48 protein-coding genes, 1 tRNA gene and 1 pseudogene (1 of these 50 running past the window's edge) are annotated in these 55,478 nt (G+C 66.7%); 29 read left to right on the forward strand and 21 right to left on the reverse strand.

Translation table 11 applies throughout. From position 1 onward, the window contains the following. From WFQ67_RS08935 to WFQ67_RS08945, 3 genes and pseudogenes are all read left to right on the forward strand, one after another. Positions 1-253: pseudogene (locus WFQ67_RS08935) on the forward strand (phospholipase); the annotation flags it as partial. Next, positions 253-1,533, forward strand: a complete 1,281-nt coding sequence (locus WFQ67_RS08940; protein WP_337056627.1) for an SEL1-like repeat protein — start codon at positions 253-255, stop codon at positions 1,531-1,533. The pseudogene WFQ67_RS08935 and the gene WFQ67_RS08940, both read left to right, overlap by 1 nt. 257 nt (positions 1,534-1,790) lie before the next feature. Continuing rightward, a complete protein-coding gene (locus tag WFQ67_RS08945) occupies positions 1,791-1,964 on the forward strand; it encodes a PAAR domain-containing protein (RefSeq protein WP_337056628.1) in 174 nt (57 codons plus the stop codon). Between the two features lie 191 nt (positions 1,965-2,155). Here WFQ67_RS08945 and WFQ67_RS08950 read toward each other — a convergent pair whose 3' ends face one another. Further along, the gene (locus WFQ67_RS08950) at positions 2,156-3,028 is read right to left on the reverse strand and encodes a DUF6685 family protein (RefSeq protein ID WP_213628884.1); all 873 of its coding nucleotides are present in this window, start codon (positions 3,026-3,028) and stop codon (positions 2,156-2,158) included. 148 nt (positions 3,029-3,176) lie between these two features. Between WFQ67_RS08950 and WFQ67_RS08955 the strand changes: the two genes are divergently transcribed. Next, the gene (locus WFQ67_RS08955; protein WP_111263998.1) at positions 3,177-3,398 is read left to right on the forward strand and encodes a DUF2835 domain-containing protein; all 222 of its coding nucleotides are present in this window, start codon (positions 3,177-3,179) and stop codon (positions 3,396-3,398) included. A gap of 53 nt (positions 3,399-3,451) precedes the next feature. Further along, positions 3,452-4,477: a quinone-dependent dihydroorotate dehydrogenase gene (locus tag WFQ67_RS08960; RefSeq protein WP_111263997.1), complete on the forward strand. Its 1,026-nt coding sequence runs from the start codon at positions 3,452-3,454 to the stop codon at positions 4,475-4,477. 97 nt (positions 4,478-4,574) lie between these two features. Here WFQ67_RS08960 and rmf read toward each other — a convergent pair whose 3' ends face one another. Beyond that, complete coding sequence (gene rmf / locus WFQ67_RS08965) at positions 4,575-4,790, reverse strand: ribosome modulation factor (RefSeq protein ID WP_111263996.1); 216 nt, start codon at positions 4,788-4,790, stop codon at positions 4,575-4,577. A gap of 429 nt (positions 4,791-5,219) precedes the next feature. Here rmf and rlmKL point away from each other — a divergent pair, with 429 nt between their 5' ends. Beyond that, positions 5,220-7,406: a bifunctional 23S rRNA (guanine(2069)-N(7))-methyltransferase RlmK/23S rRNA (guanine(2445)-N(2))-methyltransferase RlmL gene (gene rlmKL / locus WFQ67_RS08970; RefSeq protein ID WP_337056629.1), complete on the forward strand. Its 2,187-nt coding sequence runs from the start codon at positions 5,220-5,222 to the stop codon at positions 7,404-7,406. A 143-nt stretch (positions 7,407-7,549) separates the two neighbouring features. After that, positions 7,550-10,336 carry a sensor domain-containing diguanylate cyclase gene (locus tag WFQ67_RS08975; protein ID WP_337056630.1) on the forward strand — a complete coding sequence of 929 codons (2,787 nt, stop codon included), beginning with the start codon at positions 7,550-7,552 and terminating at the stop codon, positions 10,334-10,336. Between the two features lie 44 nt (positions 10,337-10,380). Here WFQ67_RS08975 and dacB read toward each other — a convergent pair whose 3' ends face one another. Then, the gene (dacB, locus tag WFQ67_RS08980) at positions 10,381-11,823 is read right to left on the reverse strand and encodes a D-alanyl-D-alanine carboxypeptidase/D-alanyl-D-alanine endopeptidase (RefSeq protein ID WP_337056631.1); all 1,443 of its coding nucleotides are present in this window, start codon (positions 11,821-11,823) and stop codon (positions 10,381-10,383) included. Positions 11,824-12,056: 233 nt separating this feature from the next. Here dacB and WFQ67_RS08985 point away from each other — a divergent pair, with 233 nt between their 5' ends. Then, the gene (locus tag WFQ67_RS08985; protein WP_111263992.1) at positions 12,057-12,395 is read left to right on the forward strand and encodes a YggL family protein; all 339 of its coding nucleotides are present in this window, start codon (positions 12,057-12,059) and stop codon (positions 12,393-12,395) included. A 136-nt stretch (positions 12,396-12,531) separates the two neighbouring features. Here WFQ67_RS08985 and WFQ67_RS08990 read toward each other — a convergent pair whose 3' ends face one another. Continuing rightward, on the reverse strand, positions 12,532-15,489 hold the full coding sequence (locus WFQ67_RS08990; RefSeq protein ID WP_337056632.1) for an HD domain-containing phosphohydrolase: 2,958 nt from the start codon (positions 15,487-15,489) through the stop codon (positions 12,532-12,534). A gap of 420 nt (positions 15,490-15,909) precedes the next feature. Between WFQ67_RS08990 and WFQ67_RS08995 the strand changes: the two genes are divergently transcribed. After that, on the forward strand, positions 15,910-16,557 hold the full coding sequence (locus WFQ67_RS08995) for a response regulator (RefSeq protein WP_432767324.1): 648 nt from the start codon (positions 15,910-15,912) through the stop codon (positions 16,555-16,557). A gap of 81 nt (positions 16,558-16,638) precedes the next feature. Here the strand turns inward: WFQ67_RS08995 and WFQ67_RS09000 are convergent, their stop codons facing one another. The 6 genes from WFQ67_RS09000 to WFQ67_RS09025 form a co-directional block, all read right to left on the reverse strand. Further along, positions 16,639-17,727 (reverse strand): FUSC family protein, encoded by a 1,089-nt coding sequence (locus tag WFQ67_RS09000; RefSeq protein ID WP_213628889.1) that lies wholly within the window; start codon positions 17,725-17,727, stop codon positions 16,639-16,641. Positions 17,728-17,777: 50 nt separating this feature from the next. After that, entirely contained in the window at positions 17,778-19,109 is a 1,332-nt protein-coding gene (locus tag WFQ67_RS09005; protein ID WP_173173689.1) for a deoxyguanosinetriphosphate triphosphohydrolase, read from the reverse strand. A gap of 108 nt (positions 19,110-19,217) precedes the next feature. After that, positions 19,218-20,381 (reverse strand): EAL domain-containing protein, encoded by a 1,164-nt coding sequence (locus WFQ67_RS09010; protein WP_337056633.1) that lies wholly within the window; start codon positions 20,379-20,381, stop codon positions 19,218-19,220. A 112-nt stretch (positions 20,382-20,493) separates the two neighbouring features. Beyond that, the gene (locus tag WFQ67_RS09015; protein WP_173173693.1) at positions 20,494-20,838 is read right to left on the reverse strand and encodes a hypothetical protein; all 345 of its coding nucleotides are present in this window, start codon (positions 20,836-20,838) and stop codon (positions 20,494-20,496) included. Further along, entirely contained in the window at positions 20,835-21,215 is a 381-nt protein-coding gene (locus WFQ67_RS09020; protein ID WP_244863002.1) for a phage holin family protein, read from the reverse strand. The genes WFQ67_RS09015 and WFQ67_RS09020 overlap by 4 nt, the downstream gene beginning before the upstream one ends. 14 nt (positions 21,216-21,229) lie before the next feature. Then, complete coding sequence (locus tag WFQ67_RS09025) at positions 21,230-21,544, reverse strand: DUF883 family protein (protein ID WP_111263984.1); 315 nt, start codon at positions 21,542-21,544, stop codon at positions 21,230-21,232. A 360-nt stretch (positions 21,545-21,904) separates the two neighbouring features. Here WFQ67_RS09025 and WFQ67_RS09030 point away from each other — a divergent pair, with 360 nt between their 5' ends. Next, positions 21,905-23,113: an ammonium transporter gene (locus WFQ67_RS09030; protein WP_213628892.1), complete on the forward strand. Its 1,209-nt coding sequence runs from the start codon at positions 21,905-21,907 to the stop codon at positions 23,111-23,113. 78 nt (positions 23,114-23,191) lie between these two features. Here WFQ67_RS09030 and WFQ67_RS09035 read toward each other — a convergent pair whose 3' ends face one another. From WFQ67_RS09035 to WFQ67_RS09045, 3 genes are all read right to left on the reverse strand, one after another. Continuing rightward, complete coding sequence (locus WFQ67_RS09035; RefSeq protein ID WP_337056634.1) at positions 23,192-24,487, reverse strand: OprD family porin; 1,296 nt, start codon at positions 24,485-24,487, stop codon at positions 23,192-23,194. A 105-nt stretch (positions 24,488-24,592) separates the two neighbouring features. Next, a complete protein-coding gene (locus tag WFQ67_RS09040; RefSeq protein WP_337056635.1) occupies positions 24,593-25,459 on the reverse strand; it encodes an MBL fold metallo-hydrolase in 867 nt (288 codons plus the stop codon). Between the two features lie 28 nt (positions 25,460-25,487). Beyond that, positions 25,488-26,081 carry a glutathione S-transferase family protein gene (locus tag WFQ67_RS09045; RefSeq protein ID WP_337056636.1) on the reverse strand — a complete coding sequence of 198 codons (594 nt, stop codon included), beginning with the start codon at positions 26,079-26,081 and terminating at the stop codon, positions 25,488-25,490. A gap of 156 nt (positions 26,082-26,237) precedes the next feature. On the opposite strand from WFQ67_RS09045, the gene WFQ67_RS09050 reads away from it, so the two are divergent. From WFQ67_RS09050 to WFQ67_RS09080, 7 genes are all read left to right on the forward strand, one after another. Next, entirely contained in the window at positions 26,238-26,819 is a 582-nt protein-coding gene (locus tag WFQ67_RS09050) for a TetR/AcrR family transcriptional regulator (protein ID WP_337056637.1), read from the forward strand. A 108-nt stretch (positions 26,820-26,927) separates the two neighbouring features. Next, positions 26,928-28,088, forward strand: a complete 1,161-nt coding sequence (locus WFQ67_RS09055) for a DUF5610 domain-containing protein (protein ID WP_337056638.1) — start codon at positions 26,928-26,930, stop codon at positions 28,086-28,088. A 46-nt stretch (positions 28,089-28,134) separates the two neighbouring features. Continuing rightward, entirely contained in the window at positions 28,135-28,374 is a 240-nt protein-coding gene (locus tag WFQ67_RS09060) for a glutaredoxin family protein (RefSeq protein WP_173173711.1), read from the forward strand. Between the two features lie 193 nt (positions 28,375-28,567). Beyond that, positions 28,568-29,044 (forward strand): MarR family winged helix-turn-helix transcriptional regulator, encoded by a 477-nt coding sequence (locus WFQ67_RS09065; protein ID WP_213628898.1) that lies wholly within the window; start codon positions 28,568-28,570, stop codon positions 29,042-29,044. Next, positions 29,037-30,518, forward strand: coding sequence for an efflux transporter outer membrane subunit (locus WFQ67_RS09070; protein ID WP_337056641.1), 1,482 nt, complete (start codon positions 29,037-29,039; stop codon positions 30,516-30,518). Before WFQ67_RS09065 ends, WFQ67_RS09070 begins: the two co-directional genes overlap by 8 nt. Before the next feature lie 14 nt (positions 30,519-30,532). Continuing rightward, positions 30,533-31,720 (forward strand): HlyD family secretion protein, encoded by a 1,188-nt coding sequence (locus WFQ67_RS09075; protein WP_337056642.1) that lies wholly within the window; start codon positions 30,533-30,535, stop codon positions 31,718-31,720. Between the two features lie 10 nt (positions 31,721-31,730). Beyond that, on the forward strand, positions 31,731-33,266 hold the full coding sequence (locus tag WFQ67_RS09080; protein ID WP_337056643.1) for a DHA2 family efflux MFS transporter permease subunit: 1,536 nt from the start codon (positions 31,731-31,733) through the stop codon (positions 33,264-33,266). A 141-nt stretch (positions 33,267-33,407) separates the two neighbouring features. Here WFQ67_RS09080 and WFQ67_RS09085 read toward each other — a convergent pair. The 3 genes from WFQ67_RS09085 to mobA form a co-directional block, all read right to left on the reverse strand. Continuing rightward, positions 33,408-33,484 (reverse strand) — tRNA-Pro (locus WFQ67_RS09085). A gap of 185 nt (positions 33,485-33,669) precedes the next feature. Then, entirely contained in the window at positions 33,670-33,891 is a 222-nt protein-coding gene (locus tag WFQ67_RS09090; RefSeq protein ID WP_021219560.1) for a YgdI/YgdR family lipoprotein, read from the reverse strand. Between the two features lie 84 nt (positions 33,892-33,975). Next, positions 33,976-34,563 (reverse strand): molybdenum cofactor guanylyltransferase MobA, encoded by a 588-nt coding sequence (gene mobA, locus WFQ67_RS09095; protein WP_337056644.1) that lies wholly within the window; start codon positions 34,561-34,563, stop codon positions 33,976-33,978. Positions 34,564-34,635: 72 nt separating this feature from the next. On the opposite strand from mobA, the gene moaB reads away from it, so the two are divergent. After that, positions 34,636-35,175, forward strand: a complete 540-nt coding sequence (gene moaB / locus WFQ67_RS09100) for a molybdenum cofactor biosynthesis protein B (RefSeq protein WP_173173724.1) — start codon at positions 34,636-34,638, stop codon at positions 35,173-35,175. Then, positions 35,172-36,386, forward strand: a complete 1,215-nt coding sequence (locus WFQ67_RS09105; RefSeq protein WP_337056645.1) for a molybdopterin molybdotransferase MoeA — start codon at positions 35,172-35,174, stop codon at positions 36,384-36,386. Before moaB ends, WFQ67_RS09105 begins: the two co-directional genes overlap by 4 nt. A 158-nt stretch (positions 36,387-36,544) precedes the next feature. Here WFQ67_RS09105 and gliR read toward each other — a convergent pair whose 3' ends face one another. Further along, on the reverse strand, positions 36,545-37,600 hold the full coding sequence (gene gliR / locus WFQ67_RS09110; RefSeq protein ID WP_337056646.1) for an AraC family transcriptional regulator GliR: 1,056 nt from the start codon (positions 37,598-37,600) through the stop codon (positions 36,545-36,547). A 132-nt stretch (positions 37,601-37,732) separates the two neighbouring features. Here gliR and WFQ67_RS09115 point away from each other — a divergent pair, with 132 nt between their 5' ends. From WFQ67_RS09115 to WFQ67_RS09125, 3 genes are read left to right on the forward strand one after another with little or no spacing between them, the layout of a single operon-like run. After that, positions 37,733-39,328: an FAD-binding oxidoreductase gene (locus WFQ67_RS09115; RefSeq protein WP_337056647.1), complete on the forward strand. Its 1,596-nt coding sequence runs from the start codon at positions 37,733-37,735 to the stop codon at positions 39,326-39,328. 2 nt (positions 39,329-39,330) lie between these two features. Next, positions 39,331-40,908: a glycerol-3-phosphate dehydrogenase/oxidase gene (locus WFQ67_RS09120; protein WP_337056648.1), complete on the forward strand. Its 1,578-nt coding sequence runs from the start codon at positions 39,331-39,333 to the stop codon at positions 40,906-40,908. A gap of 16 nt (positions 40,909-40,924) precedes the next feature. Next, a complete protein-coding gene (locus WFQ67_RS09125) occupies positions 40,925-42,484 on the forward strand; it encodes an FGGY-family carbohydrate kinase (RefSeq protein WP_263153323.1) in 1,560 nt (519 codons plus the stop codon). Positions 42,485-42,617: 133 nt separating this feature from the next. On the opposite strand, the gene WFQ67_RS09130 is transcribed toward WFQ67_RS09125, so the two are convergent. Further along, on the reverse strand, positions 42,618-43,316 hold the full coding sequence (locus tag WFQ67_RS09130; protein ID WP_111262731.1) for a pirin family protein: 699 nt from the start codon (positions 43,314-43,316) through the stop codon (positions 42,618-42,620). A 210-nt stretch (positions 43,317-43,526) separates the two neighbouring features. Here WFQ67_RS09130 and yegS point away from each other — a divergent pair, with 210 nt between their 5' ends. The 3 genes from yegS to WFQ67_RS09145 all read left to right on the forward strand — a co-directional run bounded on the left by yegS (position 43,527) and on the right by WFQ67_RS09145 (position 46,376). Beyond that, entirely contained in the window at positions 43,527-44,432 is a 906-nt protein-coding gene (gene yegS, locus WFQ67_RS09135; protein WP_173173737.1) for a lipid kinase YegS, read from the forward strand. Between the two features lie 130 nt (positions 44,433-44,562). Next, on the forward strand, positions 44,563-45,489 hold the full coding sequence (locus tag WFQ67_RS09140; protein ID WP_213628909.1) for a chemotaxis protein CheV: 927 nt from the start codon (positions 44,563-44,565) through the stop codon (positions 45,487-45,489). A gap of 83 nt (positions 45,490-45,572) precedes the next feature. Further along, positions 45,573-46,376, forward strand: coding sequence for an MOSC domain-containing protein (locus WFQ67_RS09145; RefSeq protein WP_173173740.1), 804 nt, complete (start codon positions 45,573-45,575; stop codon positions 46,374-46,376). 71 nt (positions 46,377-46,447) lie between these two features. Here WFQ67_RS09145 and WFQ67_RS09150 read toward each other — a convergent pair whose 3' ends face one another. Further along, positions 46,448-48,376, reverse strand: coding sequence for a transglycosylase SLT domain-containing protein (locus tag WFQ67_RS09150; protein ID WP_337056649.1), 1,929 nt, complete (start codon positions 48,374-48,376; stop codon positions 46,448-46,450). 180 nt (positions 48,377-48,556) lie between these two features. On the opposite strand from WFQ67_RS09150, the gene WFQ67_RS09155 reads away from it, so the two are divergent. Both WFQ67_RS09155 and WFQ67_RS09160 read left to right on the forward strand, forming a co-directional pair. Continuing rightward, on the forward strand, positions 48,557-50,476 hold the full coding sequence (locus WFQ67_RS09155; protein WP_213628911.1) for an ATP-binding cassette domain-containing protein: 1,920 nt from the start codon (positions 48,557-48,559) through the stop codon (positions 50,474-50,476). 23 nt (positions 50,477-50,499) lie between these two features. Continuing rightward, positions 50,500-51,186 carry a DUF6901 family protein gene (locus WFQ67_RS09160; RefSeq protein ID WP_173173747.1) on the forward strand — a complete coding sequence of 229 codons (687 nt, stop codon included), beginning with the start codon at positions 50,500-50,502 and terminating at the stop codon, positions 51,184-51,186. A 20-nt stretch (positions 51,187-51,206) separates the two neighbouring features. On the opposite strand, the gene WFQ67_RS09165 is transcribed toward WFQ67_RS09160, so the two are convergent. Further along, on the reverse strand, positions 51,207-51,647 hold the full coding sequence (locus WFQ67_RS09165) for a universal stress protein (protein WP_111262738.1): 441 nt from the start codon (positions 51,645-51,647) through the stop codon (positions 51,207-51,209). Positions 51,648-51,734: 87 nt separating this feature from the next. On the opposite strand from WFQ67_RS09165, the gene WFQ67_RS09170 reads away from it, so the two are divergent. Next, a complete protein-coding gene (locus WFQ67_RS09170) occupies positions 51,735-52,172 on the forward strand; it encodes a hypothetical protein (RefSeq protein ID WP_337056650.1) in 438 nt (145 codons plus the stop codon). A 50-nt stretch (positions 52,173-52,222) separates the two neighbouring features. Here WFQ67_RS09170 and WFQ67_RS09175 read toward each other — a convergent pair whose 3' ends face one another. Continuing rightward, positions 52,223-53,035 carry a hypothetical protein gene (locus WFQ67_RS09175; RefSeq protein ID WP_213628913.1) on the reverse strand — a complete coding sequence of 271 codons (813 nt, stop codon included), beginning with the start codon at positions 53,033-53,035 and terminating at the stop codon, positions 52,223-52,225. 472 nt (positions 53,036-53,507) lie between these two features. Here WFQ67_RS09175 and fadB point away from each other — a divergent pair, with 472 nt between their 5' ends. Next, on the forward strand, positions 53,508-55,478 hold the 5' portion of the coding sequence (gene fadB / locus WFQ67_RS09180; protein ID WP_213628914.1) for a fatty acid oxidation complex subunit alpha FadB. Its footprint extends 177 nt past the window's final position; only the first 1,971 of its 2,148 coding nucleotides appear in the window; the start codon lies at positions 53,508-53,510; the stop codon falls past the right edge of the window.

Consider the following 55,478-nt stretch of genomic DNA (forward strand, 5'->3'; position numbering starts at 1 on the left):
CACCCGCAGCATGCAGGTGGACAGCGAGCTCAACATCCTCCACGAGTGGCACGAGGTAACCCAGGCCATGCGCCGCCGGCTCTGGAGCCTGCATACCGCTGGGCAGGGGGCGCAGGACAATCCAGAAGATGCCTTTAAGGCTTGGGAAGACCGCATGAGAGAGAACAAAAAACGACAAGCCAACGGTGATGAACCTGAAACACCGCTGGTGGAATTCCTCTATGACAAGACCACCCTGAGCAACCTCGACTGATGCGCAACCTACTCCTGCTGATGACCCTGCTGCTGGCCGCCTGCAATGGCCATGGACTCAAACTGAAAAAGGACACCGCCGTGGACCCGCTCCCCCAGATCCGCGCCAACCTGGCCTTCACCTGCCGTCACGAACGCATCCCCGAGGCCTCGGCCGACAGTGACCTGCTGTTCAAGTACGCGCGTTGGCTACAGAAGAACAACCAGCTCAAGCAGGACCCGGCGGTGGACGCCGAAGTCGAACGCCTCTACCGCATCGCCGCCGAACACCAGCACTACAAGGCCAGCATCAACTTGGTCAACGGCGCCTTTCGGGGCCACTTCAAGGTGCGCGGCGCGGAACGTTTGCGGTTGAGCCAGGAAATGACGGAAGCCGGTGTCGCCACGGGCTACTACTTCGTTGGCCTGTTCCTGCAGCGTGGCTCTGCCGGCCTGAGGGAGGACCCGGAATTGGCCCTGCGCTATTACCGCAAGGCCGCCGACGAAGGCAGTGCCCTGGCCCAGGCCCTGGTGGCGGACAAGTTGGCCCCTATCGACATCGCCCCGGATATCGCCCGGCAGATGCGTCGCTGCGCAGCGGAGCAAGGGCATGGCGATGCCGCAATGGACTTGGGGGTTGACCTCAAATATGACAAGCACTTTCAAGAGGCACTCGAAGCCTTTCAGTTAGGGGCGGCGGCCGGAGATGAAGGCTCAGCAGGGCGACTCTGGGAAGCTTTTAGGGGGCCTTCCCCTGCAGATACCGCCTATTACCTGGGCCAAGAGAAAGACCTCGAACGCGCCGAACGCTACCAGACCATCTGGCGCATTCTCGCCCGATACTCCTACGCCTCCCCCAAAGTCCCCGAGATCAACGACATCCTCCCACTGCCTCCTGCCAAGCTGCCGCCCTGGGACGGCAAGCTCCAGTGGCTGGAGGAGCGCAAGGCCAATATCCCGCCGCCCAAGCCCAGCGAGGCACTGATCAGCCAACTGGCCAGGGACAAGCACCTCGACCCCGCCACCGGCCGACCAACGCCCGAGTCGCCTCACTTCGTCTACCTGGATTCGTCGCTCATCTGCGTCAGCGGCGAGCCTTGCCCGCGTGCGGGTTACTGGGCAGCGATGGATGTGGACTTCTTCTGGATCACCGTGAAAGGCAAAGCCCGTCAGCGCTTCAAGGAGGGGGAAATCTTGCCCACGCTGACCCTGGAGCAACGCACACCACGCATATGGCCGCTGCCGGAGAAGGTCACCGCAGGGCCGGAGCGGGTCAGGTGGAGGATGCTCGGTGAAGCCTAGAGCTTGGGGGCTGGTTGTCCTGTGTCCGATGCTGGCGGCCTGCAATGGCCATGGACTCAAACTGAAAAGGACGCCGCCGTGAACCCAGTTCCCCAGATCCGCGCAAGTCTTTTTTTAGGGCTGATGTAGCGGAGTTCCCATTTCAATGAGTTTGTTCGCGAGGTATGTCCAATGAAGGGAGTCATCCGAATTGGTGACAAGACCACTGGCGGCGTAGTTACTTCTGGCTCTGCTGCCATGAAGTTCATGGAGTAGGTGTGGCGCGTGTTGGTGATGCCGTCAGTTGCGCAATTCCTGGACATGGCCCGACAGTTATCGCCGAGGGGCATCCGGTATTCAACGACCACGGCGTACCGGTTGCCTTCCATGGCCATCGTTGTGACTGCGGTTGTGTGCTTCTGACCTCGCTGCCCCAGGCGACTGCGAGTTGAGCATGCCGGCCGAACTGGACAAGGAGCCTGCTGCCACGGATAAGCCATCAGCGCCTCTCCGCCGACTGCGGGGACTACCGAGTCAGCGATAGGTCTGCTAGTGAGAACTTCATCGACAAAGGAAAGCACGTGGCCAACTGTGGGCTGATCTGTTTGCTGCCTCGGCGAGAGCGTTTGCTTGTGAGGCGGAATCAGCTCAGGGACGCGAGGTAGCGCACCACATCGGCGGCGCCGGCCAGGCGCAGGCCTTCGCCAAGGGCGGTGGCCTCGGGGTGGTCCTTGGGCAGCAGCAGGAGTTCGGGGGCGCCGCTGTTCTTCAGCAAGGCGAGGCGGGCATAGGGGATGCCACCGTCGAGCAGCAGGCCCATGAAGGCCGGGTCGCTCCATGCCTGCACCGGCATGGCCAGTACGTGGTAGTGGGCGTCCAGCTCGGCGAGGCCCGCGGGGTTGAGACGGTAGGTGGCGAGTTCGGCCGGCAGGCTGATTTCCAGCTCGCGGCGGCGTGCGTAGGCGATGGCGGCGGCAAAGGCTTCCAGGTGGTGGGTGCCGCTCCAGAACACGCGTTTGCCGTGCCAGCTGGACTGGCACAGGCTGATCCGTTCACCGGCCAGGAAGCGCGGCAGCGGCAGGCTGATGGCCTTGACGAAATCCTTGTAGCTGATGATGCGCACGCTACGGCAGGCCGGCGTGGTGGCGAATTCCTCGAAGCTGGGGCAGCTGGGCATCGCGCCCTCGGTGCCGCAGAACCCATCGATCAGGCGCAGGTCGAAATTGGTGAGTTCGCGTTGCTCCAGTTCAACCACGCGGATCAGCACCGCGTGGGCCTGGGCCTTGTCTTCCTGCACCGGACCGGAGAGCGCGTTGCGCGGGAGGTCGACCAGGCGCTGCAGGGGCGGGCCGTTCTGCCACCAGATATCGGCGGCCGGGGGCTTCAACTGCTGGAACGGCAAGCGCAGCTGGCTCGCGCTTTCCAGCAGTCGGGGCGCACGTCCTCCCAGGCCGAGGCGTTGCGCGAGGGCGGCCAGGCGTGATGAAAGAGAGGATGGGGACGACTGCGAACTCATGGCCAGACTAGGACTCCCAGGTCACGAGTGGCAGTGTGGCAGAGGTCGGGCGAGGCTGCACGGCTTTGCCCGCCAATGCGTCCGTACCTGGCGTCCACTGGGGGCGCGGAACGATACTGTTGTTCATTTCAACCAAGAGGATGCCTCCATGCCCAGCCTGGTGCTGGATATCTCACTGACCGCCGAGCGCTTTCTCGCGGTCTACCAGGGCCACGCCAACCGAGTGATGTTGCGCAGCCGCGACGGGCGCAAGGTTAGCCTGCCTGCACATCATTTGCGGCCTTTTCTGACCCATGATGGCATTCATGGTTCATTCGAGCTGGAATTCGATCCCTCCGGCTCGCTGCTGGCGTTACGTCGCCTCGCCTGAGGCGGGGCTGGCAGCTATAATCGCCGGCCCATCCCGCCGATCGATACCCGCCCATGTACACCCTGGCCCGCGAGCTGCTGTTCAAACTGTCCCCGGAAACCTCCCACGAGCTGTCCATCGACCTGATCGGCGCCGGGGGGCGCCTGGGCCTCAACGGCTTGCTGACCAAAGCGCCGGCCAGCCTGCCGGTGAAGGTCATGGGGCTGGAGTTCCCCAATCCCGTCGGCCTGGCCGCCGGCCTGGACAAGAACGGCGATGCCATCGACGGCTTCGCCCAGTTGGGCTTCGGTTTCGTCGAGATCGGTACCGTGACGCCGCGCCCGCAGCCGGGCAACCCCAAGCCGCGTCTCTTCCGCCTACCCGAGGCCGAGGCGATCATCAATCGCATGGGCTTCAACAACCATGGCGTCGATCATCTGCTGGCCCGGGTTCGCGCGGCGAAGTTCAAGGGCGTGCTGGGCATCAACATCGGCAAGAACTTCGACACCCCGGTCGAGCGCGCGGTGGACGACTACCTGATCTGCCTGGACAAGGTCTACGCCCATGCCAGCTACGTGACGGTCAACGTCAGCTCGCCCAATACCCCCGGCCTGCGCAGCCTGCAGTTCGGCGACTCGCTCAAGCAGTTGCTCGAAGCCCTGCGCCTGCGCCAGGAAGACCTCGCCGTCCAGCATGGCCGTCGTGTGCCGCTGGCGATCAAGATCGCCCCGGACATGAGCGACGAGGAAACCGCCCTGGTGGCCGGTGCGTTGCGGGAGTCGGGCATGGACGCGGTGATCGCCACCAACACCACCCTGGGCCGCGAAGGCGTCGAGGGGCTGGAATATGGTGACGAGGCGGGTGGCCTGTCAGGTGCGCCGGTACGTGACAAGAGCACCCATACCGTCAAGGTGCTGGCTGGCGAGCTGGGCGGTCGCCTGCCGATCATCGCCGTGGGCGGGATCACCGAAGGCCGCCACGCGGCTGAGAAGATCGCTGCCGGTGCGAGCCTGGTGCAGATCTATTCGGGCTTCATCTACAAGGGCCCGGCGCTGATCCGCGAGTCGGTGGATGCCATCGCCGCCTTGCCGAAGCGCTGATAGCGGACAAATAAAAAGGGCTCCCTCTAGGGAGCCCCTGGGCTTGCGCCCGCCGCCCGGATGGGGCGTGCTTGGTGAAATCGTGAGATCCGTGGTGTCAGCCGACGGCGTGGAGTTCGTTCAGTCGATGAATGCCGGCCGTGCCGGTGAGGCCATCCCAATTGTCGCCGCGACCCTCACGCCAGCCGTTGATCCAGGCTTGGCGGGTGGTGGGATGGGTGAAAGGACAGAGATCGCGGGATTTGCCATGAATGCCGTGCTGATAACCGCGCAGGAATGCTCGTTCCATCGGATCACGCTTAAGTCTTCTCATAGGGTGTAGCCCTCATTTGTTGACTGTTATGTCCATCGGTCCCAAGTCGGGAACCCGGCAGAAAATGCTCTGCCACTGAAGAGCAGTTGCCGGCGTGACTGCCCTTCATCCGCTACCGTTGCGGCAGCGGATTAAGCTGAGTTCTAACCGTTGCCCCGAGGCATTGGAATGATCGTTTTGTCATAAGGACGTAACGAGAATGGCTTCCGGACCATAAGCTGTAGGGGCGTCGGACGGGCATGAACTGCCCAGGCCCGATGGAATGGGGCCTTGGGAAACCCATGATGTCGCGTTGCTATGGAGCCGCGCAGATGAGAATGGGAATTTTCTTATCCGACGAAGGGCCGTTCTGCGACCTTTAGTCACATATTCATGACCGCACGGAGACGCATCCGTGCCGCTGATCAGCCGCAAGGCACTGGAATTACCATGTCGGATGTCTTCGAACTCTTCCTTACCTGCCCGAAAAGCCTGGAGGGCCTGCTGCTGGACGAAGCCACCGGGCTCGGCCTTGCCGAGGCGCGCGAGCAGGTGGCCGCCATCCGTGGCCGGAGTGACCTGGAAACCGCCTACCGCCTGTGCCTCTGGTCGCGCCTTGCCAACCGCGTGCTGCTGGTGCTCAAGCGTTTCCCGGTGCAGAACGCCGAGGACCTCTATCAGGGCGTGCTGGAGGTGGACTGGCACGACCACCTGTCGCCCACCGGCAGCCTGGCAGTGGAGTTCAGTGGCCATGGCTCGGGTATCGACAACACCCATTTCGGCGCCCTCAAGGTCAAGGACGCCATCGTCGACAAGCTGCGCACCGCCAATGGCGAGCGCCCCTCGATCGACAAGGTCAGCCCCGACCTGCGCATCCACCTGCGCCTGGAGAAGGGCGAGGCGATCCTCTCCCTCGACCTCGCCGGGCACAGCCTGCACCAGCGCGGCTATCGCCTGCAGCAAGGGGCCGCGCCGCTGAAGGAGAACCTCGCCGCCGCCATCCTGCTGCGAGCCGGCTGGCCACGCATCGCCGCCGAGGGGGGCGCCCTGGCCGACCCCATGTGCGGCGTGGGGACCTTCCTGGTGGAGGCCGCGATGATGGCGGCCGACATCGCCCCCAACCTCAAGCGTGAGCGCTGGGGGTTCTCCAACTGGCAGGGCCATGTGCCGGCCCTGTGGAAGAAGCTGCACGAGGAAGCCCAGGCGCGTGCGGATGCGGGCCTCGCCCGGCCGCCCCTGTGGATCCGTGGCTACGAGGCCGACCCGCGCCTGATCCAGCCCGGGCGCAACAACATCGAGCGTGCGGGCCTCTCCGACTGGGTGAAGATCTACCAGGGGGAACTGGCCACCTTCGAACCGCGCCCGGACCAGAACCAGAAGGGCCTGGTCATCAGCAACCCCCCCTACGGCGAGCGCCTGGGCGACGAGGCCAGCCTGCTGTACCTCTACCAGAACCTCGGCGAGCGCCTGCGCCAGGCCTGCATGGGCTGGGAGGCGGCGGTGTTCACCGGCGCGCCGGAGCTGGGCAAGCGCATGGGCATCCGCAGCCACAAGCAGTACGCCTTCTGGAACGGCGCGCTGCCCTGCAAGCTGCTGCTGATCAAGGTGCTGCCCGACCAGTTCGTCACCGGCTCGCGTCGCCCGGAGGCCGCTGCCGAACCACAGGTGGGCACCACCCCTGCGCCGGAGCAGGCGCGCCTGTCCGAGGGCGGGCAGATGTTCGCCAACCGCCTGCAGAAGAACCTCAAGCAACTGGGCAAGTGGGCCAAGCGCGAGGGCGTGCAGTGCTACCGCCTATATGACGCCGACATGCCCGAGTACGCGCTGGCCATCGACCTCTATGGCGACCGCGTGCACGTGCAGGAATACGCTCCGCCGCGCTCCATCGACCCGGAGAAGGCCCAGGCCCGCCTGCTGGACGCCCTGGCGGCCATCCCGCAGGCGCTGGGGGTCGATCCGGCCAACGTCGTGGTCAAGCGCCGCGAGCGCCAGACCGGCACCCGCCAGTACGAGCGCCAGGGCGCACAGGGGCAGTTCCTCGAAGTGGCCGAGGGGGGCGTCAAGCTGCTGGTCAATCTCACCGACTACCTGGATACCGGCCTGTTCCTCGACCACCGTGCCATGCGCCTGCGCATCCAGCGCGAGGCCGCCGGCAAGCGCTTCCTCAACCTGTTCTGCTACACCGCCACCGCCAGCGTGCATGCCGCCAAGGGTGGTGCGCGCAGCACCACCAGCGTCGACCTGTCGAAGACCTACCTGGACTGGGCGCGCCGCAACCTTTCCCTCAACGGCTTCTCCGACAAGCAGAAGCTGGAGCAGGGCGACGTGATGGCATGGCTGGCGGAGGACCGCGGCGAGTACGAACTGATCTTCATCGACCCGCCGACCTTCTCCAACTCCAAGCGCATGGAAGGCGTGTTCGATGTGCAGCGCGACCACGTGCAACTGCTGGACCTGGCCATGGCTCGCCTGGCGCCGGGCGGGGTGCTGTATTTCTCCAACAACTTCCGCAAGTTCCAACTGGACGAGAGCCTGCCCCAGCGTTACCAGGTGAGCGAGATCAGTGCCGAGACCATCGACCCGGATTTCGCCCGTAACCAGAAGATCCACCGCGCCTGGAAATTCACCGCCCGCTGACGCGCGGACCCGGCATTGGAGGGCGGCGAAAGCCGTCCGTCAGGCGGAAAGAGGGTTGCAGGGCGCCGCATCGGCAAAGTGCCAGCATCTTGGCTAGGTTGTGATCACAGGGATCGTCCCTCATCACCACCTCCGAGGTGAGCATGCAGTCGCTCGTCCAGGGACCGTCCTCCCTGTTTTCCCGCCTGCCCTCCGGTCGTGGCCTGCTCCTGCTGGCCTGCGCCCTGGTGCTGGTCGGCGGCCTCGCCACGACCCTGCTGCTGGCCGCCACCATGTACAGCTCCGAGCGCGTGCAGCTTCGCGAGCGCTTCGTCCAGGTCGCCACCGAACGTTTGAGCCGGGTGCAGGAGCGCCTGGGCGACCAGCTCAAGCAACTGGACGCCCTGCGGCGCTTCTTCAACAACTCCAGCAGCGTCAGTCGCAGCGAATTCCATGGCTTCGTCGAGCCGCTGCTGGGCGATACCCTGGCCTACAGCTGGGTGCCCCGCGTGGCGGGAGGCGAGCGCGGCGCCTATGAGGCCGAGGCTCGTGCCGATGGCCTGGAGCACTTTCGTTTCCACGAACTGGATGACGCGGGCGAGACCATTGCCAGCCCACCTCGCGACTACTACCTGCCGGTGTTCTACAGCGTCTCCAACCAGGCTGGACGCATTCCCCTGGGGCTCGACCTCGCCTCCCTGCCGACGCGCCTGGCGTTGCTTGAAAAGGCCCGCACCGGACGCCGGACGGTGGTTTCAGGGCAACTGAAACTGCTCGGCCTGGCCGGTGGCGATGGCAAGGGCATCCTCGTGGTGGCCCCGGTGTTCGGCAGGGCCGGGGACCCGCTCGATGTGTTGCGCGGCTTCGTGATCAGCGTCATCGACCTGCACCAGGAGCTGGAAGCCGGTATTCCCGAGGAGGTGCTGGACAACGTGGCCATGGTGGTGACCGACATCACCGACGCGACCCGTCCGCAGTTGCTCTATCAGAGCCGGGCCGCTGCTGCCGATGGCGAGCTGACCCTGGCGCGCGACATCGTCTTCGCCGACCGCAGCTACCGCCTCGAGCTGAGTGCCAGCGACCACTTCATCCACACCAACCGGACCGGCGTCTGGTACCTGGTGGTCGCCACCGGCGGGCTGATCACCCTGCTTCTGGCGGCGTACCTGATGCTGCTGATCAACCAGCGCCAGCGCGCCTTGCGCCTGGTGGACGAACGCACCCGTGAGCTGCGCGAACGGGAACTCGAGCTGAAACTCAGCGAGGAGCGTTGGGGCTTCGCCCTGGACAGTGCGGGCCATGGCGTCTGGGACTGGGAGCTGGAGGCGGGGACGGTGTTCTACTCGCCGGCCTGGAAGCACATGCTCGGCTATGGCGCGGACGAGGTGGCGGACGAGCCGGACCTGTTCCTGCGCCTGCAGCACCCGGACGATGCCCCGGCCGTCGATGCCGCCCTGCAGCGACACCTTCGCGGCCAGACGCCGATCTACCAGAGCGAGCACCGTATGCGGCGCAAGGACGGCTCCTGGCTGTGGATACTCGACCGCGGCAAGGTGGTGGAGTGGAGTCACGATGGCTCGCCCCGGCGCATGATCGGCACCCAGACCGACATCAGCGCCAGCAAGGCGGCCGAGCTGGAGCTGGCGCTTGCCCACGCTCAGTTGCGCGGGGTTCTTGATGCGGCCACCCAGGTGTCGATCATCGCCACCGATGTCGATGGCTTCGTCCTCCAGTTCAACGTCGGTGCCGAGCGCATGCTCGGCTACAGCGCCGCCGAAATGCTTGGCAAGCGGCCTCGCATGCTGCATCTGGAGTCGGAGATCCAGGCGCGCTGCGAAGCGCTGTCGAAGCGGCTGTCACGGCCTATCCGGGATTTCCACCATTACGTGGTCGAGGTGACCGCCGGCGACTGCTACGACGAACACGAGTGGACCTACGTGCGCAAGGACGGCAGCCATCTCACCGGCAACCTGATCCTCACCGAGGTGCGCGACCAGAACGATGCGCTCATCGGCTACCTGGGCGTCGCCGTCGACGTCACCGATCGCAAGCGCGTGCAGGAGGCGCTTGAAGACCGTGATCGCCTGCTGGACAAGCTCAGTGCGCAGGTGCCTGGTGCCATCTACCAGTACCAGCTGTACCCCGACGGCCGGCACCTCTTCCCCTATGTCAGTGCCGGCGTGCGCGACATCCTCGAAGTGGAGCCCGAGCAGGTGAACACCGATGCCTCGCTGGCCTTCACCCGCCTGCACCCCGAGGACCTGGAGCGGATCTACGCCAGCATCCTGCATTCGGCCAAGGCCATGCAGACCTGGCGCGAGGACTTCCGCGTGTTGCTGCCGCGCCAGGGCCTGCGCTGGTTGCGTGGCGAGTCCGAGCCTGAGCGCATGGCGGATGGCAGCGTGCTCTGGCATGGCTACATCACCGACGTCACCGGGCACAAGCTGGTGGAACAGGAGCTGCGCGCACTGTCGATCACCGATGCCCTGACCGGCGTCTACAACCGTCGGCATTTCCAGGAGCGACTGGAGAACGAGATCGCCCGGGCCCAACGCCGCGAGGGACCGCTGGCGGTGGTGATGCTGGATGTCGACCACTTCAAGCAGATCAACGATGAGCATGGCCACGAGATGGGCGACCGTGTGTTGCGACAGCTGTGCCAGCGTCTGGGTGGGCGTCTGCGACGCATCGATGTGCTGTGCCGGTTGGGTGGGGAGGAGTTCATCGTGCTCTGCCCGGACACCAACCTGGAACAGGCGCACACGCTGGCCGAGGCGTTGTGGCAGTCCCTGCTGCGCGAGGAAATGCCCGGCGTCGGCGTGGTCACCGCCAGCTTCGGATGCGCCAGCTGGCGCGAGGGTGAGACGGCCGATGCCCTGCTGCGGCGTGTGGATTCGGCGGTCTATGCCGCCAAGCAGGGTGGGCGAAACCAGGTGCGGGATGCGGAGTGACCCGCTGCCCTTTCCGGGGGGACCCGGAAAGGGTGGGGTGCTACTCAGCGCCTGGACTGGCTGTAGAGATCGAGCAACACCTGGTCGAGGATCGAGGAGGCTCCCCAGGGGCGCTGGTCATTGAGGATGGCCACCACCGCCCAGGTGTTGCCGCTGTTGTCGCGGCTGAAGCCGGCGATGGCGCGCACCGTGTTCAGGGTGCCGGTCTTGATGTGCGCCTCTCCGGCCATGGGTGTGCGCCGCAGGCGCTTGCGCATGGTCCCGTCCATCGCCACCAGCGGCAGCGATGCGATGTACTCGGCGGCATAGGGGCTCTGCCAGGCAGCGTGGAGGATGGTCGCCATTTCCCGCGCACTGACCCGCTCCTGGCGCGACAGGCCGGAGCCGTTCTCCATCACCAGGTGCGGCGCTGTGATGCCCTTCTTCGCCAGCCAGGCACGGATCACCCGTTGCGCGGCCTTGGCGTCGTCACCGTCCGCGTCGTTGCGGAACTGCGCGCCGATGCTGAGGAACAGCTGCTGCGCCATGGTGTTGTTGCTGTACTTGTTGATGTCGCGAATGATCTCCACCAGGTCCGGGGAGAAGGCGCGTGCCAGCAGCTTGGCGTCCTTGGGCACGCCGGCCAGGCGGTCCTTGCCGAGGATGCTGCCGCCCAGTTCCTTCCAGATCGCCCGCACCGCGCCGGCGGCGTAGGCGGGATGGTCGAGCAGCGACAGGTAGGTCTGCGCGCTGCAGCCGTCGGGCAGGCTGCCGCTGGCGATCACCGTGGTGCCATCGAACTGGGTCACCGGGTTGTAGCGCACGTCCGGCCAGGCGGGGCAGGGCGCCGCCTTGGTCACCTTGACTTGGTTGTCGATGCGGATGCTCTCGATGGGCGGTTCGGCGGCGATGCTGGCGCGGCCACCGTCGGCGCGGGCGATGAAGCGCAGCGCCTTGAGGTTGACCAGCAGCGAGTCCGGGCCGACCAGAAAGGGCTTGTTCTCGTCGCCGCCGTCATCGTTGAAGGCCGGCAGCTGCGGGTGCACGAAGCGGCTGCGGTCGAGCACCAGGTCGCCGGTGATCTTCAGCACGCCGTTGGCGCGCAGGTCACGCATCAGCAGCCAGAGCTTCTCCATGTTCAGCTTCGGGTCGCCACCACCCTTGAGGTAGAGGTTGCCGTTGAGCACGCCGTCCTTGAGGGTGCCGTCGGTGTAGAACTCGGTCTTCCACTGGTAGGTGGGGCCGAGCAGCTCCAGGGCGGCATAGGTCGTGATCAGCTTCATGGTGGAAGCCGGGTTCACCGAGACATCGGCGTTGAAGATGGTCTGCGCGCCCGGACCGGTCAGGGGCAGGGTGACCAGGGACAGGGAGTTCTGCGGGATCTTGTTCTTCTTCAGGGCCTGCTGGACCTTGGCCGGCAGGGTGGAGTTGACCTGGATGGCGAGGACCGGCTGGGCGAAAGGAAGAAGGAGACCGGTGAGGGCGAGGATACGAATGGACTTGAACATCAACGAAGGCCCTCCGCACGAGGGCGAGTAACGCGGTTTTGCATGGCAGGTTCCCACAACGTGTTCGGGAAATTGCGCGCATTATGCCGTAAGCATTCCCTGGGCGCTCGTGCCGCTGACTGCTCGCGCCTGGCCGCTGTGGCGCACCGTTGCGCCGTTCCGTCATGCGGGCGGGCAAGGTGGCGATGAAACTGCTAGAGTGCCGCGCTTGAACACATGAAGAGGATTGCCTGATGGCCACAAATCGTTCCCGTCGCCTGCGAAAGAAGCTCTGCGTCGATGAATTCCAGGAGCTGGGTTGCGAGCTGAGCCTGACCTACAAGGACGGGCTGGCCGAAGCGGAGCTGGAAAGCTTCCTCGATCAGTTCATCGACGACGCGATCCAGGGCAACGGCCTGGGCTATGTCGGCGGCGACGACTACGGTTTCGTCTGCCTGTCCAAGCGTGGATCGGTCAGCGAGGAGCAGCGCGGCAAGCTGGAAGCCTGGCTCAAGGGCCGCAGCGAGCTGGCCAGCTTCACCCTGAGCCCGCTGGTGGATGTCTGGTACCCGGAAAATCCGATCAACCAGTGATCCCGGCGGTATTGAAGAGGGGCGCTCGATGCGCCCCTTTTTCATGCCTGCGATTTACCGCCGGTGTGGCGCGACCTGGCAGGTCTGCCGGAATCCGCCACCGTGGCGCCGGTGGCAGCCCCAGGCAACGTATGGATTAGCCACCAAGCCCGGCGCGCTCCAGGATCGCGCCCTCGTCCACCGCGTCGATCTGCTCGGGCCGCAGGAAGCGCTCCGCGTAGTCGCGGTACACGCCGGAGCGGATGAACAGGCCGAACAGTTCCGGATCGATGTGCGCGCCCTTGCACATGCCGACCATGATCCCCAGCGCCTCGGACAGCGTCTTGCCCTTCTTGTAGGGGCGGTCCACAGCCGTCAGCGCCTCGAAGATATCGGCGATGGCCATCATCCGTGCCGGCAGGCTCATCTGCTCGCGACTCAGGCGTTTCGGGTAGCCGCTGCCGTCCATCTTCTCGTGGTGGCCGCCGGCGATTTCGGCCACGCCCTTGAGGTGCGGCGGGAAGGGCAGTCGGTCGAGCATGAGGATGGTCTGCACGATGTGGTGGTTGATGATGTAGCGCTCCTCCGCCGTCAGCGTGCCCCGAGCGATGGAGAGATTGTGCAGTTCGCCGCGGTTGAACTTGTGCGTGGGCACGTCGAGCTTGAATCCCCAGGGGTTGTCGGGCGCCATGCGCTCGCTTTCCGGCCGCTCCAGGAGGTGTTCGGGGCGGTCGGCCAGCAGCGGCTCGTCCACCGGTAGCGGGCGCGGCGGGGTGCGGGCCATGCGCTGGCCTTCCTCCCAGGACACGCCGAGGCGGTCGTCCAGGGTCCGGCTCCAGGTGCGCGTGGCGATGGTCCTCAGGCGCTGCTGGTCTTCCTCGGCCATGAACTCACCGCCCAGGTTGCTGCGGGCGATGAAGGCGAACTCCTCGTCCAGGGTTGCCAGCAACGCGTCGCGCAGGCCGGCCTGGGTGGAGGCGTCGGCGCCTTCGGCCACGGCCTTCCAGTAGGTGATCCAGGCATCGCGCTTGAGCACCTCGAAGCGCATGCGCACCTCATGGATGCGGTCGTAGAGGGTTTCCAGCTTGGTCGCCTTGTCCACCACGTACTCGGGGGTGGTGACCTTGCCGCAGTCGTGCAGCCAGGCGGCAATGTGCAGGGCCTCCCAGTCTTCGTCGCTGGGGGTGTAGTCGCGGAAGGGCGGCTCGTCGCTGGCCGCTGCGGCGCGGGCCAGCGCCAGGGTGATCTCCGGCACGCGCTGGCAATGGCCACCGGTATAGGGACTCTTGGCGTCGATGGCGCCGGCGATGAGCTGGATGAAGGCGTCGAGCAGCTGTTTCTGTTTCTCCAGCAGGCGCTGGCTTTCGATGCACAGCGCGGCGACCCCGGAGATGGCTTCGACGAAGGCGATGCGTTCGGGCCTGAGCATGGCCGGTTCTCCGCTGTCGCCCGTGTCGCTGTGCAGCAGCGCCAGCACGCCGACGGTTTCGCCCTGGCGATTGTGCAGGCCGGTGCTGACCATGTGCATCCGGGGACTTTCCAGGGTCCGTAGCACTTCACGCAAATCGTCGGCCTGGTCGAAGCCGAACGAGCGCACCTGACTGACTCCCCCGCTCGCTGGCAGGCGCAGCCAGTCGGGCAATCCCGCTTCGTCGAGGGCATGGCTGCGCAGGCCGTGGTTCTCGAGGTCGTGTTCGCTACCGCCAAGGAACAGACCGCTGGGCTCCAGGCGACCGCTGGTTCCGTCCAGCAGGTAGATGAAGCCGCCGGAGGCTTCGCTTATGGCTACCGTTTCCTCCAGCACGCGGCGCAAGAGCGCGTCGAAGCGGTTCTCGGCGGAGAGGCTCGCGGTTATTTCCAGGAAGCTGGCCAGGGTGTCCTTCATCTTCGCCATCGCCACGGCGAGCTGGTCCACCTCGAGCACCGGCGAGCGGCCCATGGTAGGGATCTCGAAGTTGAAGCTGCGGATGGCCTCCGCTTCGGCCACGAGGGCCTTCAGCGGCTTGACCAGCACCCGCGACAGCAGCCAGCCGATGGGAATGCACAAAAAGAGAATGCCGAGGGTCAGCACCGCCCCCTGCCAGCGGATGCGATAGGCGTCCGCCAGCAGTTCGTCCTCCGGTGCCAGCAACGCCAGGTAGAGGCCGTCGGGGCCGCCAGCCAGCAGGCGGTTCTGTGACACCACCCAGCGGCGCTTGGTCAGTTCCAGGGTGGTGCGCTGGTCCTGGGTCAGGCCCATGTCGATCAGTGCGGCGACGGCCGGGTCGAGGTCGCGCGCCATGGCCAGTTGCGGCTTTTCATCGATGCGCACGATCAGCCGGGAGATGTCCGGGTAGGCCACCGCGTGGCCGTCGGGCGAGAACAGCAGCACCTGGGTGGAGGGCGTGACCCGGTGCTGCGCCAGGGTGGCGGACAGGTCGTTCAGGGTCAGGTCGGCGGCGATCACCGCATCGTCGCCGGCGGGCTGGGCGAGGGTGGTGCCGACCGCGCCGGTGGAGAAGAACACATAGGGCCGGGTGGTGATCAGGCTGCCCTGCTCCAGGGCGCGCGAGTACCAGGGGCGGTTGCGCGGGTCGTAGCGCTCGTTGAGCTCCTGGCGACGGCTGATGAGCTCCAGGTCCGCATCGAAGTAGAGCGACTCGGAGCGGGCCCGGTTGAGGTTGTCGCGCTCGATGCTCCACAGCTGGTAGGCGGCACCTTCGGGGGCGTCGAAGCGCTGCTTGAGTTCGGCGGTGCGCAGCGGGCGCACCATGAAGAAGTCGCCGTCGTCGTAGCCGACATAGAGCGACGCCAGCTTGGGGTTGTCGCGCAGCGCCTGGGCGAAGCCGCGCAACAGCAACTCCTGGCGCTGGTAGCCGGCGTACCGCTGGGTGCCGGGGTTGAGGGCCAGCAGGTTGAGCAGGTGGTGGATGGGGCGGTAGGTGTTTTCCAGGTCGGTCTCGACGTCCTGGCTGATGCGCTCGAAGAGCGTGTCGCTGCTGGAGAGGATGATCTGGCTGGTCTGCCTGTAGTTGAAGATTCCCAGCACGATGCCGGTCGTCAGCAACAGGAGGGTGAACAGCAGGCTGATATGGACATGCAACGGAAAACGGCGTTCGACCGGCTTGTACGGCATTGCCCGAAGCTCCTCAATCCCTGTCTAGGAAAAGACCCGCATGGAGAATAGATGAGCGTTTGGACGGCTGTGCCAGCGCGGAGAAATAAAAATACCCCGGTCGGTGCCTCGCGCGTGGCTGGCGTTTTGCGTCCTGGCGACAGTGCCGCACGGTGTGGCGTCGGACGCTGTGCGAAGTCTTCCGGAAGGGGCGACGGCAATGCGTCCGAACAACGTCCTGCACGGCCATTTGGACGCGGTTTGCCGTTGTTTTCTCAAGGGCTTCGTAGGAGTTGTCCCAAGTTTCTGAGCGGCAGGTCTGGAAGTCCCTCCAGCGCCTCCGGCGTGCTCGACAGGCTCGGATGCCCCTCTATCTTGGCAGCTCCGAATCACCGTAGATGGAGACGCAAGGTGAGCAAACTCGTAGACCTGGATGCATTCATTCGCGCAGGCGGTGAGTCGCCGCGCAAGGTTCTGATCGTCGACGACCACCCCGTCATCCGGCTGGCTGTCCGCCTGGTGTTGACGCGGGAAGGGTATGAAGTGGTCGCCGAGACGGACAATGGCGTCGATGCCATCGCGTTGGCTCGCGATCACCTGCCCGACCTGGTGATCCTCGACATCGGCATTCCCAAGCTCGGTGGCCTCGACGTGATCGCCCGCATCAGCTCGCTGGACCTGCCCTTGCGGGTGTTGGTACTGACCGGGCAGAACCCCAGCCACTACGCCGCCCGCTGCATGCAGGCCGGCGCCGCGGGATTCGTCTGCAAGGAAGGCGACCTGGGCGAACTGACCGCCTCGGTGCGCGCCGTGCTGTCCGGCTACAGCTATTTTCCCAGCGAGGTCATCCGTACCGGCAAGCGCCAGGGGGGCATGCCCGACGACAGCGAGATGATCGATCGCCTCTCGGACCGCGAACTGGTGGTGCTCAAGTACCTGGCCAACGGCTACACCAACAAGCAGATCGCCAGCGAGATGTTCATCAGCAACAAGACGGTAAGCACCTACAAGTCGCGCCTGCTGCTCAAGCTCAACTCGCGCTCGCTGATCGAGCTGGTCGAATTTGCCAATCGCAACGAACTGGTGTGAAGCGCAGGATGGCTGCGCACCCCAGGCGGTGCGTCGCCATCGATCTCCCCACAATCCCTTTTCTCGCGCCCGGCGGCTGGCCTATTCCTGGGCGGGTCGTGGCACCCCTCTGGTGGCGGGCGAGATCGGGGCTTCGACCTTGCGCTCGCCCCAGCGCAGGCGCGCGCGGTGCGCGGCGTAGGCCATCAGCAGTGCCAGGGCGCAGCCCAGCAGGCTGTTGTAGAGGCGTACCTCGGGCAGGTGCCAGTCGCGGGCGAGGCTTTCGGATAGCAGCACGAAGCAGACGGTGGTCTGTACCACGAACAGGCCGTAGTGCTGGGCGATGAAGGCGCGGCTGAGCACGATCAGCGGCAGCATGCAGGCCACCAGCAGCGCCGGGCTCTGCAGCCAGTGGCCGAAGAGGATCAGCAGCAGGGCGCCGATCAAGGTGCCGAGTCCGCGCTGGATGCCGCGCACCAGGCTGCTGTCGAGTTCCATCTGCAGGGTGGTCACCACCGTCAGCGTCAGCCAGTAGCCGCGCGGCATGCCGGTGAGGTTGGCGGCCAGGCCGGCCAGGGCGATGGCCAGCGTGCAGGCCAGCGCGTGAATCCACCACAGCCGTCGGGGCAGCCGCGCGGCGTGGCGGCGCAGTACACGGCTGAAGCCGAGCAGGCGTGGGAGCAGGGGCCACAGGCGCAGCCCGTGCATGCCACGCAGGAAGAACGCCAGCAGCATCACCCAGAGCCCGCCGATGGCGAACAGCGCCCCCACCGCCAGGCCATTGTTGAGGCTGCCGCTGCCGGCCTGACCCTGGCCGAGGCAGAGGCATACCGCCAGGCCGACGCCGAGCTTGCCCAGTTCGGTGCCGTAGCGCTGCAGCAGGGCCAGGAAGAAGCCCCACAGGGCGAAGCTGGCGAGGCTCAGCAGGGGATGGCTGGCGGCCCAGAAGCCGACCCCCGCGCTGAGGGCGCCGAGCAGGGTGAGCAGCAGCATGCGCAACATGCCGAAGCGGTGCATGGGGTTGGCCAGGGCGGCCTGGAAGGCGCCGGTGGCGGCCCAGAGGAAGCCGGTATGGGCGGTGAACAGACCCAGCATCAGCGGCAGGCCGCAGCCCAGGCCGGCGATGGCGGCCGGCCCCCAGGCTGCCGGGCCGGCATGCCAGTGCATGCTTTGTCTGAGCGCCTTGCGCATCTGTCGTGACTCCTTGCAACGGCCGCCCGGCTTCGGGCGGCCTGGTAACCCTAGACCGGGCTGGAACGCCCGGTCATCTCGCGGGCCATTTCCGTGGCGTAGCTGTCGGTCATCCCGGCGATGAAGTCGATGACCCGCAGGAACGAGCGGTACAGCGGCCACGCCGGGTCGGGGGCGTTGTTGCCGAGCAGGTCGAGGATGCGCCGGTTCTTGAACGAGGGGGTGCGCCCGCCGTGCTGCTCCAGCGCCGCGCCGCAGAAAGCGTTGAGGAGGATCTCCAACGTGGTGTAGGCACCGATCTCGTGGAGCGTCTTGCGCTTGTCCTGGAAGATGCGTTCCCGCGCGATGGCCTTGGCGCGCAGCACGCAGTGCTTGGCCGGGCCGTGCATGTGCTCCACCAGGTCGCCCTGCAGGGTGCCGGCGAGCAGCGCGTCCTGCTGGTCGACGAAGGCATGTGCCGCGGCATTGGTCAGGTGCTCGATGGCCTTGCCGCGGAGGATCGCCAGCTTGCGCCGTCGCGAGTCGCGCGGGCCCAGTTGCCGGTAGGTTTCCGGCAGGTCGTCGCCCACCAGGCCGAGCAGCACCGCCTCGACCTCCTCGTAGTCGAGCAACTCCATTTCGAGGCCGTCCTCGAGGTCGATCAGTGCGTAGCAGATGTCGTCCGCCGCCTCCATCAGGTAGACCAGCGGATGGCGCGCCCAGCGCTGTTCCTCCAGCTGCGGCAGGCCCAGCTTCTGGGCGATCTGCTCCAGCAGCGGCAGTTCGCTCTGGTAGCAGCCGAACTTGTGTTTCTTGTAGCCCAGGGCCTCGGCATGGCGGGCCGTCCAGGGGTACTTGAGGTAGGTGCCGAGGGTGGCGTAGGTCAGTCGCGTCCCGCCGTCGAACTGGTGGTATTCCAGCTGGGTGAGGACGCGAAAGCCCTGCGCGTTGCCTTCGAAGCTGAGGAAGTCGGCACGCTCGGTGTCGCTCATGGCGTCCAGCCAGCCGCGCGCGGACGCCTGCTGGAACCAGTGGCGGATGGCGTCTTCGCCGGAGTGGCCGAAGGGTGGGTTGCCGATGTCGTGGGCCAGGCAGGCGGACTGCACGATCACCCCGAGGTCGGCCGGGTCGCACCAGTCCGGCATTGCATCGCGCAGCACTTCGCCCACGCGCATGCCCAGCGAACGGCCCACGCAACCGACCTCCAGGGAGTGGGTCAGGCGCGTGTGGATATGGTCGTTGCTGGAGACGGGGTGGACCTGGGTCTTGCGCCCCAGGCGCCGGAACGCCCCGGAAAAGATGATGCGGTCATGGTCCTTGTGGAACGAACTGCGGCCCAGTTCCTCGGTGCTGTGCACCGGTTTGCCGAGCCGTTCACGGGTGAGCAGTGTCTGCCAGTCCAACGCCAGTCCTCGCCGTTCAGTGGCTGAAGGGGGCTAGCTTCCCGGTTAACGCGCAGCGCCGCAAGGGGACCCGGGGCGCGTGTCGGAGTTCCCGCAGGCGCCGGGGGGTCACAGGCCGGCGGCGTCGATGTCCACCAGCAGCAGGCGGCCGCCGTTGTCGATGAACTGGCCGGCGGTCAGGCAGTACTGGTTGGTGGTGGCGTCGCGGTAGGTGCTGGAGAGGGTCAGCCGGCGCTCTTCCCAGCCCTCGGCGAGCAGGTGATAGAAGTACGGCCGCCAGGACCAGTTGTGGCCCTGGTAGCGGGCATCTTCGTGCCAGGCCTGGCCATTCCATTCCAGGTTCGGGGTGAGCTGCGTGCCGTTGCGGTCGCACTGGTAGATGCGCAGCAGCCAGGGGTAGTGCTCGGGCGAGGGCAGGGAGGAGAGCGGCGCGTTGCCCTCGGCCCAGTTGCGCAGCTGATTCATCAGCAGCGTGAGCTGCTGGCGCATGGTCATCAGCCGGGCGCGCTCGGCCAGCTTGCGCTGTACGTACTGGTCGCGCAGCTGGGCGAAGCGGTCGACGAAGGCGTCGGCGGCGAAGAACTCCAGCTCCGGCTTGGCGAACAGGTAGCCCTGCACGTAGCGGGCACCGCATTCAAGGGCGAAGTCCAGCTCGGCCTCGGTCTCCACGCCCTCGGCGATGATCCAGCAACCGGTCTTCTCGGCCATCTGCGCCAGGGCCTTGACCACCTCGCCGCTGGGGCCGCCACGCGCGGGGGCCTGGAACAGCTGCATGTCGAGCTTGAGGATGTCCGGCTGCAGGGCGAGCACGCGGTCGAGCTGGGAGTAGCCGGCGCCGAAGTCGTCGATGGCGATGCGCGCGCCGGCCTGGCGGTAGCGTGCGACCACGTCCGGCAGGCGCTGGCTGGCGCCACCCAGTTCGGTGATCTCGAAGACGATGCGCTCGGGGGCCACGCCGTTGCGTTCCAGTTGCTTGAGGCTGGGCAGCGCCTGGCCGGGGTGCAGGCGGCTGATCCAGCGCGGCGAGATATTGATGCTGAGGAACCAGTCCGCAGGGGCCTGGTGCAGGCGCCTGAGAGCGTCCTCGCGGATCTCCCGATCGAGGCGGCGCAGGGCCGCAGGCGGCACCTTGGAGTCGGCGAACAGCGGGCCGACCGACAGGAGCCGGCCGTCATCCTGGCGCAGGCGTCCCAGGGCTTCGACCCCGGCGATGCGTCCTGTCGCGGTGTCGATGAACGGCTGGAAGCAGGCAAGTGGTTGCCCGTCTATCACGGTGACTCCTTAGGGCTGGCCCGAAATGCACGCGCTCGCCGAAACGACGCGGAGGGAACCGGCTTCTACCGGCTCCCTCCCAAAGCAAGAATGTGGCCAGCTTGTCCTACGATCAGACCTTGGTGGTAGACGGCGGTTTGACGTCAGAACGGCGCCAGGCTCCGCCCAGCAAGGGCAGCAGCGTGGTACCCAGGCGCAGCAATCGAGTCAGATTGCCACTACGGGCGGCGAAGAAGCCCAGCGCGGCGACGCCGGCGATGCCCCAAAGGGGTGCATGGGGCAGGGTGCCCAGTTGCTGCTGCCAGCCGCTGGCGATGCCCTTGGCACGGCGCAGCGGCTGGGTGAGGACCAGGGTTTCGTGGCGGATCTCCTGGCGATGCATCTCCAGGCGCAGGCGCACCAGCGCCTTGCGCAGTTCGCGGCGGGAGGTGGTTCGGTGCGTTTCGGGCAGGCTCATGGCAGCAGGCGCTCGCGGTCCTGGGCCAGCTCTTCGAGCGTGGCGGAGAAGGGTGAGGACTCATCGTCCACGGCCTGTTTCAGGCGCCAGGCGCAGTAGAGGGTGAGCAGGAAATAGACGAGGCACAGGCCGCTCATTGTCTCGATCCGCGCGGTATCCCAGAACAGCACCAGCAGCAGCGCAGAGAGCGCCACCAGCAGGAGCAGGGCGAAGATCAGCGACAGGCCGGCGAACAGCAGCAGGCGCAACGTGTTGGCCTTCTGTTCCTGCAACTCGATGCCGAACAGTTCGACGTGACTGTGCAGCAGGCCGAGGAAGGCGGCGCCGAGGCGCCGCGGGGAGGGGCCTTGGCCCGCGTTCTGCGGGCCGGATTCCATTCCCGGCTCCATGGTCAGCGACGCGAGGCGAGCAGGCCGAGGAGGAAGCCGATGCCGGCGGAGAGGCCGATGGTCTGCCAGGGATGTTCCTGTACATAGTCTTCGGTAGCGGCGACGGCGGCCTTGCCCTTGTCGACGATCTTCTCCTCGGTCAGGTGCAGGGTCTCACGGGCGCGCTTGAGGGACTCATGGATCTGCAGGCGCAACTCCTCTGCCTGGTCGCCGGCAAGACTGGCGGTGTGTTGCAGCAGTTTTTCGGTGTCGCCGACGAGGGCCTGGAATTCGGTAAGCAGGTCGTCCTGAGCGCGGCTGGCGGTCTTGCGTGGCATGGCGTGGATCTCCTTGAGGACTGGGAACGCTTGGTAGTTGTGAGTCGCAGCGCCGGGTTTAGGTTCCGGCGATATTTGCGCTCGGGCGCTGGTATGGCGCTTGCAACGCCCTGGTGCGCCAGAGCGTCGCTGCGCCCCGTTATCGGGCGTCGCACGGGGCTTCGACAGGGCTGTCGAATCCTGGCAAGCATATGAAAAACAAAGAGAAAGCCTGAAAAATCAAACTGCCGGCTGCACCGCTCCGCCCCGTTATGGCCACAGGCATAGAACCGTTCGGGGGCGTGATGGCTTCAGTGTGGTGCGTGTCCGGCGTGCTTTGAACCGTATTGGTGCTTTTTCCCTGCCGGAGCCTTCCTGCCAATGGAAAACCTCAACAGTGCCGTGCAAACCCTGATCCACGGCTCCAACACCCTGTTCATCCTGATGGGCGCCGTGATGGTGCTCGCCATGCACGCCGGCTTCGCGTTCCTGGAAGTGGGCACCGTGCGCCAGAAGAACCAGGTCAACGCCCTGTCGAAGATCCTCTCGGACTTCGCCATCTCCACCCTGGCCTACTTCTTCATCGGCTACTGGGTGGCCTACGGCGTGACCTTCCTGCAGCCGGCCGGCGAGCTGGCGGCGGAACACGGCTACGCGCTGGTGAAGTTCTTCTTCCTGCTGACCTTCGCCGCCGCCATCCCGGCGATCATCTCCGGCGGCATCGCCGAGCGCGCCCGCTTCGGCCCGCAGCTGTGCGCCACGGCGTTGATCGTGGCCTTCGTCTACCCCTTCTTCGAGGGGCTGATCTGGAACGGCAACTTCGGCCTGCAGGACTGGCTGAAGGCGAGCTTCGGCGCTGGCTTCCACGACTTCGCCGGCTCCGTGGTGGTGCACGCGGTGGGAGGCTGGCTGGCCTTCGGCGCGGTGGTGTTGCTGGGGCGCCGTGACGGCCGCTACCGAGATGGCCGCCTGGTGGCCTTCGCGCCGTCGAACATCCCCTTCCTGGCGCTGGGCTCTTGGATCCTCATCGTCGGCTGGTTCGGCTTCAACGTGATGAGCGCGCAGACCCTGCAAGGCGTCAGCGGCCTGGTGGCGGTCAATTCTTTGATGGCGATGGTCGGTGGCACGGTCGCCGCGCTGCTGGTGGGGCGCAACGACCCGGGCTTCCTGCACAACGGCCCGCTGGCCGGACTGGTGGCGATCTGCGCAGGCTCCGACCTGATGCACCCGGTGGGGGCCCTGGCCACCGGTGCCATCGCGGGCGGCCTGTTCGTCTGGGCCTTCACCGCGACCCAGGTGAAGTGGAAGCTGGACGACGTGCTGGGCGTCTGGCCGCTGCACGGCCTGTGTGGTGTCTGGGGCGGCATCGCCTGCGGCATCTTCGGGCAGGAGGCGCTCGGCGGCCTGGGGGGCGTCAGCCTGGTGAGCCAGTTGATCGGCACCGGCCTCGGCGTGCTGGTGGCGCTGGTGGGCGGCTTCCTGGTCTACGGCCTGCTGAAGAAGACCCTGGGCATCCGCCTGTCCCAGGAGCAGGAGTACTACGGCGCAGACCTGTCGATCCACAAGATCGGCGCGACCAGCCAGGATTGATGCACTCCCAATCCGGACGGGATCGCAGGATGAAGAAAGCCCGCCATATGGCGGGCTTTTTCATTGCACTGCGGGTGACTACCAGAGCGGCACCACGTAGCTGACGATCAGGCGGTTCTCGTCGATGTCGTTGCCGAAGTTGGTCGAGCGCACCGTCGCGTTGCGCCATTTCACGCCGAGGTTCTTCAGCGGGCCGTCCTGGAAGACGTAGGCGATGTCGGTGTTGCGTTCCCATTCCTTGCCTTCGGGGCGACCGGCGCCCAGGTCGACATTGTCGCCGGACAGGTAGCGGGTCATGAAGGTCAGGCCGGGGATGCCCATGGCGGCGAAGTTGTAGTCGTAGCGCGCCTGCCAGGACTTCTCGTCCTTGGCGGCGAAGTCGCCGATCTGCACGTAGTTGACCAGGAAGGGATCGGTGCCGTTGATGTAGGCGTAGCCGGTATCGCCGCTCATGCTCTGGTAGCCGAGGCCGAAGGCGTGGCCGCCCAGGGCGTAGGTGAACATGGCGCCGAAGGCCTTGTTGTCGACGTTGCTGCTGCCTTCGTCGGTGGAGCGGGCGTAGCGGATGTCGCTCTTGAGCGACTGCTTGTCACCCAGCGGCAGGGTGTGCAGGACGGTGAAGATGTGCTGTTTGTAGAACTCGTCCAGGTTGCCGTAGTTGTAGCCGGTGGCGAGGTTGTCGTTCCACTTGTAGGTGGCACCGGCGAAGTTGAACTCGTCGCTGGTCTGGCCACCGCGGAAGGTGATGCCCCGGGCCCCGCCGGCACCGGTGGCGGCGACGCGGCTGTTGGTGATGGTCATGTCCTCGTAGTCCGAGGAGTCGCGCTGGTTCACCTGCTTGAGCTGGCCGGCGTCGAGGGTCAGGCCGTCGATTTCCATCGAGTTGATGTGGCCGCCCTGGAAGGTCTGCGGCAGCAGGCGCGAGTCGTTGTATTGCACCGTCGGCAGCTTGGGCAGCAGGGTGCCGACCTTGAGCACGCTCTTGGAGGCACGCAGCTTGGCGGTCAGGCCCACTTCGCCGTATTCGTCCTGGGCGCGGTTGGGCGCTTCGCGGTCGCGCTTGAGCAGGCCGGTGCCGGTGCGGTCCGGGCTGGAGTCGAGCTTGATGCCCAGGGCGCCGATGGCGTCGACACCGACGCCGATGGTGCCTTCGGTGAAGCCCGACTCGTAGCGCAGCAGGAAGCCCTGGGCCCACTCCTCGGCCTTGGACTGGGCGGCGCCGTCCTGGCGGAAGTCACGGTTGAAGTAGAAGTTGCGCAGTTCGACGCTGGCCTTGCCGTCTTTCAGGAATTCGGCCTGGGCGAGGCCGGGCAGGGTGAGGCCGGTGCTGAGCGCAGCCAGGGCGATGGCGTGCGCGAGCGAGGTCTTGCTCATTGTTATTGTCTCCTCGTTGGGGGTGCGGGGCGGTTGGGCCGCCCCGTTACAACGAGTGGAATTAAGCATCCGGTAACACAATCGTCATTTAGACATTGGTCGCCCTCACTGCACCCACTGCGGGTAGTAGCCGAGGCGGTCCTGCACGGCGGCGTCGTGGGCCGGCACCACGGTGAGGTCCGGCTCGGCCTGCAGCAGGTCGTGAACGCGCCGGAGCTGGGCGAGGGTGCCGTCGCGGTCGTTGTCCACCATCCGGCGGCTGACCCAGAACTTCTCGTGGGGCCCGGTGAAGCCTTCCAGGCGCCAACTGGTGTCGCCGGTGAAGAAGAAGCGGCGACCGTCGTCGAGGGTGAGGAACAGCCCCACCGAGCCCGGCGTGTGACCGGTGAGCGGCACCAGGACCAGGCTGCCGTCGCCGAACAGGTCGAGGCTCTCGTCGAACCCCATGTAGGGCTCGGGCTGGAAGTCGAAGGGCCGCCAGAGGATCTCGTGGGTGAACTGGCTGGGCAGCACCGCCGGCGGCGCGGCGATGTGGCTGAACTCGATCTCCGCCCAGGGCGCCCAGACCGGCACCTCGGGGAAGTCCGCCAGGCCCGAGGCGTGGTCCCAGTGCGCGTGGGTGAGGAGGATGCGGTCGACGCGGATGCCGTCGCGGTCCAGTTGGTCGCGCGCGGGGACGACGTCCTCGTACTTGAACAGCGGCTTGTCCCACCAGGGCATGTCGCCCTTGAACTGGGCATCCACCTGGCGCCCCAGGCCGGTGTCCAGCAGCAGGGTGGCGGCGTGGTGCTGGATGAGCACGGCGGTGTGGTTGACCGCGACGGTCCTGGTCCACTGGCCGCCTTCCATGGTGAAGGCGTCGAGGGGCTCGGCGTGGGAAGTCTTCACCAGGGCGAAGCGCAGGCCCTGGGCGCTGGCGAAGGGGCTGGCGGCCAGCAGCAGGCCGGTGAGGAGGAGGCGGAGCAGGCGCATGGGGGCTTCCTTGCAGTGGCGGAGGTGTTCAGAGGCGGGGCAGTTCGACGTAGCCGGGCAGGGCGCGGATGCGGTCGCACCACTGGCGGATGTGCGGGTAGGGCGCGAGTTCGACGCCGCCTTCCCCGGCCATCGCCAGGTAGGGGTAAAGCGCGACGTCGGCGATGCTGGGGGTAGCGCCTTCGGCCAGCCAGGCGTGGTGGCCCAGTTGCAGCTCGACCACGGCCAGCACCTGGCGCGCCTTGGCCTGGGTGGCCTCGAGGTCGCCCGGGCGGCGGAACAGCTTGATCACCCGTGCGCTGGCCGGGCCGTGATGCAGCTCGTTGGCGGCGAAGCTCAGCCAACCGGCGATGCGTCCCTGTTGCAGCGCGTCATCGGGCAGCCAGTCGGGTGCGTGGCGGCGTGCCAGGTAGACGAGGATGGCCTGGGAGTCCACCAGCGCCTGGCCATCTTCCACCAGCACGGGCACCTGGCCACGGGGATTGAGGGCGAGGAACGCCGGTTGCTTCTGTTCACCGGCGGCCAGGTTGACCGTGACGATCTCGGCGCGCTGGCCGATCAGGCCGAGGAACAGGCGGACCTTGTAGCAGTTGCCGGAAAGCGGGAAGTCATGGAGCTGCATGGGGGAGACCCTGGTTGTGGTTGTGCGGCTGGATATTAGACAGACAGGTCTGTATATTTCAAGCGCCAACCGTGTCGCGTGCCTCGCAGGCCGATGCGATGCGGGTTTGAGCCGGTGCGGGCGGATACGCATAATGCGCCGGTCAGGAGGTTCCACATGGCTTCGAGCAAACGCGATCAGTTGATCGACACTGCCATCGCGCTGTTCTACCGCGACGGTTTCCACGCCACCGGCATCGATCGCATCCTCGCGGAATCCGGGGTGGCGAAGATGACGCTGTACAAGCACTTCAAGTCCAAGGAAGAGCTGATCGAGGCGGCGCTGCGCCGGCGGCTGGAGCCGAGCCGCCAACTGATGGCCTGGGCGCTGGAGAACCTGTCGCCGACGGCGGCGATCCTTGCCGTCTTCGATGGCCTGCACCAATTGCTCCACGGCAGCGAGTTCTTCGGTTGCGCCTTCGTCAACGCCGCTGCCGAGTTCCATGACCGCGAGCACCCGATCCACCGCGTCGCCGCCCTGCACAAGGCGAACGCCGAGCAGCACTTCCGCTTGGCGCTGGAGCGCTTGCAGGTCTCGGAGCCCGAGCGTCTCGCGCGGCAGCTGCAATACCTGATGGAAGGGGCGATCACCATGGCCCACATGCAGGGGCCGGCGCAGCAGGCGCTGGAGGCCAGGGACGCCGCTACCGTGCTGCTGCAGGCGGCGGGTGTCTCTGTATCGGGCACGCCGAACTCCTGACGTCAATATCGGTCGCTGCCGTCCATCGGCAGGTGATGGATTCGTTCTCAAGGTTTCCCGGGGGATGCCGTCAAATCGGTGTACATCCGATTTTCCGGGACTGCCGCTATGAAGACTCTCGATTCCCTGGCTTCCGCAACCACGCGCCCGAGTTATCTGAACAAGATCGACAGCGCGACCCGTAATGCCACCAACGCGCAGAACGTGCTGACCAACCGCGTCGCCCAGCGCCTGGGTGTCGAGCCCGGCAGCCTGGCCGGCAAGACCCAGGACGACTACACGCCCGACAAGGTGGCCGGGCGCATCCTCGACTTCGTCGGGGGCCGCATCCAGGCCGAGGCGGCCAAGGGCGCCGACCCCGAGAAACTGCAGAAGATGCTCGACCAGGCCCGCGAAGGCGTGGAGAAGGGCTTCGCCGAGGCGAAGAAGATCCTCCAGGGCCTGGGTGTGCTGGGCGGCAAGATCGCCAGCGACATCGAGGACACCTTCGGCAAGATCCAGGACGGCCTCGACAACCTGGCCAGTTCCCTCGGCCTGGATGGCAAGACACCGAGCACCGGCTCCTCCGGTAGCACCGGCGTAAGTACTTCAAGCCAGAGCTTCTCCGCGCGTTCCTCGACCTTCGACATGGAGGTGACCACCAAGGAAGGCGACAAGGTGAAGATCTCCATCGCCCAGGCCTCGGCCGACTGGTCGAAGAGTTCCTCGACGAGCTCCGGCAAGGACGGCAACAGCGCCACCAGCGTCAATTCCGAATCCGGCAGCCTGCAGATCGGCGGCTGGAAGGTGCAGGTGGATGGCGACCTCAACGACGACGAGAAGGCCGCGCTGAACGACCTGCTCGACCAGGTGCAGGACATCTCCAGCAAGTTCTATTCGGGTGACCTCAACGCTGCCTTCGACCGCGCCCTGGCCCTGGACATGAACGGCGACCAGTTGGCCTCGATGTCGCTCAACCTGACCCAGACCACGGTCAAGGCCACCAGCACCTATGGCTCCGTGGCCCAGGAGGGTGGCCAGCCGGCCAGCGCGGTGAACACCTCGCTGCAGGACTATGCCAAGGGCATGCTCGAGGCGCTGAGGAACGCCGCCAAGCTGTCCGACGACCCGAAGGGCACGCTGCAGGACCTGCTCAACGGCGGCTTCTCGCTCAACGAGCGCCTCAGCGACAACCAGCTGGACAAGGCCCAGGCCTTCAACAGCAAGCTGCTGGACGGGCTGCAGAACCTGCTGCCCGCCACCGCCAGGGACGACTCGGCCAAGGCCTGAGCCGTGCTAGAATCCGCGCCTTTCCTGATTGGCGAGGCGCGTGGCGATGCTCCCCGAATGCAGCCTGTTCGGCACCCTGGGTTGCCATCTCTGTGAAGTGGCGGAGGGCGTGCTCATGCCCTTCGTCGAGCATGGCCTGATGGTCGAGCTGATGGACATCGCCGACCGCGAGGAATGGATGGACGACTACGCCCTGCGCATTCCCGTACTGCGTCGCTGCGATACCGGTGCCGAGCTGGACTGGCCCTTCGACGCCGCCAAGGTCGCCGCCTTCCTCGAACACTGACCGCTGGTCGGTTGCCTCCCCCAAGCCTTTCCCGCCTCACGGGTCACCGCGCCCCGTGGTGACTGCTTGCCTGCCGATCAATCCCCCTTTCAGGGAACGGATTGTCGATCCAATGCAACAGTGAATGCCTTGCCAAATGTTTCATCGCTCGTATGATTGCCCAGTCAGTTACTGCCTAGGCAGATATTAGCCAATGAAGCACTACAGCCCCGCCGACTACCCCTTCACCGGCTCCATCGGCCAGTACATCGGGCGTTCCGCGCTGCTCAAGGACCGCCTGCTCGACCGTTACCTGGCGCCCCTGGACATCACTTCCGCCCAGTTCAAGGTGCTGATGTTCATCTACATGGACCGCGCCAATACTCCGGCCGACCTGTGCCGTGAGCTCTCGGTGGACAGCGGCTCCATGACCCGCATGCTCGATCGCCTGGAGAAGAAGGGCCTGCTGCTGCGCAAGCCCTGCCCGTCGGACCGCCGCAGCGTGCGCCTGGCCCTCAGCGAGGACGGCCTGCGCATCAGCCGGCAGATGCCGGAGATCGTCGCCGACGCCATGAACGAACTCACCAGCCCGCTGACCAGCGAGGAACTCCGCACCCTGGTGGGCCTGCTGGGCAAGATCTTGCAAGGGCGCGACCCGTGCGCGCCGCTCGGAGCGACCGATCATGAATGAATACCGCCGCACGACCCGCCTGGGGCGTAGCGCCCTGGTGCTCGGCGCCGCCCTGGCGCTGGCCGCCTGCGCCAGCTCCAGCGGCCTGGAGCCCGAGGGCAGGACTCTCGATGCCGCCGCCCTGGAGGCCGGGCGCAGCCTGGCGGGCACGCCTCTCAGCGCCGCCGCCTGGCCGCGCCAGGACTGGTGGAAGCAACTGGGTGACGCCCAGCTCGACGCCATGGTGGACGAAGCCCTTGCCGGCTCGCCGGACCTGCAGGTGGCCACCGCCCGTACCCGCAAGGCCCTGGCCGAAGCCCAGGCGCAGGACGCCGCGCGCATGCCCAGTGTCAATGCCAGCGCCAGCTATTCCGGTGCCCGTGCGCCGGAGAGCGTGGTGCCCGCGCCCATCGGCGGCAGCTATGCGGCCGTGAAGTACCTGTCCCTGGGGTTCAGCTACGACATCGACCTCTGGGGCGGCCAGCGCGCCGCCTGGGCAGCCGCGCTCGGCCAGGCCCGCGCCGCCGAGGTGGACCAGCAGGCCGCGCGCCTCAACCTGTCCGCCAGCGTCGCCCGCGCCTACAGCCAGCTCGCCTACGCCTTCGTCGCCCGTGACCTGGCCGAGGAGGAGCTCAAGCGCTCCGAGCACCTCTACAGCCTCAGCAAGCAGCGCCTGGCAGCCGGCCTGGACAGCAAGGTGCAGCTGCAGCAGAGCGAGGCCCAGCAGGCTGCCGCACACCAGCAACTGCTGGCCGCCGAGCAGCAGATCGACAGCGACCGCATCACCCTCGCCGTGCTGCTGGGGCAGGGCCCCGACCGTGGCCAGCGCATCCAGCGCCCCGCAGTCCTGCAGCCCACCGCCCTGGCGCTGCCGTCGGACCTGCCGGCCGAACTGCTCGGCCGCCGCCCGGATGTGATCGCCGCGCGCTGGCGCGTCGAGGCGGCGAGCAAGGGCATCGAGTCGGCCAAGACCGGCTTCTATCCCAACCTCAACCTCAGCGCCATGGTCGGCCTCGCCGCCCTGAGCAGCGGCGACCTGTTCAAGGGTGACAGCCGCTTCTACCAGGTGGCGCCGGCCATCTCCCTGCCGGTGTTCGACGGCGGCCGCCTGCGCGCCAACCTGGCGGGTGTGGATGCCGACTACGACCTGGCCGTGGCCCAGTACAACAAGACCCTGGTGGCCGCCCTCGGCGAGGTCAGCGACGACCTCAGCCAGCTGCGCTCCCTGGCGCAGCAGATCGAGGTGCAGCGCCAGGCCCGCGATATCGCCAAGTCGAACTACGACCTCGCCATGCGCCGCTATGGAGAAGGCATCGGCAACTACCTGGACGCCCTCAGCGTCGAGCAGCAGTTGCTGGTCACCGAACGCCAGCTGGTCAGCCTGGACGTCCAGCAGATCGACACCTCCGTGCGCCTGGTGCAGGCCCTCGGCGGTGGCTTCCAACCCGAACCGACTCCGCTCGCCCAGGGCGCCCGCCCGGCTGCCGCTGAATGAACGAGGCACAGACCATGACCACCCAGACTTCGGAAACCGCCGTCCAAGGCAACCCCAAGCGCAAGCGGATGCTGCTGATCCTGCTCGCCGTGATCCTCATCGTCGCCGCCCTCGCCTTCGCCTGGGAGCAGCTCTTCGGCCGCTGGAGCGAGCACACCGACGACGCCTACATCGGCGGCAACGTGGTGCAGATCACCCCGCAGACCGTGGGCACCGTCACCAGCATCGGCGCCGATGACGGCGACCTGGTGCACGAAGGCCAGGTGCTGGTGCGCTTCGATCCGAGCGACGCGGAGATCGGCCTGCAGCAGGCCGAGGCCAACCTTGCGCGCACCGTGCGCCAGGTGCGTGGGCTCTACAACAGCGTGGATGGCTACAAGGCCGAGGTGGCGGCGAAGAAGATCGCCCTGCAGAAGGCCCGGGCGGACTTCGACCGCCGTCGCAACCTGGCCAAGGATGGCGCGATCTCCCAGGAGGAACTGGCCCACGCCCGAGACGCCCTGGACTCCGCGCAGAGCGCCCTGACCAGCGCCGAGCAGCAGCTCAATACCAGCCGGGCGCTGGTGGACGACACCGTGATCGCCTCCCACCCTGACGTGAAGGCTGCTGCCGCCACCCTGCGCCAGGCCTACCTGGAAGACGCCCGCGCCACCCTGGTGGCACCGGTCACCGGCTACGTCGCCAAGCGCACCGTGCAGCTCGGCCAGCGCGTGCAGCCCGGCACCGCGCTGATGGCGGTCATCCCCCTGGACCAGGTGTGGATCGACGCCAACTTCAAGGAAACCCAACTGAAGAACATGCGCATCGGCCAGCCGGTGGAGATCGAGTCCGACCTCTACGGCGACGACGTGAAGTACAGCGGCACGGTGGACAGCCTGGGCGTCGGCACCGGCAGCGCCTTCTCCCTGCTGCCGGCGCAGAACGCCACCGGCAACTGGATCAAGATCGTCCAGCGCGTACCGGTGCGCATCCGCATCAACCCCGAGCAGCTCAAGGAGCACCCGCTGCGCATCGGCCTGTCGATGAACGTCAAGGTCGACCTGCACGACCAGAGCGGCCCGTCCCTGGCCCAGCAGGCACCGAAGAAGCCGCTGTTCGCCACCGACGTGTACCAGCGCCAGCTGGCGGAAGCCGACCAGTTGATCGAGCAGCTGATCCACGCCAACGGCCCGGATGCCGCCCACAAGACCGCGCAGCGTTGAGACGGCGACCATGAGCGATAACGCAGCAGCCAGCTTCACCCCGCCGAACCTGGTGCTGGCCACCATCGGCCTGTCGCTGGCGACCTTCATGCAGGTGCTCGACACCACCATCGCCAACGTGGCGCTGCCGACCATCGCCGGCAACCTGGGGGTGAGTTCGGAGCAGGGCACCTGGGTGATCACCTCCTTCGCGGTGAGCAACGCCATCGCCCTGCCGCTGACCGGCTGGATGAGCCGTCGGGTGGGCGAGGTGCGCCTGTTCATCGGCGCCGCGCTGCTGTTCGTGCTGGCGTCGTTCCTCTGCGGCGTGGCCCAGTCGATGAATGCCCTGGTGGGCTTCCGCGCCCTCCAGGGCTTCGTCGCCGGGCCGCTGTACCCGATCACCCAGACCCTGCTGCTGTCGATCTATCCACCGGCGAAACGGGGCATGGCCCTGGCGCTGCTGGCGATGGTGACGGTGGTGGCGCCCATCGCCGGGCCCATTCTCGGCGGCTGGATCACCGACGACTTCAGCTGGCCGTGGATCTTCTTCATCAACCTGCCCATCGGCCTGTTCGCCGCCTTCGTGGTCTACCAGCAGTTGCGCAAGCGGCCGGTGGCGCTCAAGCGCGAGCCCATGGACTGGATGGGGCTGGCGACCCTGGTGATCGGCGTCGGGGCGCTGCAGATCGTGCTCGACAAGGGCAACGACCTGGACTGGTTCGAGTCGGACTTCATCGTCGGCGGCACGGTGATCGCGGTCATCGCCCTGGCGGTGTTCATCATCTGGGAGTTCACCGACCGCCACCCCATCGTCAACCTGCGGCTGTTCCGCCACCGCAACTTCAGCGCCGGCACCCTGGCGCTGGTGGGGGGCTACGCGGCCTTCTTCGGCATCAACCTGCTGTTGCCGCAATGGTTGCAGACCCAGCTCGGCTACACCGCCACCTGGGCCGGCCTGGCGGCGGCGCCCATCGGCCTGCTGCCGGTGATCATGTCGCCGTTCGTGGGGCGCTATGCGCAGAACTTCGACCTGCGCGTGCTGGCCAGCCTGGCGTTCTTCGCCATCGGCGCCAGCTGCTTCATGCGGGCGTCCTTCACCACCGAGGTGGACTACCTGCACATCGCCCTGGTGCAGCTGTTCATGGGCTTCGGCGTGGCGCTGTTCTTCATGCCCATCCTCAGCATCCTGCTCTCGGACCTGCCGCAGAACGAGATCGCCGACGGCTCGGGCCTCGCCACCTTCCTGCGGACCCTGGGCGGCAGCTTCGCGGCCTCGCTCACCACCTGGATCTGGATACGCCGCGCCGACCAGCACCACGCCTACCTCACCGAGCACATCAGCACCTACGACCCGGGCACCCGGCAGATGCTGGAGCAGATGGGCGGCATGAGCCAGCAGAACGCCGCGTCCCTGGACCACATCGTCACCGGGCAGGCGTACATGATGTCGACCATCGACTACTTCACCATGATCGGCTGGGTCTGCATGGGACTGATCCTGCTCATCTGGCTGGCCAGGCCGCCCTTCGGCGCCAAGCCCGGTGCCGCGGCCAACGCCCATTGATGGAGGAGGACCGAGCGTAGCGACGCCCGGCACGACAGAGCCCGATGCCTGTGCATCGGGCTTCTTTTTTGCGGAAGGAGAGGAGGAGGCTTTTTCGCAGGCAATAAAAAACCCGCCTATCAAGGCGGGTTTTTCGGGATTTGGTCGGAGCGACTGGATTCGAACCAGCGACCTTCTCGTCCCGAACGAGACGCGCTACCAAGCTGCGCTACGCTCCGTGGAATGAGCGCGCATTCTACAGAAAACTTTTTGGTCGACAAGGGGTTAGCTGAAATTTTTTTAGCGGGCAGGGCTGCCGCGGTGTCCAGGGCGCTGCCCATGGCGGGGCGGAAAAAACGAAGCCCGCCGCAAGGTGGCCTGCGGCGGGCTTGGCCGGGAGACCGCGAAGGTCGCCGGGTGGGGCTCAGAGTTCCTTGATGGTGCGGACCTGGTCCTTGTTGACCTTGGCGCGCTTGCCGTCGAGTTGCTCGAACTCGTAGAAGCCGGAGTCATCGTCGTAATCGGGCTTGTCCACGGCCTGGATCTCGCGGCCGTCGTTCAGGGTGATCACGGTGGGGGACGAGCAGCCGGCCAGGGTGACCAGGCCGAGCGCGAGCACGAATGCGGGAATGATCCGCTGGTTCATCTTCCATCTCCTTGATGAATGAACGGGAGGTTCTCGGGCTCTGACGGAAAACCGGCCGGCAAAGTTCCGGAAGCCCGCTGCAATTCATGCCGATCCGCGCGGAGTCTCCAGCAGGTCCGGGGTGTTCAGGTTCGCCAGGCGTGGGTCGTCCACCGGGCATTCCACGGCGATCGGGTCGAGGGTGCGGAGGATGCGCTGGGGGCTGCGCTCGCCGGCCTGCCAGGCGTGCTCGATCTGCGGCAGAAGCGCGCGTGGCAGCACGCTGAACAGCGGTTCCCAGAAGCCGCCCTGGTGCAGCATCACCGGGCGCTCGCCGGCCTCGCGCAGCAGCGCGTCGAGCAGCGCGGCGTCCACCAGCGGCGCATCGCAGGGCAGTACCAGCAGGTGCGCGTGGCGGGCGGCGGCGAGGCCCGCGCGGATGCCCGCCAGCGGGCCGGGGTAGTCGGGGCTGTCGTCCGCCACCAACTGGTCCGCCCACTGCGCATAGCGCTCGGCGTTGCGGTTGCAGGAGATGATCAGGTCGTCGGTGAGCCCGCGCGTCGCAGCGTGCAGCCAGGCGATCAGCGGCCGCCCGCGCCACTCCACCAGGCCCTTGTCACGGCCGCCCAGGCGCTGGCCACGGCCGCCGGCGAGCAGCAGGACGGAGCAGGGAAGGGGGGCGTTGCCGGGCATGGGCGGGCTCTCGGGACGGGGCGGCGCTGTGATATAACACTGGGCATTCTGTCCTACAACTGGAAGCCTGCCATGAACCACAAGGCCGAGGCGGTATTCGTGCCGCTCGATATCGCCGTCCTCACCGTCAGCGACACCCGCAGCCTGGAGACCGATACCTCCGGCCAGCTCTTCGTCGACCGCCTCACCGCCGCCGGCCACCGCCTCGCCGCCCGTGTGCTGCTCAAGGACGACCTGTACAAGATCCGCGCCCAGGTGGCGACCTGGATCGCCGAGGATCAGGTCCAGGTGGTGCTGATCACCGGCGGCACCGGTTTCACCGGCCGCGACAGCACCCCCGAGGCCATCGCCTGCCTGCTGGACAAGCAGGTGGACGGCTTCGGCGAGTACTTCCGGCAGATCTCGGTAGCCGATATCGGCACCTCCACCATGCAGTCCCGCGCCCTGGCCGGCCTCGCCAACCGCACCCTGGTGTGCAGCGTCCCAGGCTCCACCAACGCCTGCCGCACCGCCTGGGACGGCATCCTCGCCGAGCAGCTGGACAACCGTCACCGCCCCTGCAATTTCGTGCCGCACCTGACCCGCGTCGACGCCTGCGAGAGCCGCGGATGAGTGGCTGCGACCACCCCGGCCTGATGCCGGTGGAGGAGGCCCAGGCGCGGCTGCTGAAGCTGGCCGGGGAGGCCCCGATCCGCGAGCAGGAGGACGTCGCCCTGGCCGATGCCGATGGACGCGTGCTGGCCGAGCCGCTGGTGGCCGGGCTCGACCTGCCGCCCTGGGACAACAGCGCGATGGATGGCTACGCGCTGCGCCTGGCCGACTGGACCGGCGAGCCGCTGGTGGTCAGCCAGCGCATCCAGGCGGGCAGTGCCCCCGGCCCGCTGCAGCCGGGAACCTGTGCGCGCATCTTCACCGGCGCGCCCTTGCCCGAGGGCGCCGACACGGTGGAGATGCAGGAGAACGCCGAGGTGCTCGACGATGGCCGCGTGCGTTTCCTCGAAACCCTCAAGGCGGGGCAGAACGTGCGCCCCAAGGGCCAGGAGACCCGCACCGCCGAAACGGTGCTGGACGCCGGCACCCTGATGGGCCCCATCGAGATGGGCCTGGCCGCCACCCTGGGCGTTGCGCGCCTGCAGGTGCGCAGGCGGCCTCGCGTGGCCGTGCTCTCCACCGGCGACGAACTGGTGGCGCCGGGTCAGCCGCTCGGCCCGGGGCAGATCTACAACAGCAACCGCACCCTGCTGGTCGCCTGGCTGCGTCGCCTGGGCTGCGAGGTGGTCGATGGCGGCATCCTCGCCGACGACCTGGAGCTGACCCGCAAGGCCCTGGGCGAACTGACCGGCGTCGACCTGATCCTCTCCACCGGCGGGGTGTCCGTCGGCGAGGCGGATTTCCTCGGCGTGGCCCTGCGTGAAGCGGGCGAGCTGGCGCTGTGGAAACTGGCGATCAAGCCGGGCAAGCCGCTGACCTTCGGTCATTTCCAGGGCGTGCCGGTGATCGGCCTGCCGGGCAACCCGGCATCCACCCTGGTGACCTTCGGCCTCTTGACCCGGCCCTACCTGCTGCGCCGCCTCGGCGTGGACAAAGTCGCGCCCCTGGGCTTCCCGGTACCGGCCGGCTTTACCTGGAGCAAGCCGGGCAACCGCCGCGAATACCTGCGCGCCCGCCTCGAAAACGGTCGCGCGGTGATCTACCGCAACCAGAGTTCCGGCGTCCTGCGCAGCGCCGCCTGGGCCGAAGGCCTGGTGGAAGTGCTCGAAGGCACCACCCTCGCCGAAGGCGACGCCCTGCGTTTCATCCCCCTGAGCGAACTGCACGCCTGATCCGGCCTGCCCCGCCCGCGTAGCCCGGGCTTCAGTCCGGGTTGTGCACAGGGCCCCGGGCTGAAGCCCGGGCTACTTCCAGGTCTCGTTGGACATCGGGCCGTAGGTCGGGGCAACCCGACAGCTCAGTTCGATACCCCTCGCAGGTTTCACCCGCCCTACATGCCGCCAAGCCCCGCAGTGCCACCTGATAACCCCTGCCGCCTGGCCTCGCGGTATTCACCGGGCGTCTGGCCGGTCCAGGTCTTGAAGCTGCGGTGGAAGGAGCGCGATTCGGTGAAGCCGAGGTAGCTGGCGATGTCCTGGATGGCCAGGTCGCTGCGCAGCAGGTAGTGCTCGGCGAGTTCCTGGCGCAGTTCGTCGAGGATCTGCTGGTAGCTGGTGCCGGCCTGCTGCAGGTGGCGCTGCAGGGTGCGCACCGTCATGTGGAATTTCTCCGCGACCCGCTCCTTGCGCGGCAGGCCGTCCTTGAGCAGCAAGCGCAGGGCGTTCTTCACCCGTTGCGGCAGCGGCTCGTCCTGGTCCAGCCCGGCCATCAGCGCCAGGGCGTGCTCTTCCAGGGTGCGCAGCAGGTTGGCGTCGGCCTGGCGCAGGGGCACGCCGAGGTATTCCAGGGGTACCAGCAGGGCGTTGCAGGGCTGGCCGAAGCGGACCGGGCAGCCGAAGACCTCCTCGTAGTCCTCCAGGCGGGTGCCGGCGGGCTGGGCGTGCTCGAACCAGACCTCGCGGGGCGAGCGCTCCATGTCGGCGATCCAGCGGGCGTAGAGCAGCCAGGAGGCGAGCACGTTCTCCACCATGTGGCGGCGGATCTCCGGGGCTTCGTGGCGGCAGTTCCAGATCAGGCGGATGTGGTCGTCGGCAGCCTCGATGCGGCTGGTGCCCATGTCGCCCACCAGTTTCTCGTAGGGGACGATGCGGCTCATCGCCTCGCCCAGGGTGGCGCAGTTCATGGTGATGTAGCCGAGCACGCTCCACGAGCCCGGCTGCACGAAGCGCGCGGAATGCAGGCCGAACAGCGGGTCGCCGGAGACCGCCATCAGGTGCTCCAGCAGGCGCTCGTGGGCCTCGCTGGGCATGCGCTTGCCGTTGTCGGCCAGCTCCTCGGCGCGGATGCCGGCGGCGTCGAGCGCAGCGGCCACGTCCAGGCCGAGGTGCTCGGCGTGGCGCAGGTACTTGAGCAGGGCGGGGACGGATGTGTAGCCGAGGGAATCCATGGTTTCTTCTTGTTCTGAAATGTCTTGATTGGCGATAGCCACTGTCCCGATCCGACAGTGACGCCCTTGCGCGGCTGGCTAGTATAGGCACCCATTGAAAACCTCCGAAACAACTCGAACAAGGAGATGGGCATGCGACGCTGGAACGGCTGGGGCGACGAGTCGACCGTGGTGGAACTGCCGGCCAATGGCACGGATTTTCTCGCTCAGCGCGTCGGCGCCGGCCAGCGCCTGGACGATGCCACCCTCGCGCAGGTGCTGGCCCAGGTGCCGCCCTCGCGGCTGCCGCCCCACGTGCTGGTCAGCCAGGACGCCGAGGAGCGCGTGCGTCATGCCCGTGGCCAGAGCCTGCCGGACTGGCTGGCGATGCGTGAAGGCCGCTTCGAGGTGTTCCCCGACGGCGTCGCCTACCCGGAAACCGCCGAGGACATCCGCCAACTGATGGCCTGGGCGAAGAAGCACGATGTGGTGCTCATCCCCTACGGTGGCGGCACCTCGGTGGCCGGCCACATCAACCCGCAGGCCGGCGAGCGCCCGGTGCTGACGCTTTCCCTGGAGCGCATGAGCCGCCTGCTGGACCTGGACGAGCAAAGCCTGATCGCCACCTTCGGCCCCGGTGCCAACGGCCCGCAGGTGGAAAGCCAGCTGCGGGCCAGGGGCTACACCCTCGGCCACTTCCCGCAGTCCTGGGAGCTCTCGACCATCGGCGGCTGGGTCGCCAGCCGTTCCAGCGGCCAGCAGTCCCTGCGCTACGGGCGCATCGAGCAGCTGTTTGCCGGCGGCACCCTGGAAACCTTCGACGGCCCGCTGGAGCTGCCGACCTTCCCGGCATCCGCTGCAGGGCCGGACCTGCGCGAGGTGGTGCTGGGCTCCGAAGGCCGCTTCGGGGTGATCTCCGAGGTGCGCGTGCGGGTCACCCGCCTGGCCGACCAGGAAAGCTTCTACGCCGTGTTCCTGCCGAACTGGGAGCAGGCCCTGGCAGGCATCCGCGCGCTGGCCCAGGCCCGCGTGCCGTTGTCGATGCTGCGCCTGTCCAACGCCATCGAGACCGAGACCCAGCTGGCCCTGGCCGGCCACCCCGAGCAGATCGCCCTGCTGGAGAAGTACCTGGCCTTCCGCGGTGCGCGCACCGGCAAGTGCATGCTCACCTTCGGCGTCACCGGCAACCGCCAGCAGAACGCCGTGTCGCTGCGCCAGGCGAAGAAGCTGCTCAAGGGCTTCGGCGGCGTGTTCACCGGCACCCTGCTGGGCAAGAAGTGGGCGGAGAACCGCTTCCGCTTCCCCTACCTGCGCCACGGCCTGTGGGATGCCGGCTACGTGGTCGACACCCTGGAGACCGCCACCGACTGGATCAACGTCGACACCCTGCTGAACAAGGTGGAGGCCAGCCTGCGTGACGGCTTGGCGGAGGAGGGCGAGCGCGTCCACGTCTTCACCCACCTGTCCCACGTCTATGGCGAGGGTTCCAGCATCTACACCACCTATGTGTTCCGCCCCGGTGCCAGCTACGAGCAGGCCCTGCAGCGCTGGAGCCGGCTCAAGCGCGCGGCCAGCGAGGTGATCGCACACAACCGCGGCACCATCAGCCACCAGCACGGCGTGGGCCGTGACCACGCGCCCTGGCTGCCGGTGGAGAAGGGCGAGCGCGGCATGGCGGTGCTCAAGGCGCTGGCCGGGCATTTCGACCCCGAGGGCCGCCTGGCCCCCGGCGTGCTGATCCAGGATTGACCATGCAGCCCTGGAACGCGGCCTGGCGCGAGCGCGCGCTGCCGGAGCTGGCGGCGCGGGACTGGGACCTGATCGTCGTCGGCGGCGGCATCACCGGTGCCGGCATCCTCCGCGAGGCGGCTAGGCGGGGCTGGAAGTGCCTGCTGCTGGAGCAGCGCGATTTCGCCTGGGGCACCTCCAGCCGCTCCTCGAAGATGGTCCACGGCGGCCTGCGCTACATCGCCAAGGGCCAGTTCGGCCTGACCCGCGACTCGGTGCGCGAGCGCCAGCGCCTGCTGGCCGAGGCGCCGGGACTGGTCGATCCGCTGAGCTTCGTCATGCCCCACCGCGGCGGCTTTCCCGGCCCCCGTGTGTTCGGCAGCCTGCTGGCGGTCTACGACGCCCTGGCCGGCAAGCGCAACCACCTCTATCACTCGCTGCAGCAATTGCGTTTCCTCACTCCCGGGCTGGATGAGGCGAAGTTGCAGGGCGGCACGCAGTTCTTCGACGCGGTCACCGACGACGCGCGCCTGGTGATGCGCGTGCTGGCCGAGGCCCGCCGCGACGGCGGCGAGGCGCTCAATGGTGTGCGCGTGGTGGAACTGACCCGCGAGCAAGGCCGGGTGACCGGCCTGGTGGCGGAAGACATCGAGAGCGGCCGGCGCTTTTCACTGCGCACCCGCGCCGTGGCCCAGGCCACCGGCGCCTGGGCCGATCGCCTGCGCCGTCGCGAGGGCAGCGAGCACATCCGCCCGTTGCGTGGCAGCCACTTGCTGCTGCCCGGCTGGCGCCTGCCGCTGGCCCACGCCATCAGCTTCATGCACCCGGACGATGGCCGGCCGGTGTTCGTCTTCCCCTGGGAAGGCGCGACCGTGGTCGGCACCACCGACCTGGACCACCGCGAAGAACTGGACCTGGACGCGCGCATCAGCCCCGGGGAAGTCGACTACCTGCTGGCCGCCTGCCGCGAGCAGTTCCCGGCCGCCGCCATCGGGCGCGCGGACGTGCTCTCCACCTGGGCTGGCGTGCGCCCGGTGGTGAGCGATGGCGAAGGCTCGCTGAAGCCTTCCGACGAGAAGCGTGAACACGCGCTGTGGATCGAACCCGGCTGCGTGACCCTGGCCGGCGGCAAGCTGACCACCTTCCGCCTGCTGGCGCTGGAGGTGCTGCGTGCCTGTGCGGCCTTCACCGGCCGTGCCGTGGACGATCTCGGCGCGGCGGTGTTCACCCCGGCGCCGGGAACGAACCTGGCAGGCCTGGGGCCCCTGGTGCATCGGCGCCTGGTGGGGCGGCACGGCCCTGAGCTCGCCGCCATCGCGCGGCTGGTCGAGGCGCTGGGCAGCGAGCGCGTCGGCGCCACCGATACGCTCTGGGCGGAACTCGCCTGGGCGGCCGAGGGCGAAATGGTGCTGCACCTGGACGACCTGCTGTTGCGTCGCACCCGCCTGGGCCTGCTGCTGCCTGGCGGCGGCGCGGCGCTGATGCCGCGCGTCCGTACGCTGTGCCAGGCTCGCCTCGGCTGGAGCGACGCGCGCTGGGAAGACGAGGAACGGGCCTATGCTGCGCTCTGGCAGCGCAGCTACAGCCTGCCCGCAGAATAAGAACAAGGAATCCACCGTGAGCGAGAAGAGCTACCTGCTGGCGATAGACAACGGCACCCAGAGCGTGCGCGCGCTGCTGTTCGACCTGGACGGTAACCTGGTGGGCAAGGGCAAGGTGCCGCTGGAGGCCTATTACTCCAGGCAGCCCGGCTGGGCCGAGCAGGACCCGGAGTACTACTGGTCGAGCCTCGCCGAGGCCTGCCGCCTGCTGTGGGAGTCCGTGGACATCGACCGCAGCCTGATCCGTGGCGTCTCGGTCACCACCCAGCGCGGCACGGTGATCAACGTCGACGAGCAGGGCCAGCCGCTGCGCCCGGCGATCATCTGGCTGGACCAGCGCCGCGCCGAGGTCGAGGGGCGTATCAAGGGCCCCTGGGGCTGGCTGTTCCGCCTGCTGCGCATCGAAGGCACGGTGGACTATTTCCGCGCCCAGGCCGAGGTGAACTGGGTGTCGCAGCACCAGCCGGACATCTGGCAGCGGACCCACAAGGTGCTGCTGCTGTCGGGCTTCCTCACCCATCGCCTGTGTGGCCGCTACGTGGATTCGGTGGCCTGCCAGGTGGCCTACCTGCCGTTCGACTACAAGCGCCTGGACTGGGCCTCGCCCAGGGACTGGAAGTGGCAGGCGATGCCGGTGCGCCGCGAGCAGTTGCCGGACCTGTTCAAGCCCGGCGAGCGCCTGGGCAGCATCAGCGCCGAGGCCAGCCGCCTGACCGGTATCCCCGAGGGCCTGCCGCTGATCGCCGCCGGCGCCGACAAGGCCTGCGAGGTGATGGGCTCGGGCGGGGTGGAGCCGGACACGGCGTGCCTGTCCTACGGCACCACGGCGACCATCAACACCACCCGGCGCAGCTACCTGGAGACGATTCCCTTGATCCCGCCCTACCCGGCGGCGATCCCCGACCACTTCAACACCGAGGTGATGATCTACCGCGGCTTCTGGATGGTCAGCTGGTTCAAGCAGGAGTTCGGCCTGCGCGAGATGCAACGGGCCAAGGAGCTGGGCGTGGAGCCCGAGGCGCTGTTCGATGAACTGGTCGACAGCGTGCCGCCGGGCTCCATGGGCCTGATGCTGCAGCCCTACTGGACGCCGGGCATCCGCGAACCGGGGCTGGAGGCCAAGGGCTCGATCATCGGTTTCGGTGACGTGCACACCCGCGCGCACATCTACCGCGCCATCCTCGAGGGCCTGGCCTATGCGCTGCGCCAGGGCAAGGAGCGCATCGAGAAGCGCTCGGGCACGCCGATCAGGCGCCTGCGTGTCTCCGGTGGCGGCTCGCAAAGCGATGCGGCCATGCAGTTGACGGCGGATATCTTCGGCCTGCCGGCCGAGCGTCCGCATGTCTACGAAACCTCGGGGCTGGGCGCGGCCATCGATTGCGCGGTGGGGCTGGGGCTGCACCCGGACTTCCCCACGGCGATCCGCGCCATGACCCGTGTCGGCCAGGTGTTCCACCCGGACCCGCAGGCGCAGCGCACCTACGAGCGGCTCTACCAGGGCGTTTACCAGCGCATGTACCGGCAGCTGAAGCCGCTGTACCAGAAGATCCGCGAGATCACCGGGTATCCGGCGTGATGGCGCCGCCCGGCGTCTCGGTGGTGGGCGTATCGCGAAGGAATTCGCTCCCGCACATGCGAAGGCGGTTTAGCGCGGAATGAAAAACGCCCCCGGAGTGGAACCCCGGGGGGCGTTTTCGTTGCGGGCCTGATCAGGCGACGTCGACCAGCACGATCTCGGTGTCTTCGCTGGCGGTGAAGCTCAGCACCTCGACATCGCGTATCGCCACGCCGTCGCGCGCCTCGGCGGCCACGCCGTTGACTTCATAACGGCCCTGGGCAGCCACCAGGTAGGCCTTGCGGCCGTTCTCCAGGCGGTATTCCGCCTGCTGGCCAGCCTTCAGGGTGGCGGCTACCAGGCGGGCGTTGGCGCGGATTGGCAGGGCATCGCTGCCCTCGTCTATGCCGCTGGCCAGGGTCACGAAGCTGCCGGCGCGTTCACCTTTCGGGAAGGGCTTGGCACCCCAGGACGGCGCGGCGCCGAACTCGGTGGGCATGATCCAGATCTGGAAGATCTTGGTCGTCTCGCCTTCCAGGTTGTACTCGCTGTGGGCGATGCCGGTGCCCGCGCTCATCACCTGCACGTCGCCGGCTTCGGTGCGGCCCTTGTTGCCCAGGTTGTCCTGGTGGGTGATCGCGCCTTCGCGGACGTAGGTGATGATTTCCATGTCCCGGTGCGGGTGCGGCGGGAAGCCACTGTTGGCGGCGATCTCGTCATCGTTCCAGACGCGCAGCTGGCCCCAGTTCATCCGCGCCGGGTCGTGGTACTCGGCGAAGGAGAAGTGGTGACGGGCGTTGAGCCAGCCGTGATGGGCACCGCCGAGCTGGTTGAAGGGGCGTACTTCGATCATGGGAATCTCCTCGTTGCTCGCAGGTGGTTGGGCTCTGCGGCGTGTTGGAGGCCATTTTTCATCAAGTTCGTATCGACAAAAAGCGTAAATAATTCAACAAACAGATCGACATATTAGATATTTGTGTAATCCGTCTCTGACGCTTGTCTGAAGTTGTTCCTACGGTGCGAGGCATATACTCGACCGATTCCCCGGTGAATGGAGTGGTTCATGAGCGAGCGCAAGGCGTTGCTGATCCTGCATGGAAAACAGGCACTGAACGAGGAGGTGCGCGCAGCCGTGCAGGCGCGTCGCGATGCGGGATGGGAACTGGCGGTGCGCGTCACCTGGGAGGGCGGCGACGCCCGGCGCATCGTCGGCGAGGCGCTGGACGCCGGTTACCGGACCCTGATCGCCGGCGGTGGGGACGGTACCTTGCGCGATGTCGCCGAGGCCATGGCGCTGGCCGGGGAGGACGCGAGCCTGGCGTTGCTGCCCCTGGGCACCGCCAACGACTTCGCCCGTGCCGCCGGCGTGCCGTTGCTGCCTGGCGAGGCGCTGGCGCTTCTGGACGTGGCGCCCCGGTCGATCGACCTGGGCGAGGCGGATGGGCGGCTGTTCCTCAACATGGCCACCGGCGGCTTCGGTTCGAAGATCACGGCCAACACGTCCGAGGACCTGAAGAAGGTGCTGGGCGGCGCGGCCTACTTTCTCACCGGGCTGACGCGATTTTCCGAGGTGCACTCGGCCTTTGGGCGCTTCAAGGGGCCTGACTTCGAATGGGAGGGCGAATTCCTCGCCGTGGGCATCGGCAATGGCTGCCAGGCCGGCGGTGGCCACGTGCTGTGTCCCAATGCGCGGGTGGACGACGGGTTGCTGGAGTTGTGCATCGTGCCGGCCCCGCAGGACGTGGTGGGCACGCTCGGCACCCTGCTTTCAGGCGGCATCGGCGGGGTGGACGCGGTGTCGGTGAGTGCGCGCCTGCCCTGGGTCGAGGTGGAGGCGCCCGAGGGGCTGGACATGAATCTCGACGGAGAACCCATGGAATGCAGGCAGGTTCGCTTCAATGCGCGCCGCGACGCACTACGCTTACATCTGCCGGACGGTTCTCCGCTGTTGCAGGACGGACGGCAGTAACCGGCTTCTGGTGCCGTCGACCCGCCTGGTGCATGATGGCGCCAGGCCATGATCGCTACAGTTATACGGCCCTCTGCCGATAACGCAGGTGCAGCCGCAGTCTGGCTCGAACATTCAACAGGAGCACGCAATGGCCGGTATTCTCGACACAGTCGATCAACGCACCCAGCTGGTGGGCGAGAACCGCCTGGAAATCCTCATGTTCCGCCTGGCCGGCCGCCAACTGTTCGCCATCAACGTGTTCAAGGTGCAGGAAGTCCTGCAACTGCCGAAGCTGACCCTGATCCCCCAGCGCCATCCCTTCGTCTGCGGCGTGGTCAACCTGCGCGGCCAGACCCTGCCGGTGATCGACCTGTCCCGCGCCATCGGCATGCGCGCGCTGGTGCCGGATGAACGCAGCACCATCATCGTCACCGAGTACAACCGCTCCGTGCAGGCCTTCCTGGTGGGGGGCGTGGATCGCATCCTCAACCTCAACTGGGAGTCCATCCAGCCGCCGCCCGGCGGTGCCGGCCGCCAGCACTACCTGACGGCCATCACCAAGGTGGAGGACCAGATCGTCGAGATCATCGACGTGGAAAAGGTCCTGGCCGAGATCGTGCCGATGAGCACCCGGGTGTCCGAGGAGCGCCTGAGCAACCCGCTGCTGGACAAGGCCCGTGGCCGCGAAGTGCTGCTGGTGGACGATTCCAACGTCGCCCTGACCCAGCTGCGCGAAACCCTGTCGCAACTGGAGATCCGCACCCACGTAGCCAGCGACGGCCTCAAGGCGCTGAACCTGCTGAAGAAGTGGGCCGATTCCGGCGAGGTGATGACCGACAAGCTGCTGATGATCTTCACCGACGCCGAGATGCCGGAGATGGACGGCTACCGCCTGACCACCGAGATTCGCAACGACCCCCGCCTGCGCGACCTCTACGTGGTGATGCACACCTCGCTCTCCGGCAGTTTCAACGACGCCATGGTAAAGAAGGTCGGCTGCGACAACTTCCTCTCCAAGTTCCAGCCGGACAAGCTGGTGGACGTGGTGGCCGACCGCCTGAAGAAGGATGAGTGACCTTTTTGCGAGCCGGGGTTGAGGCCCCGGCCCGCGATTCCGTATAACGGGGCCTTCGCTGACCGCCCAAGGATGCCGGCCCCATGTTGCGTCTCTCCGCCCTCTATCGTTTTCCCATGAAATCCGCCATCGGCGAACGCCTGGAGCGTGCCGAGCTCGATGGCCTCGGGCTGGCCGGCGATCGGCGCTGGATGCTGGTGGACGCGAGCAATGGCCGCTTCCTCACCCAGCGCGCGCTGCCGCAGATGTCGCAGCTGAGCGCGTTGTGGAACGCCGAGGGCGGCCTGACCCTGGCCACCGCCGGCCGGCCGTCGCTCGACGTGAAGCTGCCCGATCCCGACAGCGACCTGCGCGGGACCTTCATCTGGAAGGATTCCATGCGGGTACCCGATGCCGGCGATGAGGCCGCCGACTGGCTCAGCGCCTTCATCGGCAAGCCCACACGCCTGGTGCACGTGCCCGAGAAACGCGCCCGGGATATCCCCGGTAGCCTGCTGCCGGAGGAGAAGGTCGGTTTCGCCGATGGCTTCCCGCTGCTGCTGATCGGCCAGGCCTCGCTGGATGATCTTTCCAGCCGCGTCGGCCGTCCGTTGGAGATGCTGCGCTTCCGTCCCAACCTGGTGGTGGAGGGCGGCGCGCCCTTCGCCGAGGACGAGTGGAAGCGCATCCGCATCGGCGGCGTCGAGTTCAGCGTCGCCAAGGGCTGCACCCGTTGCATCCTCACCACCATCGACCCCGCCACCGGTGAGCGCAGCCCCGACCGCGAGCCCCTCACCACCCTCAAGACCTACCGTGAGCGTGAGGGCGAGGTCTATTTCGGCCAGAACCTGATCAACCGTTCCAACGGCACGCTGGAAGTGGGGATGGACGTCGAGGTGCTGGAGTAACCCCGCAGCGGATTTCATCCAGGAAACGAAACGGGCGCCACATGGGCGCCCGTTTGCATTCCGGCGAGGGATCACTGGTCGTCGAAGAAACGCTCGTGCCAATCCACCAGGGGCTGCGGGGCGTTGAGCTTCTGGCCGTAGATCACCGAGTAGGACAGTACGTTCTGCACGTACTGGCGGGTTTCGTCGAAGGGGATGCTTTCCACCCAGACGTCGAAGGCCAGGTGGTTGGCCCCCTTGAGCCACTGGCGCACGCGACCGGGGCCGGCGTTGTAGGCGGCGGAGGCGAGTACGCGGTTGCCGTTGAACTGGCCGTGCACCTGGCTGAGGTAGGCGGCACCGAGCTGGATGTTGACGTCCGGGTTCAGCGCCTGTTGCGGCGAGGCCAGGGGGATGCCGAACTTGCGTGCGGTCTCCTTGGCGGTGCCGGGCATCAGCTGCATCAGGCCCATGGCGCCGACGCCCGAGCGCGCATCGGCCATGAAGGCGCTTTCCTGGCGGGTGATGGCGAAGACCCAGCTGGAGTGCAGGCCGCGCAGGCGTGCCTGCTGGGTGAGGGAGGTGCGGTGGGCCATGGGGAAGCGGATGTCCAGGTCGTCCCAGTACTGGGCCTGGCTGATGGTGCGGATGGCCGGGAAATACCACTGCATGTCGTAGGCGAGCTTGGCCTGGGCGACCAGTTCGTCGCGGCTGAACAGGCGGCTTACGTAGTACCACTCGCGGCGACCATCGACGATCTGGCCGCGATCGTGGAATTCCAGTGCGCGGCGGATGCCGGCGGTGTTGCGTACCTTCTGCACCAGGCGCGGGTCGAGGGCCAGCGGCTTGTTGTTGAGCTGGTAGGGCGCCTGGATGCGGTCGGCGGCGAGGAAGCCGTAGAAGTCGCGCTCCTTGGCCAGGGGCTGGTAGAGGCGGGCGGCTTCGCCGCTCTGCGGCTGGGCCAGTTGCAGGCTGCGGGCCTGCCAATAGCGCCAGCGGTTGGTGTTCGCCAGCTCGGCGGGCATCTGCTTGGTCAGCTTGTAGGCGTCGTCCCACTGGCCCAGGCGCAGCAGCAGGCGCGCGCGCCACTCGCTGACGGTGTTGTCGCGCAGCTTGGGGTCGTACTGGGTCATGACCTTGAGGGCGCGCGAGTCGTAGCGCTTGGCCAGGGTCAGGCCGATCTCGCGGGCGATGGCGACCTTCTCGCTGCTGGAGAACTTCATCCGTGCGGCGTAGCCATCAAGCAGGCCCATGGCTTTTTCAGGGTCCTGGCGGGCCAGGCGGCGCAGGCCCAGGCCGACCACATCGCCCATGGCCTTGTCGGCCGGTGCGAAGCGGGCTGTCTGGCTCAGCATCTGCGGGTTCTGCGCGACATCCAGCAGCAGCTTGCCCTGGGCCTGCAGGGTCGGCAGGCCCTTGACCAGGAAGCCGGCCAGGCCGTAGTTGCGCGCCTCGGCGGCGAGCTTGGCGCGACGCCAGCGCATCTGCTCGGTCATCTGGCCTTCGGCGCGCCAGAGGTCGAAGAGCACGTCGCAGGCTTCCGGCTGGGACTTGCCCACCAGCCAGAGCTTCTCGGCGCTCTTGTAGCCCTCGGCCTTGAGGCCGTTCTTGATCTGGTACTGGCCATAGAGGCAGTCCAGTTCGGTGAAGTTCATCTTCGGGTCGTAGTAGTTGACGAAGGTCTTCCACTCGCCGCGTTCGGCCAGCCAGCGCAGCCAGCGCAACTTCATCCAGTTGGCCTGGGGCAGGTCGCCATGCTCGGCGAGGAACTTCTCGATCTCGTCGTTGCTGGCCCATTTCAGGCGCGCGGTCAGCTCGTCATAGGCGAGATAAGGCTCCAGCGGGTAGTCGGCCAGGGCCGTGGCATAGCGCTTGTAGGGGCCGCTGTCGCCCTTGGCGAGGGCACGCTTGGCCTCGTCGTACATCTGACGTTGCTGGGCAAGAGGGACCGCGTGGGCTGCATCGAGGGTGACGGTGGTGAGAAGCAGGCAGGAGAACAGGCTGAGCAGACGACCGCGCATGACACTTCCGGGTAGAGAAATCGTATGGGGCAACGGCCTGGCCGCCACCGGACCTGCGTAGCTTAGCCTGTTGCCCGGCCCGGGTGAAATCCGATCCGGCGGAGGAAACATGATGAAAAAATGGCGGATATGCCGGGGCGCAAACCGGGTAGAATGCGCCCCCTGTTTTCGGAGGCGCCCATGACCCTGCTCAAGTTCAGCGATGTATCCCTTGCCTACGGCGCCATGCCGCTGCTGGACAAGGTGTCATGGCAGATAGCCCGTGGCGAGCGGGTGTGCATCATCGGTCGCAACGGCACCGGCAAGTCGAGCATGCTGCGCCTGGTCAAGGGCGACCAGCATGGCGATGACGGCGAGATCTGGCGCGCCCCGGGCCTGAAGATCGGCGAGTTGCCGCAGGAGTTGCCGCGCGCCGACGACCGCACGGTGTTCGACGTGGTGGCCGAGGGGCTGGCTGGCGTCGGCGCGCTGCTGGCCGAGTATCACCACCTCAGCCAGAACATCCACGGCGACGAAGACCTGAACAAGCTGATGCACGTGCAGCAGGAGCTCGAGGCGAAGGATGGCTGGCGCCTGCAGCAGCTGGTGGACAGCACCCTGAGCCGCCTGCAACTGCCGGCGGACAAGACCCTGGCCGAGCTTTCCGGCGGTTGGCGTCGCCGCGTGCTGCTGGCCCAGGCGCTGGTTTCCGAGCCGGACCTGCTGCTGCTGGACGAGCCCACCAACCACCTGGACATCGGCGCCATCGCCTGGCTGGAAGAAGCGCTCATGGGCTTCGGCGGCGCCGTGCTGTTCATCACCCACGACCGCTCGTTCCTGCAGAACCTGGCGACGCGCATCCTCGAACTGGACCGTGGCCACCTGATCGACTGGAACGGCGACTACGCCAGTTTCCTGGTGCACAAGGAGCAGCAACTGGCGGCGGAAGAGACCGCCAACGCGCTGTTCGACAAGCGCCTGGCCCAGGAGGAGGTGTGGATCCGCCAGGGCATCAAGGCCCGCCGTACCCGTAACGAGGGGCGCGTGCGCGCGCTGAAGGCCATGCGTGCCGAGCGTGCCGATCGCCGTGAGCGCCAGGGCAAGGCCACCATCCAGCTGGAGTCCGCGGAGAAGTCGGGCAAGCAGGTGATGGTCGCCGAGGGCGTGAGCTTCGCCCATCCGGGCGGCGCGCCGCTGATCCGCGATTTCTCCCTGGTGCTGCAGCGCTCCGACCGCATCGGCCTGCTGGGCGCCAACGGCACCGGCAAGACCACGCTGCTCAAGCTGCTGCTGGGCGACCTGGAGCCGACCAGCGGCAAGATCGAGGTCGGCACCAAGCTGGAGGTGGCCTATTTCGACCAGTTGCGTCACCAGCTCGAGCCCGAGAAGACGGTGATCGACAATATTTCCGAGGGCCGCGACTTCATCTCCATCGATGGCCAGAACCGCCATGTGCTGAGCTACCTGGGCGACTTCCTGTTCAGCCCGCAGCGTGCTCGCACGCCGGTCAAGGCGCTGTCGGGCGGTGAGCGCGCGCGCCTGTTGCTGGCCAAGCTGTTCAGCAAGCCGGCCAACCTGCTGGTGCTGGACGAACCGACCAACGACCTGGACGTGGAAACCCTGGAGCTGCTGGAGGAAGTGCTGCTGAACTTCCCGGGCACCGTGCTGATGGTCAGCCACGACCGGGCCTTCCTCGACAACGTGGTGACCAGCACCCTGGTGTTCGAGGGGGAAGGGCGCGTGCGCGAGTACGTAGGTGGCTACCAGGACTGGCTGCGCCAGGGCGGTTCGCCGCGCCTGCTGGGCGTGGGCGAGACCAAGTCCGGCAAGGCCGAGCCCACCGCTACGGTCGCTCCGGCCCCCGTCGAGCCCGCACCGGTAGCGACCGCCAGCGAGGCGCCGAAGAAGAAACTCAGCTACAAATTGCAGCGTGAGCTGGAAGCGCTTCCCGGCCAGATCGAGACCCTGGAAGCGGAGATGGCGGCGGTACAGCAGGAAATTTCCGACCCGGCGTTCTACCAGCGGCCCGCGGAGCAGACCCGTGCCGTGCTGGAGCGTTTCGAGCAGCAACAGCAGGAGCTGGATCGCCTGCTGGAGCGCTGGGCCGAACTGGACGACTGAAGAATCACCGAGCTGGAGAGCCCATGGCTGTCGAGTACCGCATCACCCTGGATGACGAACACGAGTTCAGCTACCGCATCGAGCTGGATCGTCAATACGATCAGGAGCGCGCGCTGGCCGCGCCGAAATGGACGCGCCTGGAGTTCCAGCAGTGCAGCAACTGCCCGCTCTCCAGGGACAAGTTCAGCCATTGCCCGGCGGCGGTCGACCTGCACCGGGTGATCGAGGACTTCCACGGGCTGCCTGCATTCAAGAAGGCGGTGTTCCTGGTGCGCACCCCGGAGCGGGAGTACACCAAGCAGGTGGGCCTGGAAGAAGGGTTGCGGGCGTTGCTCGGGGTGATCATGGCGACCAGTGCCTGCCCGGTGCTGGGCCGCCTCAAGCCGATGGCCCAGCAGCACCTGCCGTTCGCCAGCAACCAGGAGTTCATCCTGCGCGCCGTATCGCTCTATCTCGCGCGGCAGTACTTCAATTTCCGCGAAGGGCGGCATGCGGACTGGGAGCTGAAGGGGCTGGTGCGTCTGTTCCAGCAATTGCAGCTGGTCAACCAGGCGTTCTGGCAGCGCATCCATGATGTGTGCGATGGCGATTCGAACCTGAAGGCCTTCCTGACCTTCTTCTCGATGGCATCAAGCATGACCTACTCGCTGGAAACCCAGCTGCAGAAGATCCGCCCGCTGGTCATGAGCGCCGACGAAGGCTTCTTCTGAGGCCTCCGCCGGCGGGTGGGTCAGTCGTTCTTCTTGAGGCGGACGGCGATCACGTCGCAGGGCGCACCATGCAGGACGTCATTGGCGGTGGAGCCCAGCAACAGGGCGAGACCGTGGCGGCCGTGGCTGCCGACGACGATGAGGTCGCAGCCCTGTTCCTCGGCGAGTCGGTGGATTTCCTGGCGCGGCTGGCCGTAGGCCAGGTGGCGCTGTTCGGCGAGCAGTTCCGGGTAGAGGCCGGCGAAGCCATCCAGGCGTTCCCGTGCCTGTTCGAACTGCTGCTGCTGGAGCATCGAGAGGTCCATGGGTACGTCACCGCCGAAGGCCATGGCCATGGGTTCGACGATATGCACCAGCGACAGCTTGGCCTGGGTCGCCAGGGCAAGAGCCTGGGCACGGCGCACCACCGGGTGGCACTCGTCGGTGAGGTCGACGGCGACCAGAATGTGCTTGTAGGGCATGGGTGACTCCTCCTTAAGGTTTGCGCTTGGACTCAGTATGGCCGCCACGGGTGCCCGGCGGCATGATTTTCATCATGGGATGACGTTATGACCCTCTGGTTGGTGCTATTTCTCCTGCTCGCCGTGCTCAGCCCGCTGGTCTGGCTGGTGCCTTCCAAGGGGCAGCGAGGGCGCATGGAGTTGCGCATGCAGGCGAGGCGGATGGGGCTGGCCATGCAGCTCTCGCGCCAGGAGTGGCCCCATTGGTTGCCGGTGGAGCCACCTGCCTCCTGTGCTCAATATCACCGCCCCCGCCCTCGCGGGGCTCCCGGTTCCTGGTGCTACTGGCAGGTGGCGCCCGGGCAGTGGCAGAACCAGTGGCGCGAGCCGCTGGAGGACCCGGTGATGCTGGCGCGCTTTGCGGGGCTGCCGGCGGATGTCTACAAGATCGAGGCCAATTCCCAGATGATCGCCCTGTGCTGGGGCGAGCGGGGCACGCCCGAGGACCTGCAGCGCATCGTCGAGGTGCTGCGCGCGGTGGTCTGATGCAGGTGTCGCCCGGGCCACTCCACGGGCCCGGGTGGGGGCGGGGTTCTTCAGAGCTGCGTTGCGGCGTACTGGGCCGAAACGCCTTCGAGCCCCTCGATGATGCTGTCGGAATACTTGTTGATCAGGAACGGCACGCTGTTTTCGTTGTAGTTCTGCAGCGATTTCTCGATGTAGCGCCATTTCGTGCCGATGCTGGTGAGCGCCTGCTTGATCTGCGGGGTGTTCTTCGGCTGCTGCTCAAGGGCTGCCAGCTGGCCGGCGAAGTCGCGCGCCAGTTCGTCGATGGGCTTGCCTTCGCCACCGCCGAAGAAGGACGCGCCGACCGAGGCGCTGCGAGAGGCGTAGTCGACGGCGATGGTCTGCATCAGCAGGCTCTGCTCGCGGCTTTGCTGGGTCAGCGGGGGGACGTTGACGCCGCTTTCCTGCTGGATCTTCCCGTAGAGCTCCTTGGCCATGGCCAGCAGCTTCTGGTTGCGGGCGGTCATGTCGGCGATGGGTTGCAGGTCGGTGAAACCCTTGGTCTTGAGCGCGACGACCAGGTTGGTCAGCTCACCGGAGTAGTCCTTCCATTGCTCGCCCAGTTGCGCGCGTAGGGCCTTGGACCCGTCGCCCGGCATTTCGGTCAGCTCCTTCAGGCGTGCATCCGCTTCCTGGACGGACTCATCGATCATCCGCGCGTAGCGCTGGTCGCCCTCCATGCCGTTGTACATATAGAAGTCGCCCAGGCTCTTCTGCGCGGCGAGGCGCATCTGGTGCAGCTTGAGCAGGCTGGTGGCGGGGTCGGCGGCTTGAGCGGGGATGGATAGGGTGGAAAGGGTGAGCAGGGTGCCCAGCAGAATGGCAAGCGTACGGCTCGTCATGTCGCTACTCCGTGTGCCTCTAGGGCGTCATCTAGTTGTTTTTGTTATTCGGCCTGTCCCGGCCGTAACGCGCGACTCTACCCGCCGCGCTGGCGTTTGGCTAGCGTGCGGCACGTCACGTTATCGAGCCTTCCGTCGCCTGCCTGATGGCTTGTCATAACCATCCTGCATGTTGCTTTCCAGAGGGTTGCCGGGCCTGCGCAAAGGCTGGTGGCAGAGCGGGTTGAGCGTGGCTGTACGGTCACGAAGCACAATTGACAACAGCGGACTTTTCCGTGAATGTGTGCGCACCCAAATCAAACGGGCGTATGAATTGAGCGTTTGTCTTACAGAAACGTCCAATAACTACCCGATATCGCGTCGGCGGGTGTGCCGGACCGAATCGGACTAAGCTCGACGGCAATGCCTCGAGCCGGTTCGCCGGTTGGCTCCGATGTGTACTGTTCAGCTTCCATACCGTGGAGATCAGTTGATGATTTACGAAGGTAAAGCCATCACGGTTAAGGCTCTTGAGGGCGGCATCGTCGAACTGAAGTTCGACCTCAAGGGTGAGTCCGTCAACAAGTTCAACCGTCTTACCCTCAATGAGCTGCGTCAGGCGGTTGATGCCATCAAGGCCGATGCGTCGGTCAAGGGCGTTATCGTCAGCAGTGGCAAGGACGTGTTCATCGTCGGTGCGGACATCACCGAATTCGTCGACAACTTCAAGTTGCCCGACGAGGAGCTGGTGGCAGGCAACCTCGAAGCCAACAAGATCTTCAGCGATTTCGAAGACCTGCAGGTTCCGACCGTGGTTGCGATCAATGGCATCGCCCTCGGCGGCGGCCTGGAAATGTGCCTGGCCGGTGACTACCGCGTCATGAGCGAGACCGCCAAGATCGGCCTGCCTGAAGTCAAGCTGGGCATCTACCCGGGCTTCGGCGGCACCGTGCGCCTGCCGCGCGTGATCGGTACCGACAACGCCATCGAGTGGATCGCTTCCGGCAAGGAAAACAAGGCCGCCGACGCCTTGAAAGTGGGCGCCGTCGACGCCGTCGTCGCCCCTGCGAAACTCCAGGAAGCCACTCTGGACCTGGTCAAGCGCGCCATCTCCGGCGAGCTGGACTTCAAGGCCAAGCGCCAGCCCAAGCTGGAGAAGATCAAGCTCAACGCCATCGAGCAGATGATGGCCTTCGAAACCGCCAAGGGTTTCGTGGCTGGCCAGGCCGGTCCGAACTACCCGGCTCCGGTCGAAGCCATCAAGACCATCCAGAAAGCCGCCAACTTCGGTCGTGACAAGGCGCTGGAAGTCGAGGCCGCCGGCTTCGTCAAGCTGGCGAAGACCCCGGTCGCTGCCAGCCTGATCGGCCTGTTCCTGAATGACCAGGAACTGAAGAAGAAAGCCAAGCAGCACGACGAGATCGCTCGCGACGTGAAACTGGCCGCCGTACTCGGCGCCGGCATCATGGGCGGCGGCATCGCCTACCAGTCGGCTTCCAAAGGCACTCCGATCCTGATGAAGGATATCCGCGAAGAGGGTATCCAGATGGGGCTGTCCGAGGCTTCCAAGCTGCTCGGCAAGCGCGTCGAGAAAGGCCGCATGACCCCGGCCAAGATGGCCGAGGCCCTGACCGCCATTCGCCCGACCATGTCCTACGGCGACTTCGGTGCCGTCGACATCGTCGTCGAAGCCGTGGTCGAGAACCCGAAAGTCAAGCAGATCGTGCTGGCCGAAGTGGAAGGCGTGGTTCGCGAGGATGCCATCCTGGCTTCCAACACCTCCACCATCTCCATCAGCCTGCTGGCCAAGGCGCTGAAGCGTCCTGAGAACTTCGTCGGCATGCACTTCTTCAACCCGGTGCACATGATGCCCCTGGTCGAAGTCATCCGTGGCGAGAAGTCCAGCGAAGTGGCCGTGGCCACCACCGTTGCCTACGCCAAGAAGATGGGCAAGAACCCGATCGTGGTCAACGACTGCCCCGGCTTCCTGGTCAACCGCGTACTGTTCCCGTACTTCGGCGGCTTCTCCAAGCTGCTGGGCTTCGGCGTCGACTTCGTGCGCATCGACAAGGTCATGGAGAAGTTCGGCTGGCCCATGGGCCCGGCCTACCTTTCCGACGTAGTCGGCATCGACACCGGCCACCACGGCCGTGACGTGATGGCCGAAGGCTTCCCGGACCGCATGGCCGTGGAAGGCAAGACCGCCGTCGACGTGATGTACGAGGCCAACCGCCTGGGCCAGAAGAATGGCAAGGGCTTCTACGCCTATGAAACCGACAAGCGCGGCAAGCCGAAGAAGGTCTCCGATCCGGAAGCCTACGAGCTGTTGAAGTCCATCGTCGTTGAGCAGCGTGAGCTGACCGACGAAGACATCATCAACTTCATGATGATCCCGCTGTGCCTGGAAACCGTTCGTTGCCTGGAAGACGGCATCGTCGACACCGCAGCCGAGGCCGACATGGGC

The organism is Pseudomonas sp. USHLN015 (assembly GCF_037153275.1).
Classification (GTDB): domain Bacteria; phylum Pseudomonadota; class Gammaproteobacteria; order Pseudomonadales; family Pseudomonadaceae; genus Metapseudomonas; species Metapseudomonas tohonis.

What these genes read in the sequence shown, in the direction of transcription:
- WFQ67_RS09080 (WP_337056643.1), top strand. Translation starts at nt 31,731, where the DNA reads ATGAGCGATAACGCAGCAGCCAGCTTCACCCCGCCGAACCTGGTGCTG.
- dacB (WP_337056631.1), bottom strand. Translation starts at nt 11,823, where the DNA reads ATGTTCAAGTCCATTCGTATCCTCGCCCTCACCGGTCTCCTTCTTCCT.
- moaB (WP_173173724.1), top strand. Translation starts at nt 34,636, where the DNA reads ATGAACCACAAGGCCGAGGCGGTATTCGTGCCGCTCGATATCGCCGTC.
- WFQ67_RS09060 (WP_173173711.1), top strand. Translation starts at nt 28,135, where the DNA reads ATGCTCCCCGAATGCAGCCTGTTCGGCACCCTGGGTTGCCATCTCTGT.
- WFQ67_RS09070 (WP_337056641.1), top strand. Translation starts at nt 29,037, where the DNA reads ATGAATGAATACCGCCGCACGACCCGCCTGGGGCGTAGCGCCCTGGTG.
- WFQ67_RS09040 (WP_337056635.1), bottom strand. Translation starts at nt 25,459, where the DNA reads ATGCGCCTGCTCCGCCTCCTCCTCACCGGCCTGCTGCTGGCCGCCAGC.
- WFQ67_RS09130 (WP_111262731.1), bottom strand. Translation starts at nt 43,316, where the DNA reads ATGATCGAAGTACGCCCCTTCAACCAGCTCGGCGGTGCCCATCACGGC.
- WFQ67_RS09160 (WP_173173747.1), top strand. Translation starts at nt 50,500, where the DNA reads ATGGCTGTCGAGTACCGCATCACCCTGGATGACGAACACGAGTTCAGC.
- WFQ67_RS09030 (WP_213628892.1), top strand. Translation starts at nt 21,905, where the DNA reads ATGGAAAACCTCAACAGTGCCGTGCAAACCCTGATCCACGGCTCCAAC.
- WFQ67_RS09140 (WP_213628909.1), top strand. Translation starts at nt 44,563, where the DNA reads ATGGCCGGTATTCTCGACACAGTCGATCAACGCACCCAGCTGGTGGGC.
- WFQ67_RS09045 (WP_337056636.1), bottom strand. Translation starts at nt 26,081, where the DNA reads ATGCAGCTCCATGACTTCCCGCTTTCCGGCAACTGCTACAAGGTCCGC.
- gliR (WP_337056646.1), bottom strand. Translation starts at nt 37,600, where the DNA reads ATGGATTCCCTCGGCTACACATCCGTCCCCGCCCTGCTCAAGTACCTG.
- WFQ67_RS09155 (WP_213628911.1), top strand. Translation starts at nt 48,557, where the DNA reads ATGACCCTGCTCAAGTTCAGCGATGTATCCCTTGCCTACGGCGCCATG.
- WFQ67_RS09175 (WP_213628913.1), bottom strand. Translation starts at nt 53,035, where the DNA reads ATGACGAGCCGTACGCTTGCCATTCTGCTGGGCACCCTGCTCACCCTT.
- WFQ67_RS09105 (WP_337056645.1), top strand. Translation starts at nt 35,172, where the DNA reads ATGAGTGGCTGCGACCACCCCGGCCTGATGCCGGTGGAGGAGGCCCAG.
- WFQ67_RS09145 (WP_173173740.1), top strand. Translation starts at nt 45,573, where the DNA reads ATGTTGCGTCTCTCCGCCCTCTATCGTTTTCCCATGAAATCCGCCATC.
- rlmKL (WP_337056629.1), top strand. Translation starts at nt 5,220, where the DNA reads ATGTCGGATGTCTTCGAACTCTTCCTTACCTGCCCGAAAAGCCTGGAG.
- WFQ67_RS09050 (WP_337056637.1), top strand. Translation starts at nt 26,238, where the DNA reads ATGGCTTCGAGCAAACGCGATCAGTTGATCGACACTGCCATCGCGCTG.
- WFQ67_RS09075 (WP_337056642.1), top strand. Translation starts at nt 30,533, where the DNA reads ATGACCACCCAGACTTCGGAAACCGCCGTCCAAGGCAACCCCAAGCGC.
- WFQ67_RS08955 (WP_111263998.1), top strand. Translation starts at nt 3,177, where the DNA reads ATGCCCAGCCTGGTGCTGGATATCTCACTGACCGCCGAGCGCTTTCTC.
- WFQ67_RS09165 (WP_111262738.1), bottom strand. Translation starts at nt 51,647, where the DNA reads ATGCCCTACAAGCACATTCTGGTCGCCGTCGACCTCACCGACGAGTGC.
- WFQ67_RS08975 (WP_337056630.1), top strand. Translation starts at nt 7,550, where the DNA reads ATGCAGTCGCTCGTCCAGGGACCGTCCTCCCTGTTTTCCCGCCTGCCC.
- WFQ67_RS09000 (WP_213628889.1), bottom strand. Translation starts at nt 17,727, where the DNA reads ATGCGCAAGGCGCTCAGACAAAGCATGCACTGGCATGCCGGCCCGGCA.
- WFQ67_RS08940 (WP_337056627.1), top strand. Translation starts at nt 253, where the DNA reads ATGCGCAACCTACTCCTGCTGATGACCCTGCTGCTGGCCGCCTGCAAT.
- WFQ67_RS08960 (WP_111263997.1), top strand. Translation starts at nt 3,452, where the DNA reads ATGTACACCCTGGCCCGCGAGCTGCTGTTCAAACTGTCCCCGGAAACC.
- WFQ67_RS09150 (WP_337056649.1), bottom strand. Translation starts at nt 48,376, where the DNA reads ATGCGCGGTCGTCTGCTCAGCCTGTTCTCCTGCCTGCTTCTCACCACC.
- WFQ67_RS09035 (WP_337056634.1), bottom strand. Translation starts at nt 24,487, where the DNA reads ATGAGCAAGACCTCGCTCGCGCACGCCATCGCCCTGGCTGCGCTCAGC.
- WFQ67_RS09065 (WP_213628898.1), top strand. Translation starts at nt 28,568, where the DNA reads ATGAAGCACTACAGCCCCGCCGACTACCCCTTCACCGGCTCCATCGGC.
- WFQ67_RS08950 (WP_213628884.1), bottom strand. Translation starts at nt 3,028, where the DNA reads ATGAGTTCGCAGTCGTCCCCATCCTCTCTTTCATCACGCCTGGCCGCC.
- rmf (WP_111263996.1), bottom strand. Translation starts at nt 4,790, where the DNA reads ATGAGAAGACTTAAGCGTGATCCGATGGAACGAGCATTCCTGCGCGGT.
- WFQ67_RS08985 (WP_111263992.1), top strand. Translation starts at nt 12,057, where the DNA reads ATGGCCACAAATCGTTCCCGTCGCCTGCGAAAGAAGCTCTGCGTCGAT.
- WFQ67_RS08990 (WP_337056632.1), bottom strand. Translation starts at nt 15,489, where the DNA reads ATGCCGTACAAGCCGGTCGAACGCCGTTTTCCGTTGCATGTCCATATC.
- mobA (WP_337056644.1), bottom strand. Translation starts at nt 34,563, where the DNA reads ATGCCCGGCAACGCCCCCCTTCCCTGCTCCGTCCTGCTGCTCGCCGGC.
- WFQ67_RS09115 (WP_337056647.1), top strand. Translation starts at nt 37,733, where the DNA reads ATGCGACGCTGGAACGGCTGGGGCGACGAGTCGACCGTGGTGGAACTG.
- WFQ67_RS09120 (WP_337056648.1), top strand. Translation starts at nt 39,331, where the DNA reads ATGCAGCCCTGGAACGCGGCCTGGCGCGAGCGCGCGCTGCCGGAGCTG.
- WFQ67_RS09020 (WP_244863002.1), bottom strand. Translation starts at nt 21,215, where the DNA reads ATGGAATCCGGCCCGCAGAACGCGGGCCAAGGCCCCTCCCCGCGGCGC.
- WFQ67_RS09170 (WP_337056650.1), top strand. Translation starts at nt 51,735, where the DNA reads ATGACCCTCTGGTTGGTGCTATTTCTCCTGCTCGCCGTGCTCAGCCCG.
- WFQ67_RS09025 (WP_111263984.1), bottom strand. Translation starts at nt 21,544, where the DNA reads ATGCCACGCAAGACCGCCAGCCGCGCTCAGGACGACCTGCTTACCGAA.
- WFQ67_RS09090 (WP_021219560.1), bottom strand. Translation starts at nt 33,891, where the DNA reads ATGAACCAGCGGATCATTCCCGCATTCGTGCTCGCGCTCGGCCTGGTC.
- WFQ67_RS09055 (WP_337056638.1), top strand. Translation starts at nt 26,928, where the DNA reads ATGAAGACTCTCGATTCCCTGGCTTCCGCAACCACGCGCCCGAGTTAT.
- WFQ67_RS09015 (WP_173173693.1), bottom strand. Translation starts at nt 20,838, where the DNA reads ATGAGCCTGCCCGAAACGCACCGAACCACCTCCCGCCGCGAACTGCGC.
- yegS (WP_173173737.1), top strand. Translation starts at nt 43,527, where the DNA reads ATGAGCGAGCGCAAGGCGTTGCTGATCCTGCATGGAAAACAGGCACTG.